Origin of the sequence: Psychrobacter piscatorii (genome assembly GCF_001444505.1) — a bacterium.
GTDB classification, from domain to species: domain Bacteria; phylum Pseudomonadota; class Gammaproteobacteria; order Pseudomonadales; family Moraxellaceae; genus Psychrobacter; species Psychrobacter piscatorii_B.
Genome location: NZ_LNDJ01000053.1, coordinates 1 through 49,944, shown reverse-complemented (window position 1 = coordinate 49,944; position 49,944 = coordinate 1). Strand labels below are relative to the sequence as shown.

Genomic DNA, 49,944 nt, shown 5'->3' with positions numbered 1-49,944 from the left:
CGATCAGCAGTGCCTATTTGCGAATGTCCAACACGCCCTAAAGGTTTTACTCAATGCAAATTTTTGACCCTAGTCTTTTCTTTGTGTATATAAGAATAAAACGTTTTTAAGTATCACTGGACAAAAATGCCGGCAAAAAGGTTTCGCTGATAAGTAGTAAGCGACCATACCAGTCATAGCGCGTTTGTCGTTGCCAGCCCTCGCTCGTCTGTCGCACAAATCGCTGATTTGGCACTGTGCGCCGACGTTTAAATAACACATAACCGATGGGCGTACCTTTTAGCTGCTGCAAGCGTCGCGCGTTACCTTTTAGGCTTGATAGCGGAAAGATGCTTTGCGCACCGACCCACGGCCGCTCGTCATTGCCGTATAGCTGTACTTCACGTATCCACGCCAGCAGTGGACGATTTAGCGCTGAGCCTTGCAGACCCAGTTGTTGCTTTTGTTGCAGCGTCAATAGCCGATAACCCTCAAAGGTGCGCTCCACTCGTAACGGCTGCCCTGCCTTCTCTTCTAGCATGGCTGTGAGCGAACCTTCAGCATTGAGCCACGATACGAGTTCAATAGGAGGCAGAGAGGTAGCAATACTAGCAATAGAGTTTGTGGGCATAGTTAACGGCTAATCGTGAAATGTGTAAAGTAAATGCCTGCAGGCTATTATTAATGGTTGGCATTAATGGTGTATATCAATGAAGTGTATCAAAGGCTGGCATATTGTCCGCGTTAAATGGTAGTGCCTCATGGGCTTGCTTGCGATATTGTGCCATATGCATCCGATCTCTGGCACAAAAATCGCCAATGGCAGGGACAAAACGCGGATCATAAATACGGTGAAGCGAGTGCGTGGTCGTTGGGATAAATCCACGAACCAGCTTATGCTCCCCTTGCGTGCCTGGATCAAAGGACGCTAGCCCTTGCTCGATGGCAAACTCAATGCCTTGGTAATAGCACAGCTCAAAATGCAAACTGTCATACTCACCAAGCGCGCCCCAGTATCGACCGTACAAGGTTGCATTATTATCAACATCATTATTAACATCGCCATCAACACTGTCGCCGTTGTCGCTATTACTATCAGGTGTGTCATACAAGAACAAACTACTGGCAATAATCTCACCCTGCGCGTCTAACGCTTGCGCGAGCATAATATGTTCAGACATACTCGCTGCCAATGCCATAAAAAAGTCTATCGTCAGATAAGGCTGCTGTCCGCGTACCGCATAAGTCATAACGTAACAGTGATAAAAAGCCTTCCAGTCTGCATCGCTGATAGCATCGCCGATTTTTCGCTGGCAGATGATACCTTGCTCCGCCACTTTACGACGCTCCGCACGAATAGTTTTGCGCTTTTTAGCTTTTAGCGTCATCAAAAACGCATCAAAGTCTGCAAAGGGCTGACTGTCATTGAGCAGGTCTTTGTTTTGCCATAAGAACTGACAACCTTGGCGCTCGAATATCGGCATCGCAATCGGCGCGGACTCTACGCCGCGCTCTTGTGCTGCTAGCGCACGCTCTATATCAATTTCGGTCGGCATAGACGTGGTCGCAATAGAGGCTAGATTAGGCGTCACAAATAGCCCATGCCAGCTTGAGGCGCCGACTTGCTGAGCGATATCATCGACACCTGCGATGGCTGTTTTGATTATCTCTTCATTTAGCCTTTCCCCTTTTGCCAGCCAAAACCGCTGACCCATAATCGGCGTATACGGCACACTAGTGACCAATCTTGGATAATAGTCGAGACCATAGCGCGCATACGCCTCTGCCCATGAATGATCGAACACGAACTCACCGCGATGATGGCCTTTTATAAAGACTGGCAGCACCGCGACTGGTTGCAGTGCGGCATCCTTAGTATTATCATTGACACGGTGCACCAAAATAAATATCGGTAGCCACCCTGCCCGCTCGCCAATCGCGCCTGTCTCAGCAAGCGCCTGCCAAAAAGCAAATGACATAAAAGGCGTGTCTGGCGTTTGCCAATCGGTCTGGCTCTGCCAGCTAGTATCATTCATCAGCGCATACTCTAAACTCATACTCACCGTCACTCTTATAATCGCTATATATTTATCGATAACCAATCTGTTGATGACCTAGCCTAGCAAATTTTTGCGGTTTTGCTGTCACAATTTGCAAAGTTTTTTTGAGACGCAATAAAAAACCACCAATCGTGACATTGGTGGTTTTTAGGATTATCCTTATGTCCTCTCAAGAATAATATAAAGGTCAATAAAACACCGTCCATATTATTGAAAAGATGATATCGCAACAAATGACTGTTAGAATAAGGTTACTACCAGCTTAGTATAATTTGAAACCCTAAGATATGAGCGAAAACAGTATACTTAGTTCATGGTATGTGATTGACATCCTCTCGAATTTATAGTGGGTTTATTATAATATACCGTCAGCGACTTGCTGTCTGGCAGTTTTACGGGGCAGTCAACGTGCCATCTGAGAACGCCCTTGTAGTGAACATCAGTAAAAGAAAATGTTTTATCAAACTTGAATATCTCTAACTTAAATATTGCTAAGCAGCTACATACGACGTACTTGTTCGAACGATATCATTGAGCATTGCATAGTATCATTGACCCATATTCAACATTATATTCGAGCTTTATTATTAACGACAACTAAAGGAAGATTCAAATAAAATGTCAAAAATTATTTATACAAAAACTGACGAAGCCCCAGCGCTTGCGACACTATCTTTTTTACCTATTGTAGAAGCGTTCACTAAGACCGCAGGTGTCGAAGTTGAAACTAGTGACATCTCTGTTGCGGCACGTATATTGGCTGAATTCCCTGAATACTTGACCGAAGAGCAACGTGTTCCTGACAACCTAGCTGAGCTTGGTCGCCTGACTCAAGACCCCAATACCAACATCATCAAACTGCCAAATATCAGTGCCTCTGTACAGCAGCTCAAAGCAGCCATCAAAGAGCTGCAAGGTAAAGGCTATGCCATCCCTGACTTTCCAGATGATCCACAAACGGATGAAGAAAAAGAGCTACGTAAGCGCTATGGTAAGAGCTTAGGCAGTGCCGTAAACCCTGTACTACGTGAAGGTAACTCAGACCGCCGCGCACCAAAAGCCGTCAAAAACTATGCTCGCAAGCATCCACATTCAATGGGTGAATGGAAGCAATGGTCAAGCACACATGTATCGCACATGCATGGCGGCGACTTCTATGATGGCGAGCAATCTATGACCCTAGATAAGGCGCGCACGGTTCGCATGGAGCTATTGCTAGACGACGGCACCAAAAAAGTATTGAAACCTAAAATCGACCTACTAGACAAAGAAGTTATCGATTTGATGGTCATGAGCAAAAAAGCCTTGCTTGAATTCTATGAGCGTGAAATGGAAGATTGCCGCGAAGCGGGTATCTTGTTCTCACTACACGTCAAAGCCACCATGATGAAAGTCTCACACCCCATCGTGTTTGGTCATGCGGTCCGCATTTACTACAAAGATGCGTTTGAAAAACACGGCGAACTCTTTGATGAGCTTGGCATCAACGTCAACAACGGTATGGCAGATTTATACGATAAGATTGCTACTTTGCCAACTTCAACGCGTGAAGAAATTGAGCGCGACCTACATGCTTGTCAGGAGCATCGTCCACGTCTGGCCATGGTTGATTCGGCCAAAGGTATCACCAACTTCCATTCACCAAGTGATGTGATCGTGGATGCCTCTATGCCAGCGATGATTCGTTCAGGCGGTAAAATGTGGGGCGCTGATGGCAAAATGTATGACTGTAAAGCCGTCATGCCAGAGTCTACCTTTGCTCGTATTTATCAAGAAATGATTAACTTCTGCAAATGGCATGGCAACTTTGATCCAACGACCATGGGTACCGTACCAAACGTCGGCCTAATGGCACAAAAAGCAGAAGAGTACGGCTCGCATGACAAGACCTTTGAATCTAGCGATGCTGGTATTGCGCGTATCGTTGACGTGGAGACTGATGAAGTCTTGCTCGAAAAGCGCGTTGAAAAAGGCGATATCTGGCGCATGTGTCAGGTTAAAGATGAGCCTATCCAAGATTGGGTCAAGCTTGCTGTACGCCGTGCTCGTGAATCAAATACGCCTGTTATCTTCTGGCTCGACCCATACCGTCCACATGAGAACGAGCTCATCAAAAAAGTTAAAATGTATCTAAAAGATCATGATACTGACGGTTTACACATCGAAATCATGTCTCAGGTTCGCGCCATGCGTTATACCCTAGAGCGTGTCGCTCGTGGCCTTGATACGATCTCTGCGACTGGTAACATCTTACGTGATTACTTAACCGACTTGTTCCCAATCCTAGAGCTTGGTACCAGTGCTAAGATGCTATCGGTTGTGCCACTCATGAAAGGCGGCGGCTTGTTCGAGACAGGTGCTGGCGGTTCTGCACCAAAGCATGTTGAGCAGCTCACCGAAGAAAACCATCTACGTTGGGATTCACTTGGTGAGTTCTTGGCCTTGAACGTCTCTTTGGAGCATTTGGCAAGCAACGACAACAATGCTAAAGCTCAAGTCTTGGCGGACACGCTCGATACCGCGACCGAAAAACTGCTGCTGAATGACAAATCACCATCACGTAAAACTGGTGAGCTTGATAACCGTGGTAGTCACTTCTATCTAGCGCTATATTGGGCTGAAGAGCTGGCGGCGCAGGATCAAGATAGCGAACTAAAAGCACAGTTCACGCCATTGGCGCAAAAGCTGGCAGAAAACGAAGACGCGATTGTCAAAGAACTTAACGACGCTCAAGGTAAGCCAGTCGATATTAAAGGCTACTACTACGCCGATGAGGAGCTTGCGAAAAAAGCCATGCGTCCAAGCGCTTTGTTTAACGAAGCCTTGGCATCGCTATAAGTAATAAGCAATTGATCTTGAAACATTAATCCTAATCGCTCTGGTTTTTATACACAGATCGATTAAGTAAGTTTAAGTATTAGCAAACAAAACACCTCAGCCGTCTTAAAACGTTGAGGTGTTTTTTTGTACCTATCTCAAAGTGACAACAAACAACTTGCCTATAGTCAATCAATATTAAAAGTGGTACAAGGCAGATGAGTGCAAGTACTACAGTAGTAGGCTAAACGAGCCTAACGCTGTAACATTTTAATAGTGATTCGACTATATGTTTATCCATTTCAAACACATAAAAAACCACCTACATCAGTAAGTGGCCTTGAATAAATATAATAGAGTTTAACGCTCTAGGCATTAATGCGATTACGCATCCATGTGCTTGATGATGGCTTTGCCAAACTCAGAAGTACTGAGCAAGATAGCATCTGGCATCAAACGCTCAAAGTCATAAGTAACCGTCTTATTGGCGATCGCGCCTTGGATACCACTGATGATGAGATCCGCCGCCTCACACCAACCCATATCACGCAGCATCATTTCCGCAGACAATATCAATGAGCCTGGATTTACTTTATTCTGACCAGCATACTTAGGCGCAGTACCGTGCGTCGCTTCATAAACAGCGATTGCGCCGCCTTTGTTGGCACCTGGGGCAATACCGATACCGCCTACTTCCGCCGCTAGCGCGTCAGAGATATAGTCACCGTTCAGGTTGAGTGTTGCCACTACGGAGTAATCTGCCGGACGCATCAGAATCTGCTGCAAGAATGCATCAGCGATCACATCTTTGATGATGATGTCATTACCCGTTTTGGGATTTTTCATCGTCATCCATGGACCACCATCCAATAGCTCAGCATCAAAACGCTCTGCTGCCAGCTCATACCCCCAATCTTTAAACGCGCCTTCCGTAAATTTCATGATATTGCCTTTATGCACGAGGGTCACGTTTGGCAAGTCATTATCGATAGCATGCTGAATGGCTTTACGTACTAGGCGCTGCGAGCCTTCTTTTGAGACAGGCTTGATACCGATGCCGCAGTCTTCAGGGAAGCGAATGCTGGTCACACCCATCTCTTCTCTTAAGAAATTGATGACTTTTTTGGCATCATCACTGCCTGCCTTCCACTCGATACCTGTATAGATATCTTCTGTATTTTCACGAAAGATCACCATATTGGTCAGCTCAGGATGCTGTACTGGGCTTGGCACGCCTTTAAACCAGCGTACTGGTCGCTGACAGACATACAGATCAAGATGTTGACGTACAGCCACATTCAACGAGCTAAAGCCACCACCCACCGGCGTGGTCAACGGTCCCTTGATACTGATGACGTAGTCTTTTAAAATCTCTAATGTCTCACTTGGTAAATATTCACCGTCATATATTTTGGCCGCTTTTTCGCCCAAGTAAGCTTCCATCCAGATAATTGATTTTTTACCGTGGTAGGCTTTATCGACCGCCGCATTGACCACCTTTATCATGACAGGTGTGATATCCACCCCAATACCGTCACCTTCAATGAACGGAATAATCGGATGATTGGGCACATTTAGCGACAAATCAGCATTCACGGTTACTTTTTCGCCGTCTCTTGGTACGATGACCTTATCATATGACATGGATAAAACTCCTTAGTGGTAAGTTATACATCGCAAGCGAACTGAACACGTTGTTATGCTAGCTTTTCTATTATAATGGTCGCGCTCTAGACGCTTATTAGCTAAACAAAGTCTGATGTATGAGATACTTGCGGCATTGGATTGAACGATACTAAAAAATAGCTTCAAATTAAACATATATGCATTGATGTAAATACAAACTAAAACTGTGCATAGAAACTGCTTATTATTAAATACAGTGTTATTGGCTAATTAATAAGAAATATCACATATACAATTTATAAATTATTAATAAAATACAGCATCTATAACTTTATAACTTTTAAAGGGTTATAATACATTATCTTGTTGATAGTAATAGAACAAAGGGCTGGACAATCATTTTATCTTGTAGATGATAGGTTTATTACTATCAAAAATATAAATACCCCTATAAAAATATGGATTTAGAATAGCAGTAAATTTGCGTGGTTGCTGTCCTACTTTTGTAGCAAAATACATCGCACAGCGTATATCAAACACAATACCTCTGTTCTTATTTTTTAGTACTGACTTTGCTTGATTAAACATACGCAAAGACTGCTAATCACTCATTTACCTTCAGGAAATATCACTTTATGCCGACTTCTAGTCTCATCTTGTTCAATAAGCCTTATGGGGTGCAAAGTCAGTTCAGAGACGATAGCAACAATGACCACGCCACCCTATCGCAGTACTTTACTGATAAGTCTTTGCGAGTTGCTGGTAGGCTTGATGCAACGTCCGAAGGGTTACTTATTCTGACCGATGATGGCCGAGTCAATAAAGCAATTACCCATCCGCCAAAAGCCAATGCTGGACGTAAGCAAGGTAAGACTTATTTGGTACAGGTTGAGGGCATTCCTACTGCTGATCAACTCAATCAGCTCAAACGTGGCGTGACGCTCAAAGATGGCAAAACTCTGCCTGCTGAGGTTAAACACGTCAGTGAAGATGAGCTACCGATGGCGCTCTGGCAACGTCATCCGCCGATACGTGAGCGTAAAAGCGTACCGGACTCATGGTTGATGCTGACAATTTATGAAGGTAAAAACCGTCAAGTCAGACGAATGACCGCGCATGTTGGTCTGCCCTGCCTACGTTTGATACGTTGGTCGGTGGCAGGGTTTGAATTAGGTGACATAGCAGTTGGCGAGTTTGTGCGCATTCACTTAACTAGTGAGCACTATCAGCAATTGGGTATTAGCTATTAATTTGTCACATCTAAACGCTTAGCTATAGTCAATCAATATTAAAAGTGGTACAAGGCAGACGAGTGCAAGTACTACAGTAGTAGGCTAAACGAGCCTAACGCTGTAACACTTTAATAGTGGTTCGACTATACCGACATATATTTTCATTTAAAGTAAATATATTACTTCTTGTTAAACATAGCGTCTCGAATGGGTAAGGTTTATCTGTTAAGATTCAGCACGTCATTATTTATGTAAAATAGACCTCATTTATTTATCATTTGGTCTTCTTATAGTAGGGATATATCATGATTGCTTCTCATCGTTTTGTTCTGTTGGCCACCAGCATTTCTACTGCACTGCTATTAGGTGCGTGTCAGCCAGCAGCAGATAATCAATCAGCGCCTGTAGAAGAAGCCACCCCGCCAATGACTGACATGACTCATGCTGAGCATGAGAATATGAGCCACGATACATCGGTAGATAGCGAAAACGTCACAGATGACACTCAGATGACGGATATGCTCAAAGACTACACAAAGTCCATGACCAGTATGCATGATGAGATGATGATCGGTATGGGTTATAACGATCCTGATACCGCGTTTGCCAAAGGCATGCTTGGGCATCATCGCGGCGCGATAGATATGGCAAAAATTCAGCTAAAGTACGGTACAGATGATGCCATGCGCCAGCTTGCTCAAGATATCATCACGGCGCAGCAAGCTGAGATTGATATCCTAAACAAATGGCTTGCCAGCCATCCTGACGCAGCCAAACCTAAGCCCAATACCGCTGCTATGCAACAGGCCTACGCTAAGGGCATGGAAAGCATGCATGGTGAGATGACATTGGGTATTGCTGATCCTATGCCGGATATGGCATTTGCACGTGGCATGCTACCACACCATATTGGCGCCGTAGATATGGCAAAAATCGAGCTCGAATACGGTACTGATGAAGAAATGCGTCAATTGGCACAGCATATCATCGATACTCAGCAAGTAGAGATTGAGCTCATGCAAAACTGGATTGCAGCGCTTAAAGCGACGAGCGATGTTGAAAACGATAATGCTGAGGTTGACGAGCCTAACGGCGACACTACTGCAAACGAGAAGCCTGCCAGTGAGGACCCTGATAATAAAACCAAGGAAGAGTAGCTAGCCATTCAGCATACCAAAAAACCTTTCAGCTATTACTTGAACCCCCTAATAACCATATTTGCTTATTAGGGGGTTTTGCTTTGCTTACTTATATCTCTCGATGTCACTATGCTGACTGACGCTTCATCACATCCAGCCATGGCTCCCAAGCGGATTCTGCTTGCTTAGGATCGCTATGATCTGCTAACGTTGGATCACCTTTTACTAAGCGCAGACTGACCTTATGAGGAAATTCTTTTTCAGGCATATCACTGTCATCCCCGTCAGCTTGTGGCAGTGCATCAGGTTGCACTTGCACACACATCAGCTCATCGCGGCGAAACAGATGACACTCAACGGGATGCTCTGCATTACTCAGCGATGCTAGCTGCTTACTATCCGCCTTGATGCCATCAATCGCGATAATGATGTCATGGGCTGAGATACCTGCTTTGGCGGCAACACTACCGCGGTTCACCCGATTGATTTTGAGTCCAGCGGGTGTCTCATTGCAGCGCATACCCCAAGGAACATGCTTATCCGCGGTCTCTTTGGTATTGACCTGCATTTTGATACCGTTTGCGAGCAGCAGCGCCTCAATTGGCAATTCCTCTACGCCGTTGACGTAACGGCGTTCAAAATCCTCCCATTCCGCTATCGGCATAAACTGCCCAATCACGTCGCCCATATCCGCGCTATTGATGCCGATACGCTTGCTGTCATTTTGCTTTGCTTGGGTATAGAACGCTTTGACCACATCGAATAGACGATAGCGATTATTGGTATTTTTTAGCAATATCAAATCCAAACACAGCGCCACCAATGCACCTTTATTGTAGTAGCTGATACCTGCATTACCCGTATTTTCATCCGTTCGGTACAGCTTAATCCACGCATCAAAGCTTGACTCTGCGACACTTTGGTTATCGCGTCCAGGCGTCTGGTAGTAGCGATTGATTTGTTCCGCTAGCAACCTGAGGTAGTTTGGTTTATCGATCACGCCAGATGCTTGCAACATAAAATCATCGATATAAGATGTAAATCCTTCAAATACCCAAAGCATCGGCGTGAACGCTTCACGGCGTAAATCAACATCGATCATGACATCAGGGCGCACGGTTTTGACCCACCACGAGTGAAAGTACTCATGACTGCACAAGCCCAAAAACCGCTGATAATCCGTGCTTGGTATTTTTGGCTCATTAGCATTTGGTAAGTCACGGCGCGGGGTAATCAGACTAGTAGAATTGATATGCTCTAGCCCACCATAGTCTTGACCACTGGCAAACGTCATAAAGGTATAATCATGAAAGGGTGCATCCCCCAGCCAGTCCAGATAAGTCTGACAAATTTGGGTGACGTCTTGCTGTAGTCTCCCCATATTGGCACTATGCTTGCCTGAGAGATAAAAACTGTGATGAAGCGTCTGATGCTGATTGTCATGAATAATAAAATCAAATTTATTCTGTGCTGCAATCTCAAAAGGATAATCAATCAGCTCATGATAATTATCTGCCCGTAATTGATAACAGTGCCGTTTATCTTCGCTCTGACCATCAACACGCAGATGCGTAGATGCCAAACCACATGCCAAGATTACATGACTTTCTTCTTTATCTAACAAAAACGACTCCGGAACAATCAAGCTAACTTGTACTGGAATCTGCTCTTGCCCATCGACCGCGAGTGCAAGTGAGGTAAAATTACCATACAGACGCTGCTGATCGACATAGGCAGTACGTACCGATAGGTCGTAGCAGTAGACTTCGTATTCGACGACTACCCTTTGTCCTGCTGTGATAGTTGGGAGTAGCCACGTATGTTTATCTACCTTTTGTGCACGATAAGTTTCAGAAAACTCGTCACCTTCTTTTATTTGGCTGTCTGTTACTCGATAATGCACAGCGGTGATGTTGCGAGCAAACTCGCGCATCAGATAACTGCCTGGTATCCATGCTGGTAGCCAGAGCTGAGGAGTATTAGCTGTTGCCGTAAAGGACAGTGACACATCCACCAAATGCTCAGAAAAACGGGCAAAATCGAATTGGTAGCTGATATCAGCCATATTATTGATATCATCATGGCTGATTGAAACGTCGCTCGTTAGCTGGTTATTAGTATTATCGGCAAATGCAGTCATAGTATCTCTCATCCTTATTTTATTGTTATGTTAGGAGTCCTTCCCAAAAAACGCAACTCCCAAACCCTGAGTGGCCAGTAGTCATTGATTAACTATAGAAAATAGCAGTTATTATGATAAATTGTGGCATTAATTGGCATTTTTTATGTTTTTTGCCTTGAAACTTATATACGCCATCTCAATTAAAGATGCTAACTGCTAAAGTTACTTTAATAAACTGATGATAATTGACTAATACTGTGGCTATTTGGCTTGCTGATTGGCTTTTTTAGGTTTATTGCAACCGTATTTAATTTTTTACATAGATATACTTAGGATATTTTATGACTACTATCGCAAAAGACACTGCCGTCAAATTCAATTACACATTAAAAGACGACGAAGGCAATATCCTTGACCAGTCTCCAGAAGGTCAGCCACTTGCTTATCTACATGGTCACAGCAACATCATCCCAGGCCTAGAGTCACAATTAGAAGGTAAATCTGCTGGCGAAAAAGTCAACGCAGTGGTTGAGCCTGCTGATGGCTACGGCGAGTATCAAGAGCAAGCGGTACAGCGCGTACCACGCGAAAACTTCCAAGGCGTTGATGATATTCAGCCTGGTATGCAGTTCCAGTCAGAAGCTGGTGGCCAAGTTATGCTAGTGACAGTCACTGACGTAAACGACCAAGAAGTGACTGTTGATGCCAACCATCCATTGGCTGGTAAGCGTTTGACATTTGACGTTGAAATCCAAGAAGTACGTGCAGCAACTGAAGACGAACTAAACCATGGCCATATACATGGCGCAGGTGGCGTTGAGCACTAATCTCTTCTAGAGTATCGTGAGACAGTTAGAGAATAGGTTATATTTGAGCTTATCCTCTCATCAAAAAGGCCAGTAGCACTGTCTACTGGCCTTTTTTTATGTCTGTCATAAGTGCTGATTGATTAGATGTAGATAAAAAGAGCGTTCTAACAATGAAGCATTCATTGCGCTTCTGTGAGCATCCTTAAGCTCAATAGCCATTCTCACAAATCTATCAAAGAAGCGTAAGCTAGCGCCAGAAATAACTCTTAGATCTAGACATAACAAAGCCGCATAACGACAAGCGTCATGCGGCTTTTATTACCAACCATCCATGTTAGCGTTATGTGATACCTAATCCCGGGGTATCTCATAACTGACAGGCATCCAGCCTTATCATCCCTAATCAGCAAACCACTTATCCCTGATGCGACCTTAAGATACCAATCCCTAGTATCAATGAATCGTGCCGTACAGTTATAATCGCAGATTGTCCTATCACTAGTAAGTGGTCTAAACGTCAATCCATGTAAGCATATGCTTACATGGTAATACTAGCTATCGTATAACCCCTTATAGTTTCTCTTCAGGACTGAGCAAGGTCTTGGGTTCAGCACTTAGCATTAGGTAGGCCGCTTCATTAATAAAGGCTTCATCTTCTGGCAGCTCTGGACGCTCAGCAGCTTTCATACGGCTACGCTCTTCAAACTTTGCATCCATCGCGGCCTGATACGTATTCCAATTAGAATAAGGGCGTTCACCAGTAGCGATCAGACGTCTATTTTCAGCTTCTAGCGAACGCTTTTCAATCAGCTGCATTTTGGCTCGGCGGCTGTTAATATCTAAACGAACTGGTTTTTTCTCATCATCCATATTACGAATATCATTGAGCGTCGACAGATAAGTAAACTGCGGGTTTCTCTCTTGGCGAATTTTAGACTGCTGATTGAGCGTCGCTAAAGTGTCATTGGTAAACTTCCCTTCAGGCTTATAAGGCGCCGTTCTGATGGTATCCCAAGGCAAGGCTTTTTTCTGCGCGCGTTCGCCAAAGGTCGCATCATCATAGATATTGACCAATTCAACATCAGGTACCACGCCTTTATTCTGCGTACTACCACCTGTGATACGGTAAAATTTACGCTGAGTTAAAGTTGCAGAACCTAGCGCCAAGCTATCCAGTTGAATCTGCGCAGAGCCTTTACCTGTGGTCGTACTACCAACCACCAATCCACGACCATAATCCTGAATAGCAGCGGCAAAGATTTCGCTGGCTGAGGCGGATGCTAGGTTGGTAATAACCACCATCTTGCCATCATAGAGCTGCTCACCACCATCGTCATCACGGTATACTTGAATATTGCCACGATTATCACGAATCTGTACCAATGGACCGCTTTTAATAAAGAATCCTAGCATTTTGGCAACTTCATCTAACGAGCCACCAGGGTTGTTGCGCAAATCCACCACGAGCCCATCGATATTTTCTTCGTTCAATTTTTTTAACGCTTTTTCAGTATCGATACTGACACTACGGTAGTCCTCACCATTACGGCGCGCACGATAGTTCAGATAAAAGCTCGGTATCTCAAGAACACCAATGCGTTTTGGTGTTTTGTCGATATTAGGACGCTGCACCTCGACCACTCGCTGCGTCACGCCTGATTCTTCTTGCTGGATAATATCACGCACCACAGTGACCGTACGGGCACTGGCATCTGGCGTATTAGGTTGACGCAGCTTGAGCGTGACCGATGTACCGCGCTTACCACGAATCAAGCTGACGATCTCACGCGTTGACCAACCAACCACATCTGTCATAGTTTCGCCATCTTTTGCGATACCCACGATCAAGTCATTGGGCTTGATTTGACCAGATTTGGCCGCTGGACCACCATCGACTAAGGTCACGATACGGGTGTAATCTGGGTTTTTACGATCAGGACGAATAGAGACACCGATACCCTCTAGCTGCAAACTCGACTGAATCTGCAGCTCAGTTGCCTGAATCGGCGCATAGTAGTTACTGTGCGGATCATAGGTCAGCATGGCGGTGTTTAGAATCGTCTCCATGATTTCATCATCTTTGAGACGCTTAAACTGCTCTTGCTGACGCGACAAACGGTTTTGCAAAATCTCATTTGGCGTACGTTCGTCGTTGCGTACCAAGTCCTGTCCACGAGTGATATCTGGATTGCTTAAAAACACTTTTTCTTTGGCTTTTTCGTCTTCTTGTCCCAGCGTAATACTCATCAGCTGAAACTTTAGCTGACGTTCCCAATAGTCACGCTGCTCTTTTTTGGTTTTGAAATGTCCGAGCTTTTCACGATCAAGAATGATGGTGTCATCACCGGTCAAATCAATATCTTTCTTGAGCATCTTGGTTGCCATGGCAAAGTATTCGTTTGAGCGTTTGCGATAACGATCAAAGACTTCTACCCCTGCGGATAGGTCGCCTTGCTTGAGGCGAGCGCCAAAATCATCGGCATGCTTTTTCTTCAGCTCATCGACATCAGATTGCAAAAACAAGGTATGGTTTGGATCGAGACTATCAATATACATTGATAAGATTTCGCTACCGGTTTTACTATCTAATGGCTGATTAAGGTAATGACTGCGATCCAGCAAAGCGGCAACTTGGCGAGTAGTGACCTTTTGCTCAGGTGTCTGAACAAAACTTCCCGTATTGGTTTCTGCTACGGCAGTACCGTAGCTTTGTGTCAGGATAATACCGGCGATGCCCACTGACGCTGCACTGAGTAACCACTGTGCTGGTTGTTTTTTCATCATATGTACCTAGTTATTTGAAGTTAGTGATATTATTTGTGTTATAAAAATTAAAAACTGCTGAATGTATTATTGCCCATGACTGTCGTCTGTTTTTGCTCAATGTCTGTCTTACTTTGCCTTAGCTTACTTATTACTATGAGCTTACAACGCTATAGCTTTATTATTCCGTCGCCTTTATATATAGATTCTGAATAATATATAGATTCTGAGTACAGATTCTGACGCTTATTATCGAATCCTGATATATAGTCAAAAATCAATATTATCATGTGCATAAATACTGAACTGTCTCAAACTGTATAAGCAATCTTACACGCAACGCCTGCACATACCAAACTTTCTCTCACTTTTATCACACATAGCGACTTAAGGCTATTAGCATTAATTCGCCGACTATCCACAAATTGATTTGATGCCAATAATCTGCCACATTAGGCTCAATTGATAATAACTGTCATAATAAAGTGCATGAGTAATGACTGCTAAGCGATTGGACATCGATGATCGGTCAACCCCATAATATAACAATACACAAAAAAATAAGGATGACGCAATGTACGGCGTTTTAATGATTGATATCGATAATACCGCACTGACCGCAGAAGACGTCAGCTTGATCAAACAAGCACAGATTGGCGGGGTCATATTGTTTGGACGCAACGTCGCTGATGCAGCCCAAGTACGCGCATTATGTGACGATATCCGGTACCACAACCCAGATATATTAATCGGTGTCGATCAAGAAGGCGGACGAGTCGCACGGCTGCGTGAAGGGTTCACACCGCTACCTGCTATGGGTAGGCTTGGAGAGTTATTCAATCACGATCCAAGCCGTGCGCTCAGCTGCGCATATGACTGTGGCTATCTGATGGCAGCCGAAGTGATGGCAGTAGGTATTGATTTGAGCTTTGCGCCTGTGCTGGATAGAGATGGTATCAGCCAAGTTATCGGTGACCGTAGCTTTCATCAGGAGCCACAAGCAATCGTTGCCCTAGCCACGCAGTTTATGCGCGGCATGAAAGCGGCTGGCATGGCCACTACTGGCAAGCATTTCCCTGGTCATGGCGCTATCGCTCCTGACTCTCATGTATCAGAGGCCATCGATACACGTAGCTTGGACGAGATCATCAATAGTGACATGCAACCCTTTACACAAACGCTGTCACTGCTTGACGCCCTGATGCCCGCCCATGTGATTTTTTCGCAAGTAGATAATCGGCCCGCTGGATTTTCTAAAATTTGGCTAAAAGACATTATTCGTGATCAGCTCGCGTTCGATGGTGTGCTTTTCTCTGATGATTTATCAATGGCAGGGGCAAAGGCCGCTGGCGATGTCAGCGCGCGCGTAAAAGCTGCCATTGAAGCTGGTTGCGATATTGCACTGGTGTGTAACGATCGTGTTGCCGCTCATGAAGCGGCGGCGGCAGCGCAAGAACTACCCTATCCTAACCAGAAGCGTATCAAAACCATGTGCGGCAATATACCAAAGTGGCAAGGTGATCTTGAGTCTACTTGCCAGCAGTTTGATTATTGGCAACAAGCAAAGAACAATGTCACTCAGAGCTTTTTTAACGTTGAGTCTGATACACAAGTTGATAAACCTGCCAATGAATCAAAAGACCCTACTGATTATAAGTAGCCTTGTATTCATACGAAACCGTTGAAAAATTTGGCAAATAAAAAACCGCATCGTTATGAACTGCCCCATAAGTTGGACACAACTTACGGGGGTCGGTTCACGTTAAGGTGCGGTTTTTTAGACTTAACTACTATTAAATTAGATGATTTTTGATTAATTCGTTGGATCTACCGCAGTACCTTGAGTCGCATCATCGCCATCAGGCAACAAATCATCATTATTGCTGTCTAGCGGATTCAAATCTGGGTCAAGCGAGTCGCTGTTGATGATCATGTCATCATTCAGATCGACCATTTTGTCATTGACCATAAACTCAATCCGGCGATTACGGAAACGCCCCTGTTCAGTTGAGTTATCAGCGATAGGATCTGTTTCACCCATACCTTTTGTACTAAGTTTGCTCGCATCAACACCTTGAGCCGCCAGATAATCTTTTACCGACTCAGCACGCTCACGAGACAACTCCATGTTGTAAGCATCCGATGCTTGGCTATCTGTATGACCGATAATCATCAGGTTCATGTCAGGCACTTCATTGATGATTTTTGCAGCACGATCAAGAATGGTTTTATTGACATCAGGGATGACAGCTTCATCCACTTGGAAGTTGATAACTTGAAGGCTCAGAGCACGCGCGACATCACGTGGGTCTGGATCGTCACCGAGATTGGTCATTGCAGCATCTGCTGCCGCCACACTCTCGTCAATCTCACCTTGCAGATCTAATGGACCTTCAGCTTCTACCATCATCGCTGGTGCAGCGGCTTGTAGATCAGTCACCAATTGGGCCAATGCCGCATCATCAGGTGCATTGACCGTGATGGTATCGCCTTTAATCACCATGCTAGCATTCGGTACATTTTTGACGATCGGCAATATCGTAGTAAGCTGTGCAGCAGCTGGCATATCTATGGCAAAATTATCATCGACATCAGCGCGGCACTTATTGGCTTCATCGCCGAATGCGCCAGTTAGTGCATTCATTACATTGGTCTGTAGCGTCTCGTTGCCTACGCTCATGCGGCAAGCGTATAGCTCACCATTTTCGCCAGTGGCGATACGGAGTGAGGCAGGCTCGATGTCAGTTGCTACTACTGCTTGCTCATTACCTTGCTCATCTTGCTGCGCGGTAGCCATCGGCGTAGCAACAGGCTCAGGGTTCTCCTGACAGCCTCTTAATAAAGCCCAAGCCAATGCACCCAAAATAATCAAACCGATAATCGGTAATAGGGCTTTCATAAAGCTGCCTTGTGGCTCTTTTTCTTTCTGTAGTGGCGCGGTACTGACCGTATCGGATATAGGCGTTGCAGCAGGCGTGGCTGCAATGGCACTCGCAGGTAAGACAGCCCCCGCCCATGCAGGGATATGATGCTGATAACTGTTGAGATTGTCATTGAGAAATTGCGGTACAGGAGTAGTACCAGCCAAGCTTTTGATTTCGTGAAAAGCAAGCGGCGCTGCCATAGCAATCAGACCACGAGAAGCTGTCTCATCGACACCATGTGCATTAGCGAGCTCACGAGAGATTTGGTCACGGTGGGCCCCTTCTGTCCATACACGATCATAAAAAGAGCTATCATCACGAGCGATATTCTCATTAGCAAAACGGCTATAGGTATCATTATTCGCGAGGCGAGCAGCAAAAATTGCATAAAATTGCTCAAGTAGATTTTGCTTAGCAGGACTATGATCGTCTGCTAATACGGCTGGGCTGACTGTGCGTGTCAAATGACTGATAATATCCATAATACAACTCTCCCCTTAATTTTTATTTATATTGTTCGATTCTCTAAAGCATAAAATCATCTAATAACGTGGCGGCTGTTTACTCTATCAAGTCAGATTTACCAGACCACGATGATTGGTTTTGGATATTATAAAATTGTTAAAGGTGTTTTCACAGTCGATGCGTTGTTGTGCAAATGATACGTTAAGTAATGTTTTGGTTGGTGCGCGTAACTATACACTCATAACCCAACAGGCACTTGAGTACAAATTAATAGAATTTAATACTCAGCTCCGCGAATCTGCTTTTTTGGTGAAGTAGCATCATTTTTGATGCTCAGATCTTAAATACGTACGCTAAGCAACAGTTAAAATCAAAAAAGCGGTATGACAAATTCATACCGCTCCCTTGCTTAACTTTTGAACTATTTCTAAAAGTTCTGAAAGTACATTCGAACTGAGTCGATTTGAATGTACTTTATACGACTCACTACCTGACTTGTGCTGGTTCAGCAACGATGACACTGCTCGCCATGTCATCTACTTCTGACTCAGAAATAGGGCCTGACGGTCTGCTCGGTCTATTACCAGAAGGAACGTTGCTAGGAATATTACTTGGAACATTGGCAGGTACGTTGTTGGAATTATTATTAAATCCATCATTATTGTTAGGTAGTGGCGCAGGTATCACGCGATCACCTGTGTCATCATCAGCGGCTTGATATTCTCCAGCGCCATTGCTCATACCGTCATTACTGTATTGGTTATTAGCGCCTGTTCCATCGCCGAGTTGATTGTTTACGCCATTAGTGCCAGCCATACCATATGTCGTATCACCATTACTGTTGTTAGGCAGTGGCAATGGCGCAGTACTATCGACTGCCATGGTTGGTGCTAAACTACGTACGTTTGTGACCAATTGTTGTAGTAGCATGTCATCCGGCGCCTCTACTGTCAGACGATCGTTTTGTAAGTGTAGACGGGCGAACGGTGTCGATCTGAGCATGGTCAGGACATTGGGCAATATCTCCGCAGGCATGTTTGCGATAGTAGTTGCTATTCCATTCTGTACGGTAAATTCACATATACTCGCCTGCTCGCCAAAGCTCGTATTGAGTGCCTGTTGTAATGAGCTTTGTAGCGCTGCATCACCGACCGTCGCGCTACAAGTATAGAGGTTGCCACTATCATCTACGCCAACGATGAATTCGATGGGAGTCATCGTTGGTGCTGGTGGCGGTGATGGAGTGACCACAGGCGCGACAGCAACAGGTTCTACTGGTATGTCACTTTTGGGTTTTATTAATAATGCCCAAGCAGCCAGTGCCATTGCAGCAAGCGCTACTATTAATAAAAACACCCGTACTAGGAGGTCGTTTCGCTGATTGCGAGTGCGCACGTGCTCTCGCTTGATGTTGCTATTTTCTGCCAAGTGATGAGCTGCTGGACTGGCATGAATAGCGTCATTACTGTCACCAAAATGCTCATCGTCATTTAATCCGTCAGTAGCGCTTATATTGGCGTTTTCCACATAAGCGGCTGTGGCAGCTGTCGTTGCAGCGACTGCGCTGGTGCTTAGATCAGGCTCACTAAGTTTATTTGGTGCAGTATCACTCAATGGCGCGATACCATTATCTGCGACAAATTTTGACGTTGATTCGTGTCCAACGCCTTGAGTGGCAGTGATAACAGACGCTGACCATATAGGTAAATATGGGCGCAGCGATGACTGCTCTCCTTGCAAGAATGCTGGCAAAAACTGTCCATTGGCCAAAACCTTTAGCTCACGATAGGCTAAGGATGCTGCATTAATTAGTAATTGAGCAGTGATCGACTCATCAATATGATGCGCGGCTGACAGCTCTTGAATGATTGTTTTTTGTAGTATTTGGTCTTGCCATAGCTGCTCAAATAAAGGCCGCTCGGCAATACTGTCATTAGCCATCACCTGATCGTTACGAAGTAGTTGCGAGTAGACCTGTGGCACCGCTAAGCGCGTGGCTAAAATGGCATAAAACTGCTCAAGCAAGCTGATATAAGCCACGCTATCACTACGATTATGCTCGCCCAATATAGCGGGGGTAACGGTCTGTTCTAATTGATCGATAATACTCATGGATCACTGCCTCTCTTGACTTTTTAAATCCGCAAAAATTAAGCACTTATTGTTCGTTGTATATATGGCTACTTGTCCTGAAACTGTCAAGCGTTCTTTAGCAGCATCGACGTCTATATAGCGGTTTCACTTATCTCACATGATACACTGCTACATTACTCACTATAAAAGCATAAAAATGCATCGTTTTGTCACATAATAGATATCTGTATCAGCATAACTGCTGTTAGTATTAACTAATTACGTTACGAGCAACTTGAACTTGGTATCAATATATTAACTTAGTATCAATATATTAACTTAGTATCAATATATTAATTAATGGTCATATTTGTTTTTACTCAGCCCTAACGCTTAGGCTTTGAACATTGTCATTTATCGCATTGCCATTTATTGCATTGTCACCTATCAGGCGCGGCCTAAGGATTTTCCTTTGTTAAACCATACGACCCTTATTATCATCATTACTGTTATTGTCAGCTTATTAGCATGGCAAAACAAGAAATTACTCAACCGTCTTATCTTTTATCCACCCGCTGTAAATAACGGACAATGGGATCGTTTTGTCACGCATGGCTTTATTCATGCCGACAGTATGCATCTGCTATTCAACATGTTTACGTTATACTTCTTTGGCCGGGCTATTGAAGGGCTATATCGTTCATTTTTGTTCGGCTATGGTTTTGTGGTTTTTTATGTATTGGCTATTGTTGTTGCCATGATTCCAAGCTACCTTAAAAATAAAGACAATGCCAGTTACTTAAGTCTTGGGGCATCAGGCGGTGTGTCGGCAGTCTTATTTGCCTTTATTTTGCTAGCACCGTGGGAGCGAATTTACTTATTTGCCATTATTCCTATTCCTGCGATACTGTTTGCCGTCGCTTATGTATTTTATAGTATTTACGCGGACAAACGCGGTGGCTCAAAAATCAATCATATGGCACATATGTGGGGCGGCGCATTTGGCGTCATTGCTACGATTATTTTAGAGCCTAAAGTACTACCCCATTTTATAAATGCTTTATTGTCGCCTGGTTTTTAAACTGTTTTCTCAAATAGAAATTCTTTGAATCAGGACAATTAAGCAAGTTGCTTACTTTTACGTTTGAGATTTAATATTTCATTATGATTATAGATATTATCGGTGATATTCATGGTTATGCAGACAAGCTCGTTGGTTTGTTAAACCAATTAGGATACGAGCATAACGGTCAGCATTTTGTGCCACCGACAGGTCACAGGGCATTATTCATTGGCGATTTGATTGACCGTGGGTCGCAGCAACTGGCCACATTAGAGATTGTCTTTGCGATGTTAGACGCGGACGTGGCCGATGCGGTGATGGGCAATCATGAATATAATGCCTTGGCTTATGCTACGCTCGATCCTGAGGATTCTAGCCAGTATCTGCGCTCACATAATGCGGTACATCAACGCCAACATGAAGCATTCTTGGCAGAGATACCGTTCGGCTCAGAGCAGCACGAATACTGGTTGCAGCGCTTATATGAGATACCTCTGTGGATTGAGACAGATTATGCGTGTTTTGTGCATGCTTGCTGGGATGTAGATAGCATGGCGGTTCTAGAGCCACTGCTGACGGATAATAACTGCCTAACCTCTGAAGGTCTAATCGCAACCGCTAAAGAAGATACTATCGCTTTTGATGCCTTAGAGCGTGTACTAAAAGGGGTCGAGACGGGCTTGCCTGATGGTATTGTGATGGTAGATAAAGAAGGCACTGAACGCAGACGAGTACGGGTGCGTTGGTGGCTTGATGCGTTGAACCAGCGCACGCTTCGTGAGGTCGCTCGTGCCCCCACATCGGCGCTGGCACAGATACCAGTAGAGGCACTGGCTGAAAATATTGACTTTGCGATTCAAACTCACAAACCTGTTTTTGTCGGTCACTATTGGCTCACGGGCACGCCTGAGCCACTCAGTCCGCAGGTCGTTTGTACTGATTATTCGGCAGCGGTAGCTAGTGGCTACTTGACTTGCTATCAGCTGGATACCGAACAGCCATTACCACTGACAGCTTCTCGCTTTGTGCAGCATTATCACGACAAAAGAATAGAGATAAACCAGTGATATAAATGCTATTAACACCATATCATTATTAAAAGTCAAACTTGGCTTTACGAGTGTAGCAAAATTTTTGTATGATGGTCTTTTTGAGGATATCCAATCATGAGCACCACCAATACTGCGGCTAACCAGAACGGTCCAATCACCTCCCCTGCAGGTCAGCCAAAAGTCGGCATTATTATGGGTTCGCAATCTGATTGGGCGACCATGAGTGCCGCGGCACAATTGCTAGCAGACTTTGATGTTGCCTTTGAGTGTGAAGTGGTTTCTGCTCACCGTACACCTGACAGGCTATTTGATTACGCCAAAAGTGCAAAAGACAATGGCCTACAAGTGATTATCGCGGGTGCAGGCGGTGCTGCTCATCTGCCTGGTATGTGTGCCAGCCAAACACCACTACCTGTATTTGGTGTTCCTGTAAAATCCTCTATGCTAAGCGGCTGGGACAGTCTGTTGTCTATCGTGCAAATGCCCAAAGGCGTTGCTGTTGGGACATTGGCGATTGGTACCGCTGGCGCTTATAACGCTGCCCTACTTGCGATTCAAGTCTTGGCCTTGCATGATGAAACGATTGCTACTAAGCTGGATGAGATGCGTCAGACTCAAACCGAGACCATTCTCGCTAGCCCAACACCCGGTATTATTAATTCTTAAATAAATATAGAGTGACTAGCTTTTTTAGCATGGTATTTTGCATTGATCGCCTAAAAACAAGAGCTACCACTTTTTATTTTTAAGTAAGTCATACTAGATATAAGGTGCCTATAGTGCACCTTTTCCTATTTTCACCCATTGCGTTTTAAATTTTAATAGCCCATAGATCTCATTCACTTTTATTCAAAGAGCCTTTCATGACTACAGCAAACGCTTATCCTGTTACCCAAACCATTCGTACCATCGGTATTTTAGGCGGTGGTCAGCTTGGTATGATGCTTGCCGAAGCCGCCATGCCACTCGGTTACCAATGCGTGTTTTTAGAAGACAATCCAGAATGCCCTGCCAGCCTATACGGTCACGTGTTTCATAGCGATCAATTAGCAGACTTTATCGCAGCCGCTGATGTATTTACCTTAGAGTTCGAGAACACACCAACGTCTACGGTCGAGCAATTAACGAGCGTGTCAAAATCTGGCAGCAAGCAAGGTATGTTCCCACCACTGATTGCGCTTGATATCGCCCAAGACCGTCTAAAAGAAAAGCAGATGTTCAATGCGCTCGATATTGCCACCGTGCCATTTATGGAAGTTAATTCTGAAGCTGAGTTAAAGCAAGCTTGTGAAGCGTTAGGCCTGCCTATCGTTTTGAAAACCAGCCGCGGTGGCTACGATGGTAAAGGTCAGTTTGTTATCAAACAAGAGAGTGATATTAAAACTGCTTGGCTTGCGCTAAAAGACGCCGTTAGTGGCAAAGGCTCACTCACGCCAACGCCTGCGCCACTGATTGCTGAAGGCTTCATTAACTTTAATCGTGAAGTCTCTATCATTGCAGCAAGAGCGCAAAATGGTCAGATACGCTGTTATGATTTGGTCGAAAACCATCATCATCACGGTATTTTGGCAAAAACTCAAGCTCCTGCAGTCGGTACCAGCCACTTGCTCCAGCAGGCAACAGACGCCATCACAAAGATCATGAACCATCTAGACTATGTGGGCGTCATGGCACTTGAGCTGTTTGTCACCAAAGATGCTCGCGGTCATACCACGATACTGGCCAATGAGATTGCCCCGCGTGTACACAACTCTGGCCACTGGAGCATCGAAGGCGCGGTTACTAGCCAGTTTGAAAACCATATCCGTGCTGTGGTCAATTTACCGCTCGGTGATACGGACAACGTCCATCCAGCGATTATGGTCAACGTACTCGGCCAATATCCTGATATCAGTGCCGTTCTAAATATCGATGGCGCTCACTATCATAGCTATCATAAAGCTGAGCGTGATGATCGCAAGATTGCTCATATTACCTTGATGCCCAATGACGTGACTGACTTAGAATCCGCTATGGCAAAGCTGGTTGCCGTATTGCCAAATAAAGTAGGTTTGGACAAAGAGTATGGAAATATCGATACTCACTCTAATACCGCAGATGCCAAAGCTAAAAACGACGTCTTAGAAGATAACAGTGGTGAAGCAGACAGTCTGGCAGAATTGTCGCCAAAGACAGAGAAGGCCAAAAAATAATGCAAATTTGGGTAGATGCCGACTCCGTACCATTAATCGCCAAAGATTTGATTATCAAAACGGCTGAACGTACCAAGACGATGGCGACATTCGTCGCCAACCAGCCAATCAAACTACGCAAATCTCCTCTACTCGTCATGACGGTTGTACCATCAGGGTTTGACAAGGCTGATGATTATATCGTCGAGCAAATACAGGCAGGCGACTTGGCGATTACGAGCGACATACCTTTAGCCAATGATATTTTGGATAAAGGCGGCTTGGTGCTAACCACACGCGGCGTGGTCTATGACAAAAATAACATCAAGCAAAAGCTTAATATGCGTGACTTCATGGACACCATGCGCGGTACTGGTGTCCTAGAGCTGCAAGAGATGAGCGGTCAAAAACCCTACGGCGACCGCGATAAAAAAGCTTTTGCCGACGGTCTGAATCGCTTAGTTCGTTAGTACGCTTTATCATCCTATCCGACACTGACCTGCTTACCACTTAATAGATGATGTCTTATAAGTGACATATGCCTCCTTGCAAACCGTATACACTCTATAACCAACTCCTATCCAATCCGCACGCTTTATAACGAAGCGTGCGGATTATTTTTGTTACGATACAGTCAGTTTTTGAGATAAAAATATTCACTGAATCGCTTAAATAACAGAATGTAAATAACAATAGGAATGATTATGAAAATTTTAGTCGTTGGTGCCAGTGGCCGTGTCGGTGGTGAATTGGTTAAGCAATTATTAGCTGACGAACACCAAGTAATTGGTACGACTCGCCAAGAAAAAAAGCTGTTTGACAATGACAACTATACTCAGCTAGATTTGGATATTACCGCCAGCAAAGAGTCTATCGAAAAACAACTGGATCAAGATATCGATGCTGTCTATTTTGTCGCAGGATCTGGTGGTAAAGATGTATTAGAAGTCGACTTACACGGTGCAGTAAAGACCATGCAAGCCGCGCAAGACAAAGGTATCAAACGCTATATTATGCTTAGCTCTGTCTTTTCGCTAGAAACTGAGAAATGGGATAACAACCCTAACATTGCAGATCTAAAAGACTACTATATCTCTAAGCATTACGCTGATCATTGGCTCGTGAATAATAGCTCACTCGACTATACAATCGTACAGCCGGGTACACTGAAAGAGCGTGACGGTACAGGCAAAATCACTATCAATGATACCAGCTCTGGTGAAAATGCTATTGAAGATGTCGCAACGACGCTGGCATCTGTCCTAACCGCCGATAATACTATTGGAAAAGTATTCAACTTGCACAATGGTGATATCGACATCAATGAAGCCATTGCTACAGTATAAACCATCACTATTTAGATAGATCTGACTGCCAAGCTATAACTACGTAAGTCAAATCACTGAATCAGATTATAAAAAAGGTCGTTATCGATTCGCCAATATTTAATTGGTAAATCGGTAACGACCTTTTTTCTTAATGCTATGAATAAAAACTATCTGTTGGTTATGCTTGACCGCTCGGAAAAGCAATCACTTCCTCTAAAGTTTTTGCGCCCGTTATCACCATGAGCAATCGATCAACACCGACCGCAATACCGCTACAAGGGATCAAATCATCAGATGCAGCAATTAAATGCTCATCAATCGGCATTTGCGGCAGATGATGACGCTGGCGTAATTGATTGTCTTGCTCAAAACGTGCTCGCAATGCTAGACCATCTGCCAGCTCATCATAGGCGTTGGCAATCTCAATCCCATTGATATACAGCTCGAAGCGTTTCGCTATTGTATTCCCTTCTTTATCCAGCGCTGTCTTTGCCAATGCGGCTGTCGCAGGTGGATATTCTATGATCAGTGTCGGCAAATCATGTCCCAAATTTGGCTCTACTGCATGACTAAATAGTAAGTCTAACCAGCTCTGGCGACGGTTTTCTTCGCTATCATCAGCATCATTAAAATCAAACCCTATCAGCCCTCTATCTTCTGCTACCGCTTGGAGCGCAGATAGGCTCGCTGTCAGTGGATGTATACCAACAAAATCCATAAAAGCATCGACATAGCGGTAATGGCTCATCACCATTGGATGACCATAAAGCGCCGTAAGTAACTCATTAAGCTCACCTGCCATATCATCGAGGCTGTAATTGGGCTGGTACCACTCTAACATCGTAAATTCGATATTATGACGCACGCCTATCTCATTATCCCGAAACACAGGACAAATCTGATAAATAGGCACTTGCCAGCTAGCCAGTAAACGCTTCATCGCAAACTCAGGAGACGTATGCAAATAATAGGTACGAGGACGATCTTGATAGGTCACGTGCGCTGCCACTGATTGCAAAAAAGTGTCGGTGTTCCCCGCTTGCGACAAAAGCGGCGTCTGTACTTCCAGTACCTGACGACTGATAAAAAACTGCCGAATATCACCGATAAACTTGGCGCGTTGTTGTGCCATTGCTAGTGTCAAGGTTGGTGCGTAGTTAGGTTGATTACTAGATGTACTGCTTGATTGGCTCATGACTGTTTACCGTGATTCATAAATAATAATGCTTCAATGACGTAGATTATTTATGTTTTTAAGAATAGTATTTTTAAGTTGCTAGATTAGGATTGCCACTCACGGCGCAAGTGGTAATCACGTCTCAGACCGTCAAAATCAGGACCATTCACTTGTTTGTCAGGATTTTCACCAGATATTTTGCTTCGCAATGAGGCATTATCTTGCATCATGTCATAAAACTTTGACAATCTGTCTGGATGTGCTTTTAACTCAGACCACAAAAACAGGTTAAGCGGTAGCAGGTTGGACATAGACTGGGCAGGTATTATCCCTAGCTTCTCACACAAGGCATCATAGATGATTTGTGTACCACGTAGCTTGCCTTCTAACGTGTAGCCAGCGATATGCGGTGTGGCGATTTTGAGCTTAGCTATTAGGCTATCAGCAACCGTTGGCTCATGCTCAAACACATCCAAAACTACTTGTCGCCCAGTAAGAGCAATATCGTTCTTGAGATCATTTTCATTGACCACAGGGCCGCGCGCGCTATTAATCAATATGGTATCAGCAGGCATCATGGCCAATGTCTCTGCATTGATGAGATGACGCGTTGGATAGTCACTGCCTTTAGCATCACTATCAACTTTCTCACTTGTCAGTGGCACATGCAAACTCACCGCGTTACTTTGAGAAAGCACCTTCTCAAGGCTAGCATTATTAATAGTAGAGCTTGGTAATAATGGATCGTATCCAAGCACCTGCCAGCCCAAGTCATTGGCATACTGAGCAAGCGTACTGCCAATATTGCCAAGGCCGATAATACCGAGTGTCACAGGCTGCTGCCAGTAGTTTGGACGTATGGTCAAGATAGCCGTCAGTACATACTGAGCCACCGAGTGCTTGCTACAACCAGCGGCATTGGCAAAAGTAATATTGCGCATCGCTAAATAGTCTTGGTCGACATGATCTGTACCGATAGTCGCTGAGCCAACAAATTGCACACTGTGATTTTCAGCCAACAGCGCCTCATTGACTTGCGTGACCGAGCGTATTAACAAAATATCTGGCTGTACTTCAGACAGCAGCTTTGCGTCAATATCACGACCAGCGACCGGTATAATTTTGACTGTTTGCCCAGACAACTGACCTAATGTAGCGTCATTAAAAAAATCATTCAGGCTAGCGATATTGCTATCAGCAACGATCGTGATACCTTTGGCCATCTGGTTTATCTTATTGTCCATAGCATCTGCAATATCATTGTTTGTCATTGGCAATTTTCTCTATCGATAAGGGTTTTCTATGTAGACTCATTTCCACTGACTGTGTCTTGTGCTGGATTATGTACTGGCGCTATGGCATTTGAGTCAGAGAGCGTGACGTCTTGCGGCGCAAATATCTCATTTTTGTGCTGCGATATCCACTCGCGCCATACGGCAAGACCGATAGCCAGTACCACAGGGCCGATGAACAATCCAACAAACCCAAATGCGGTTAGACCGCCCAACACACCGATAAAAATAATAATAAATGGGATTTTGGTTGCACCGCTAATAACAATAGGTCGAATAAGATTATCCACCCAGCTAATAACAAACACGCCCCATAGTGCCAAACCAATCCCTTCTGCAGTATGTCCTTGGCTCAGTAGCCAGACAGACACACCGCCCCAAACAAATGGCGTACCAAAGGGAATCAACGCAATAATAAACGTGACAATGGTCAATAAGATAGGGCTTGGCGCACCAGCGAAGTAATAGCCGATACCAGCCAATAGCGCCTGAGCCAATGCCGTCAGCCCGATGCCGTATACCACCGCACGCGTGGTTGTACCTACAGAATCGATATAGCCATCGATGCGATTGCCAATGATGTTACGCAGCGCTTGGCGAATCTGACGAACCAGACTGGTACCATCACGATAAAAAAAGAATAGTGTCATCAGCGCCATACCCAGCTTAGCCAGACCACTGAACACCACGTCAAATGCTACCTTGCCATAATACAAGTGCGACTGAACCCAAAGACGGAAGGCTTCTAGCGTGCCTTCTGGGTTTTTATTGATTCGCCACAGTACGTCTTTGATTTGCTGACCGATAATCGGTAAGTCTTTAAATGAGTCAGGCACATCCAAATAGCCCACTTTAATACGATAGACCAAATTACTGATTAAGCTCAACGCTTCTTGCTGCAAAATAAACACACCAATAACCAATGGCACACCTATTATCAAGGAGATGCTCACGGTCATAATGGCAGCGCTAAAATCTGGACTCAGTTTAACTTTTTCGTGAAAAAACTCATAAATAGGGAACGTCACATACGCCAAAATTGCCGCCCACAATGCCGGTACAATAAAAAACTGCACCACTTTAAAGCATAATACGAACAGCGCAACCAGCAAAGTAATCGCAAGCAAGCGCTGGATAATAAATTCTTTTGTCCAATTTTCAATCATAGCGTATAAACCAAGAGCGGACAGCAAACGATAATTTTACTGACAAGTTTATAAATGTGTGATGAACATCAGCTTATAGACGCTGTCCATAAACTGTATCCATTAGCGAGGATGGTAGATTATAAGTAACTAAAGAAAAAACGGTGTCAAACCTATTAAATCACATGGCAATACTGCGTATTTACAAACTATCACTCTGATAAATAACATCGCGAAAAACGCAGCTATTACGCTCCATTATGCAATAGATTATGATAATTATATAACGCTATGTTGTAATCTTTACTTACAACTTTGTCTATGCAAGCTTACTAGATGATGACCGGAATGACTAGCGCATAATGCATGGATTTACTGTGAAAAACAGTGCCATCGCAGCTGCTTTTATATTCAGCTATTAAACTGCAATCTTATCAGGGAATTCACTGGTGCGTTCTATTTGTCACGACAATTGATGTTATACTAAAGCAATTATTTTAAGCTTTTCAATATAGTTAAGTGCATTTGTACGCTTTTATTTTTGTCGTTGCATAAACATCGCATCTATCAAAGCAGATTCTAGACCCTCTTGTATCGTCTTCTTCTAGACTATCATAAGATCTCATTTTAGGATGGCACGATCATTTGGGGTAGGAGGCATAAGCAATCATGCTTTTAAGCATTGTCTAAGCGCTTATGTAGGATTTAGGCTTGTCATATCAACTCAACATTCGAGCTTGATAAGCAAGCGCGCAGTTTTGAATGAATTTCGGACTTACTTTGATTTTATTTTAAATCAATACAGACTCACCACATTTTAATAATATATCGATAGGAACAATAACAATGTCAAAAGACACTGATAATCCCAATCTTAACCCCTCACATGAAGCCAGCAAGACCAACAAACCACAAGATACGGTCACTTTTGCTTTAGCGCAGTCACATTTTTTGGTCGGCGATATCGCAACCAACGTTGAAAAAATGCGCACGCTTGCATTACAAGCACGCGAACAAGGTGCTGACGTTATCGTATTTCCAGAGCTGGCGCTACTAGGCTACCCTCCGCAAGATTTATTGCTACGCCCAAGCTTATCAGGCCGTGTCAAAAGCGCCTTATCTACCTTGAGTGACATCGACGATATCGTCATGATTGTCGGCTATCCGCATGTCGATCATCACGGTACTTTTAACTCCGCTGCTATCTTACATAACGGTCATCAAAAGGGCTTCTATCACAAGCAGATGTTGCCAAACTATGGTGTATTTGATGAGCGCCGTTACTTTGATAAAGGTCGTAATCAAGTCTTATTTGACTATAAAGGCATTACGATTGGTCTGCTCATCTGTGAAGATTTATGGGACAAAAACCCGATTGCTGAACTCAAAAAACAAGGTGCTGACCTCATTGTTAGTTTAAACGCCTCGCCTTTTGAGATTGAAAAGCAAGACAACCGTAAAGCCATGCTTGCTAAGCGCAGCCGCGAAAATAACTTGCCTATCGTCTATGTCAATGCAGTTGGCGGTCAAGACGATCTTGTATTTGATGGCGGCTCTATGGCTGTGCAAGCCGATGGCAGCGTGGCTCATGAAGCACCGCGCTTCATGAATCAGTTACTATTGGCCACTTTAGATGTCAAAACGGCTAAGTTCAATAACCAAGCCAAAGCGCCGTTGACCCTAAGCCGTGAGTCAGAGATGTATCAAGCGTTAGTCGTCGGTCTACGCGACTATGTCAATCACTCAGGATTCTCTGGCATTATCGTTGGACTATCAGGTGGTATTGATTCAGCACTGACGCTCTGTATCGCGGTTGATGCGTTGGGCGCTGACAAGGTCTATGCCGTCATGATGCCGTACGAATACACCTCTCAGATCAGTCTAGAAGATGCACAAGCACAAGCACGTCGCTTAAATGTCTCTTATACCGTGTGTCCTATTTTCGACGCCGTCGAAGGTATCCGTCATACGTTAGCGCCTCTATTTAACAAATCACCAGCGGATACGACCGAAGAAAATATTCAAGCCCGTGCTCGCGGTGTTGTGTTGATGGCACTCTCCAACAAGTTTGGTCATTTGGTGATCACGACAGGTAACAAATCAGAATTAGCGGTTGGTTACTCAACCTTGTATGGCGATATGGCTGGCGGCTTTGACGTACTAAAAGATGTGTATAAATCACAAGTGTATAAGTTAGCAAGCTACCGCAATCGCCTAGAAGACACGCCTGTCATCCCTGAGCGCGTTATTACTCGTCCGCCATCTGCTGAGCTACGTCCAGATCAAAAGGATCAGGATAGCTTGCCTGATTATGATGTATTGGACGGTATCTTGATGTCTTATATCGATGAAGATATGGGCTATCAGGAAATTATCGATAAAGGCTTTGATGCTGAGATGGTCGCAAAAGTCATCAAGATGGTAGACAATAGCGAGTATAAACGCTTGCAATCGCCCATCGGTACAAAGATCAGCCACAAAGCTTTTGGACGTGAACGCCGCTATCCGTTGGTCAATAAGTGGTCAATTAAAGGCTAAATCGCACTTGCCTTTCAGCTTATATGATTTACGAATTTATGAGTTGAAAGGTGCAAGTCAGATCGTTTGACAAAACGTCGAATTTTTCCTATTAGCTGGGTGCTTGCCCAGCTTTTTTGGTTTTTATTCACCAAACAATTTATAGATATTCCTATTTTTCCACATAAACCCACCCATTATTTTTGACTTAATTACCTTTACTTCTTTTTCGAGTATGTCATGAGCTTGCTAACTGCTAGTGTTTTTCTTCTCCTTCTACTTGCCTTGAGTACCTTTGTCTCTGCCGCTGAAATTGCCATTGCCGCAGGGCGTAAAATCAAACTGCAAATAATGGCCAAAGAAGGCGATGTTCGCGCACTTGACGTCCTCAATATGCAGGATCATCCTGGGAGCTTTATCACGGTCGTACAGATAGTACTCAATGCGGTTGCTATCTCGGCGGGTGCTGTGGGCGAGTCAGCCATCAGTCCTTATCTGGAGCAGATGTTTAATAGTGAAGCGGTGGCTTCAGTGATATCGTTTGTACTCATCACCAGCTTGTTTTCACTACTTGCCGATCTCATGCCCAGACGCTTGGCAATGTCGAGTGCTGAGGCGATAGCGGTCCGCCTTGTACGCCCAATGATTCTCTTGATTTTTGTATTAAAACCCATTATCTGGGTGTTCGATGGCGCTGCAAATATCCTCTTTAAGTTTTTTGGTATCTCAACCATCCGCCAAGACGATATGACCCCAGAAGATATCTATGCCGTCATGGATGCAGGCGCTGAAGCAGGCGTGCTAAAAAAGCAAGAGCATCATCTAATAGAAAATATCTTTGATATGCAGGAGCGTACCGTCACCTCAGTGATGAACCCACGCGAAAACATCGTATATTTTGATACCAAGACAAGTACCGAAGAAGTCGTAAATATCATGATTGAGCAGCCACACAATAAGTTTTTGGTCTGCCATGATGACGACCTAGAACATATCGTGGGTTACGTAGAGTCTCGCAGTTTTCTGGCCTTGGTTTTAAATCAGCAAGAGGTCAATCTGACAGACAAATCTCTATTAAAACCGGCACTATTTGTCCCCGATACCTTGTCTTTGTTTGAAGTATTAGAGATGTTCAAATCGACTGGCGCAGACTTCGCTGTCATTGTGAATGAATATGGGCTTGTGGTTGGTGTTATCACACTCAAAGACGTGATGAGCATTGTGATGGGCGAGCTGGTAACGCTTGAGGAACAGCCTATTGTTCAGCGCACAGACAACTCATGGCTGATTGATGGAATGACACCCATTGAGGACGTCATTCGCGCATTAGATATCGTCGATTTACCGCGCAGTGAGAACTATGAGACCATCAGTGGCTTTATGATGTACATGCTGCGCAAAATTCCTAAAAAAACCGACACCATCGAGTACGCCAATTATCGGTTTGAAATCATTGCAACGGACAATCTAAAAATCACGCAAATGCTAGTGACCAAACGAGAAGATACGGTTTGATTGATTGGCCAATTAATCATTTATTCAATTGGCCTAGGACGCAGCATTCTAGTCTCGCGCACAAAACTAATCTCGAGCACCAAAGATAGCCGTACCAACACGCACTATGGTAGAGCCGTTGTCTATCGCCTCTGCCATATCACCACTCATCCCCATACTAAGTGTATCCCAAGCATCCAACTCTGGGTGGCTGGCTTTTATATCGTCAAATAGTGCTTTTGTTCGTGCAAAAGCATCTGTGTCTGCTTTGGCAGGGATAATCATCAACCCGCGCAGTTGCAAGCGCTCATAGCCTTTAATCGCTATGATCAATGCTGGCAGTTCTGCTGGTAGGCAACCTGACTTGCTGTCTTCGTTATCAATATTTACCTGAATTAATACGTTCAATGCTGGGAGCTCATCTGGGCGTTGATCGTTTAAACGTTTGGCAATGATATCGCGCTCAAGGGTTTGCACCCAATCAAAATGCTCGGCAATATCGCGTGTTTTATTACGCTGAATACTGCCGATATAATGCCAGACGATATCCGCGCATGCAGGATTCGATTTTAGCGTATTTATTTTTTCAATGGCTTCTTGTAGATAGTTTTCGCCAAAGTGCTGCTGTCCTTCATTCGCCAAAGTAGCAATCATATTGGCAGGCTTGGTTTTTGACACGGCTAGCAAAATGGTAGTGTTGGCAGATCTACTATCTCGCTCAGATGCCCGTTCATAGGCTTGGGTCATTTGCTCTTTGACTTGCTGCCAATTAGCGACAAGCGTCTGATTATCAACACTTTGATTTGTCTCTTTCATATCAGTCATATATAAGGCTCTCAAAATTTACTTAATTTTTAATAGGTTTTATAAAAAGTTTATGGCTGAGACTGCTTAATTTAAATATTTTTAATAAAAAATTATTTATCGCCCATATATAAAATCAGCTGAAAAAATGACTAATTTCATATTTTCTTAAAGGAGTAGATGGTTAAATACTCACAGTCTTGTTATGATATTGTTACATGCTTTAACATATGCTACTGAATATGATAGCGGTGGTAAAGACGGCATGCTGGTTCACTCTTCCATATTTTACGCTTGAACAAAGCGGTTGATGGATAGTTTACCACGTGCCTTTATGCTCTTTTGTCTTACCCTGACTAATTGATAGGAATATCGGATTATGGCTGAAAAAAACACCTTAAGTATCGAAGACTTGCTACGTTTTACGGTCAAACATAAAGCCTCGGATTTACATATTTCAGCTGGCATGCCTGCGATGATTCGTACCGATGGTGAGATGACACGCATCAATATGCCTGCGATGACGCACCAAGTGGTTCATCAGCTTATTTATGACATTATGAACGACAAGCAGCGCGCTGATTTTGAAGAATTTTTTGAGACAGATTTTTCTTTTGAGATTCCAAACTTGGCACGTTTTCGAGTCAATGCATTCAATCAAAATCGCGGCGCAGGCGCGGTATTTCGTACCATTCCCTCCAAAGTATTGACCATGGAAGACTTAGGGATGGGCGATGTATTCAAACGTGTCTCAGACTTCAAACGTGGCGTGGTGTTAGTTACCGGCCCAACTGGTTCGGGTAAATCGACGACGCTAGCGGCCATGATTGATTATATTAACGAAAGTCGTAAAGAGCATATTTTAACGATTGAAGATCCGATTGAATTTGTCCATGAATCGAAAAAAAGCCTGATTAACCAGCGTGAAGTGCACCGCGATACCTTAGGTTTTGAGCCTGCATTACGTTCAGCATTGCGAGAAGATCCAGATGTCATCTTGGTTGGTGAGTTACGTGACCTTGAAACCATTCGTTTGGCACTGACGGCAGCAGAAACAGGACATTTAGTATTCGGCACTCTGCATACTAGCTCAGCCGCTAAAACAATTGACCGTGTCATCGACGTATTCCCTGCCGCCGAAAAAGATATGATTCGTGCCATGCTATCGGAGTCACTACAAGCCGTTATTTCACAAACACTATTGCGTCGTCAAGCAGGCGGACGTGTGGCAGCCCATGAAATCATGCTAGGCACGCCCGCTATCCGTAACTTGATACGTGAAAACAAAATCGCTCAGATGTATTCTGCCATCCAAACGGGTGCAGGCGAAGGCATGATTACACTCGATCAAACGCTAAAAAACTTGGTTGGCAAAGGCACCATCAGTAAAGATGTGGCTCGTCCTTATGCCAAGCAACCTGAGGCATTTTTATAGTCTCAGCCAAATCACAAAAAAGCGTGAATGGTGCTAGATTGTTATTGGTCTCTATGAATGACCTTTAATACACTACTCTAAATAACTTTTAATCGACTTACATCGAATGCAGGTACGATATGGACATTGATAAATTATTGCAGTTGATGATTAATAAAAATGGCTCTGACCTTTTTATTACTGCTGATGTAGCGCCTTCCATGAAAGTAAATGGAAAAATTTTACCTGTCGGTAAAACCCCTTTGACCGCTGATCAAACTATGATGTTAGTCAAAGGAGTGATGACCCCTAGCCAGCAAAAAGAATTTAAAGAGACGAACGAGTGTCAATTTGCTATATCTGATGAAGCACAGCAAGCACGTTTTCGGGTCAGTGCATTCATACAGCGCGATATGGCAGGAATGATTTTACGGAAAATTGAGAATAAGATCCCAACTGTTGAGGAACTACGCTTGCCGCCAGCGCTCAAAGAACTGGCCATGAAAAAGCGCGGCATTATCTTGCTGGTCGGCGCGACCGGCACAGGTAAATCCTCTACGCTCGCGGCTATGATTGGACATCGTAACCAAAACTCTCATGGGCATATCATTACCATAGAAGACCCTATCGAGTTTGTCCATAAACATCGTGGTTGTATCATCACTCAGCGTGAAGTCGGTATCGACACTCATTCATTTGAAGCAGGACTAAAAAATACGCTGCGCCAAGCACCAGATGTCATCCTGATTGGTGAGATTCGTAATCGTGAGGTCATGAGCTACGCTATCCAGTACGCTGAGACAGGGCATCTGGTATTTGCAACCTTGCATGCCAATAATGCCAACCAAGCGATTGACCGTATTATTCATTTCTTTGAAACCAGTCGTCATAATCAGCTATTTATGGATTTGTCACTGAACTTGCAGGCCATTATCGCTCAGCAGCTCATTCCAACCCCTGATGGCAAAGGACGCCGTGCTGCTATTGAGATTTTGTTAAACTCACAGCTGATTAGCGACTATATCCGTAAAGGTGAGGTGCATGAAATCAAAGACGTCATGACACGCTCTCGAGACAGCGGTATGCAAACCTTTGATCAAGCGCTTTTTGACTTGTATGAACAAGGAGAGATCACTTATAAAGAAGCGATTTTGCATGCTGACTCCCCTAACGACTTACGTCTGAAAATTAAGCTCAGTAGCAAAAACGGTAAGACTAATTTAGATGAAGGTGCCGATAGTTTATCGTTAGACATCAGTTAAGCTATTGAGAGTGATGTCAGTACATACTGAAAAATTAAACTCAAAAAAGCCCTCATTGTTGATAGTGAGGGCTTTTTAATATAGAAATAGTAGAGTCATGTATAAAAATAAAATTTTAAGTGATAACCAAGGTCTTTACTTGGCACTGTCTCTGCAAGCTTGGTCAGCACAGATACCATATAAGACTAACGAGTGACCCGATAGTTTAAAGCCGTGCTTTTCTGCGACTTTCAGCTGCTCTTCCTCGATCATCTCATTATGGAATTCAATGATTTTGCCACAAACATCGCAAACCAAGTGATCGTGATGCTCTTCTTGGGTAATTTCAAACACTGACAAGTTATTTTCAAAGTTATGACGCTCAACGATGCCCGCCTGCTCAAATTGGGTGAGTACACGATAGACCGTGGCAAGACCAACATCTTCACCTTGTTCGATGAGCGCTTTGTATATTTCTTCTGCACTCATGTGGTGTAACTCGGCGCTTTCTAGCAGCTCTAAAATCTTAATACGAGGTAACGTAACCTTCAATCCTGCTCTACGTAAATCTTGATTGGTAAAAGAAGCCATAATATCCCTTCTGACTGTGACAGTCTTAGCAAATGAAAAACTAAAAAATATGAGATAAATAATCGTTGCTGATTATTCTTTATTAAATATAAGTGGTTTTAACACCCTCAAAACAGTGCTGATGAGGTGAAGGACTGCTTTATAATTCCCTGAATAACCGCAGTGCAAGCCTATGAATTTAAAATATAAATAATAAAACCATTCAGGTGGTGTTTGGTAAATAATGTCGTAAGTGGTAGGCAATTGCAAGTAAATGACGTATCATTTGTCCAAGATTGTCGGTCAGACTCGCACCATCTAACTTTGGCCGCGCCTAATTCATTTCTTATGAGTCATCTTACCATGATAAAGACATTAAATTTTCGTCCGTTAAGCCATGCCAGCGTACTACGTAACATTGTTATCACCAGTATGCTGAGCGCTACTGTCGCTATGTCTGGCTGCTCACTATTGAGCGTTTATAAGATTGATTTGCCTCAAGGCACAGCAATTACTCAAACCCAAGCACAAAAACTAAAAGTAGGGATGAATCAGAACCAAGTACTTTACATCCTTGGCAGTCCTGCGATTAGGGACACCCTTGAGCCTAAGCGCTGGGATTACATTTACGATTACCAAGCAGGCACCGAAGGCCGCCGTAAAGGCATTGCTGATGTCAAAAATGCAAGCCAACACTTAGTCGTTTACTTTGATGATAATGGTTTAGTCACTCGCATCGAAGGTATCGAGAGCTTACCAGCATCGTAATCCGTACGACTTATCAGCTCGAATGACTAACAGTTAAAATAAATAATAACTTAACCGCGAGATTTATTTTTGCGCTGAGACATTGGATCAGCGCTTAAACTGCGATATACCTCGATACGGTCAAAAGGCTGCAATAGATAATTCAGCGGCTGTTTTTGTGCATAGATGCCCACATGCCAACGCTTAGCGGTTGGCGTTGTAATGTCTACTGCTTGCTCACACCATTTTGCCAGCTCAGCAAACCTTTCAAGCCAGCCAGCTTGACCTAGTGCGTCATACAGACTCGTACCTTGGGTAACCTTTAACGCCAGATAATGCTGGCGCTGCTCATCTTCCGCATACGCCAGATAGACTGTCATTAACTCCGATTGCAGCGCATTGCTATGCTTACTGCCATCACCTGTTAGCTCAACCACTGTATCACCCAACCTATTAACGCCAATAGCAATGCCAGCGGTACGACAAGACGTATCGCAACTCGCCATAAGTTATAGAATGCTTCGCTGCTAAAGTTCAATGATTTGCGTAAATGACTGATCTTCATCTGCCATCCTGCAAATACCGATAATAGTAGTACCGCTATGCTACTCACTATAACTAGAATGCCTACCAGCCAAGTCGTCGGAATCGCAACCACCAGTAGCAACGCTAAAACAAAAGTTATTATCAAGCTGACTAACAGCCCAAACTTATGCGCTAACTGCTGAGTACTGTAATGCAGCAAATAGCTAACGACGAATAGTACGCCAGCCCAATAGAGTAGTTGTCCAATCGGTGGTAACGACATACCACTAATAAATAACGCGACAACCCCTACCAATAGCTGCAAAATCCAAATTGGTAATACCAATTTAGTGGCACGATAATCACGAGCAGCCCTACTTTGTGCTTGTTGGCTGTTTGCTTCCACGGCGGTGAGCGTCTGCTTACTGACCAAGTTTTGCCCGAACCAGTATAATCCTGTACCCGCACCAACACTGACCAATGCTAGCGCCACTGCCCGCGCCCATTCAACCAAGCTGATATCGGTCATAGCAAAACTAATATTAGGCACACCATTTGCGATGCCCAATATAAATCCAACGACCATCAATCCGAGGCCAATAGGCAAAGGCGCGGTCCCAAGCAGACTTAATAGCACAGTAATAACCATCAACCCTGCGGCAACCGCAAAACTTGGCACATCAGGGGCACTATTAAGCTCAGTCAAGGCAGCTAATATCCCTGTGCTGGCACCTGATATGATCAATGCTGCAATCACAATAGAAACCAATGCAGCCAGCCAACCAAAGCTGCGCCATATTGGGCTTGCATCTGATTCGCGAGTGAGCTTTTGCATACCTGCCAAAGGTCCCTCGACACTACGATAAGCCAAAGCTATCTCAGCATAAACGACTGGCAACGCGACTAACACCATTGCTAGCAGCCATAATAACCAAAAATCGATCTCACCGATTGAAGCAGGGGCAAACCAGCGAAATAATAATAACGGTAACAATACCGCGATAAAATAAGAAGCATAACGGATCATCATAATCTCAATCCAAACGACCTAATACCATTCACAAAAACGACAGTAGCAAGCAAAACGAGTTCGATACAGCTAATCGCATTTTTGAGTATGGTATAAAGTGAATAACGGTAATTTATAATTATACAGAGCAATAAGTTGCCTCTGTAAAGGATTCAGCTGTACATTGTCTTTTCAATATAAGGGACAAACAGTTATAAAAAAACCCCGAAATCGGGGTTTAGTAGTTCAGACATGATCAATAATTCTATCTACAACGTGCGTATCAGATATTGATCATCAGTGCCGTTTAATTAGTGAATAGCACTCACATAGTCTGACAAGATACGAATGTCACGATCTGATAATTTCGATGCAACGGTTTGCATCATACCTATCTCACCTTCTTTCGCAGCATCATTGACACGTTTTTGATCATCGCTATCGATATCATCAGCACGTCCAGCGGCGCGGAATAGTTTTAGCTGAGTGGCAATGTATTGAGCATGCTGTCCGCCTAATTTTGGAAACGCTGCCCAAGGGTTACCTGCAGCATCCGGACCATGACAACCAGCACAACCAATCACACCGCGTGACTTATCGCCACCCAAGAATAGTTTGGTGGCTTCTTGGTTCGTTGCAGGGTTGCCGTATCCAACACCCCAAGGCGCTTGGCTAGAGTAGTAACCTGCCACGTTGGCTAGATCTTGCTGAGACAAGTTAGCAACCTGTGACTGCATGATACCGTTTTTGCGATAGCCTGCTTTAAAGTTAACTAACTGTTTATAAAGATACTTCACATTTTGGCCGCCAAGGTTTGGCTGCGCAGGAACAATACTGACCCCATTAAGACCATGACAAGCAGCACAAACGGTTTCTGCAATTTTCTGACCTGCATCGACGTCATACTCAGGAACAATAATAGCAGCTTGTACGCTGAAACTTGCAACGCATAAGCTGGCAGCAGCGATTAACTTTTTCATTGATACAAATCCTACTAGCTCGGCGTAAGCATTATTTAGAGTGATTGCACGGATAAGATACCTAATATAGTCGCCTCTTTAATCATAGGCGTGGCATATATTTTGAGGTCTTGGACACAAGCAGTCTGAAAGTACTTACTAACATCAGGGTTTATTTTCGATTATTATAGCAAGACTTTGTATCATTTGCCTACTTAATCGTAGTATTCATCAGTTTTCTGATGAGCATAGCCTAAAATACAGGGCAAAAATAAAAAGCGCACTCAGGTTGTAAACCCAGCGCTCTATCTTACTTATCGCTTCAAGCTTCATTTCTAAATGGACTACTTGCTCATATACTCGATAAGCTTGCGGTAGTCATCATCGCTACAGGTGTTACAAAGACCGCCTGCTGGCATTTGAATCATGCCACTTTTGACAGATTTAATGAGTGTCGGCATGCCCTTTTGCTCAATAAGTTTCTGCCATTTGGCACTATCGCCTTTTTTGATAGCATTTAGTGCGCCACTATCATGACAGGCTGCACATGAGTTATCATAAGTAGTAGCAATATCAGCCGCACCTGCGCTACTGATCATGATGCCACTTAGCAATAAGGCAGCACTGCCAACTGTTAGAGCATGATAGCCCTTACTAAGAAGTCTATTGATTGAAAACATAGAGCACCTCCTCGTGAGATTTCACGTGTCACATCAATCGTTCTATTAAATGTCTTTTATTAAACATTGTAACAATATATGTCATGCAAACATAGATAAATTATATTCAGCTTTGTCAACACTAAAAACTTATTCTAATCAACAATTAACTTTAATGTTATCCTACTATTTATATGATGCTAATCGCAGTTATTTCAATAAGTAAGACAGGTAATAGTATAGAATAGCGGATAATATCAAATCGCTAACTTTACAAGGTGTAAGCGCTGATAAAGAAGAGCCTCTTACCACTTTTTGTATATTTGCTGAATTGAAGTCATGGCTTAAGCCAACCCACCAGCTAACCAGAATTTTATACCCGTATCTAATTTTTTAAGATTAATGAGCCATTTATGAATACCCCGTTTACCGATGTTGCTGCCGAACATGCGCTGTTCAACACCAAATCCCGTCAGAAAATTCAGCAGACTGAATTTATGACATCAGCGCCTACCTTTAAGCTTTGCCCACCTGATATGGGATTAGAAGTTGCCTTTGCAGGACGCTCGAACGCTGGTAAATCCTCAGCCATCAACGCTTTGACCAATCAGCGCCAGCTTGCACGCTCGTCCAAAACGCCAGGACGCACGCAGATGATTAACTTTTTTAGTATCGGTAACCCTGATAGACGACTGGTTGATTTGCCAGGTTACGGCTATGCCGCTGTACCACTTGAGATGAAAAAAGAATGGCAGGTCGAGCTAGAAGAGTATCTAGTATCGCGCTCAAGCCTTGCTGGCCTAGTACTTATGACGGACATTCGTCACCCACTAAAGTTTTTTGACGAGCAGATGCTGCATTGGGCAAAAGATGGTGACCTACCCGTACACATCTTGCTGACTAAAGCGGATAAGCTTAAGTATGGCGCGTCCAAAAATGCCTTACTCAATACCCGCAAAAGACTCAAAAAACTCGGCTTAAACTGTACTATCCAGTTATTTTCAGCCTTGAGAAAAGAAGGTCTGGATGAGCTGGCTGGTGTCATGGGTAGATGGTACGATTATCAACTGGATAATGACAAAATCATTGAATCGTCTTTTGCATTATTAGAAGGCGATGAGTTAGAAGACGCCATTGAAAAAGAAAGCAGTCAAGAAGAAAGTAAATAGAAATTATAGTCTCAAATAAAAAAAGGGGTTTATCGTTAATATCGATGAACCCCTTTTTTATATAAGTTAAAAAGGCTTTTATTTAAGCACACAATAGCTTAGCCAATGCTTGCGGCGTGTCAACCTGATATGTCGGATTTTGCTCTGCAAGCTCTGCACTTGTTGCCGTGCCATAGTTGACCGCGATACTGGTCATACCGAGTTTGGTTGCCATTTGAATATCATAGATACTGTCACCGATGAACACGGCATCAGATATTTGCTGCTGCGTGTAATCCAAGATATCAGTCAACATCTGCGGATCAGGCTTTGAGCCTGACTCATCAGCACAGCGTGTCATGACAAAATAATCGCGACTGTCAGAGGCATCCAATACACGATCTAGCCCTTTTCTTTTTTTGCCAGTTGCAACAGCAAGCTTTTTGCCCTGCTCCTGCAGAGTCTGCAACATATCCTCTATCGGCTCAAAGAGTGGCGTGCAGTGGCTATTAGCAATATAGTACTCTGCATAAGTCTGCTGAATGGCGAGCGTCTGCGACTCATCTGCATAAGGATATAAAATCTCGATACCATTCATTAAACTCAGACCAATGATGTCTTTCACCGCTTTATCAGTCGTCTCAAATCCATGTGCCTCTCCAGCCACGTGCATAGAATCCACAATTAAGCCGATAGAATCCATCAGCGTGCCGTCCCAGTCAAAAATAACTAGTGTCTTATCAGATAGACGATGCTCATCTGCTGGCTGAGAATGTTGAGTAAGTTCTGGCGTATCAGTGGTAAGTGATGCAGTCATGGATTCACCTTAACGAATAACAATAGTAAATAGCAGATACGAAAACGTCACGGCGGCTTATTGATTAAATAAGGTATCGTGACGTTTTCATGTTTCTATAAAGGTCTACATTTTTAGACCAAAATGATTATATTTAGACTTATTCAGGCAACTTGGCTGTCTCTGGTAGCCAATCCGCCATGTCGTCTGGCAATGGTGCGGTAATAGCGTCATAACCCGGAATATCTAAGCGCCACGCGTGGAGACACAGACGATGAACGCCTGATTTATCATGCACGTTATACTTATCATCACCCAAAATGGCATGACCAATATGAGCCAAATGCACACGGATTTGATGCGTGCGGCCAGTTAGTGGCTTGGCTTCGATGAGGCTTACTGGCTGACCATTAATCATAAAACGATCATGAACGATGATATCGGTTTGGCTGTCTTTGGCTTGTGGGTCTTGTGCGTCTACTTTGACACGGCGCTCACCGCTAGCAAGTGTATAACGCAGTAACGATGCATTGATACGTTGCTCATTAAGCGCAGGCTGTCCTTTGGCCAGACATAGATAGTGCTTTTGGATGGTTTTATCTACCAAATGCTGCTGCAATACTTTGAGTGTTGAGCGTTTTTTGGAGATCATCAACAGCCCTGATGTGTCTTTGTCGATGCGGTGAATCAGCTCTAGATACTTTTTGCCCGTCACTTCACGCATGGCTTCGATGACCCCAAAGTCCAACCCACTACCGCCATGCACTGCAATGCCAGAAGGCTTATTTAGTACTAGCAGACCTTCATCTTCATAGACCACACGTGCCAGCAAGCTTTTGGCAAACTCAGTACTGATGATGGGTTTTTCGCGCGTTGCTAGCTCCACAGGTGCGATACGTACAACGTCTTCACGCTGCACTCTGTCATGTGCCTTGCAGCGTTTATTGTTGACGCGCACTTCATCTGAGCGAATCATTTTATAGATGTGCGATTTCGGCAAACCCTTTAAACGGTTCAGCAAAAAGTTATCCAAACGCTGGTCATGTTGATGTCGCGTCACTTCAAGGTAGTTTACCTTGCCAAAGTTGCTAATCTCATCGTCAGCGCTTTGTGGGCGGGTTTTACTATTGAAAATAGCAGGGGCTTCATGGGTAGGAGCGTCGTCAGTCATTTTTGAGTTTGTCATTTTTAGTTAGGTATTTACACAAAGATTTGTTATAGTTTAGCATGTTGAGCGACAATTAAGCAGAGGCGACAGCAATAATCATTGTTGTTTCAGATAGCTGGTCACCGTTTTATTACTTTCCAGTATTTACTGATTGCTAGTAAAGAGGTCTATGCTATTTACCTTGCTGATATTAGACGTTTGATCTGATTTAGGGCGCATTATTTACTTAAAGGTATTACTTACCAAATATCGCTCCATAAATTAAAAACACCGTATTGAATTTTACTCGGTACCATAAAACAAATAGTGACACTAAATACCATCGCGTTAATAACTTTGACGATCAGTCTATTTATTAACGGATGACAACACCACATTGACTCACTAACTGCATGACAACGACTTTTTTTGATAACTATTTATTATTTAATGATTACTTATCTGATGGTCCTTTATGACAGCATAGTTGAGCAAGTATGGGTCGGTTAGCGTTAGGATCGAAAAATAGTTCGATAGCTGCCTGAGTATTGGTGGTCAAACAGATGACGATAAAGAGGTAAATACGATACCATGCTGACAAGCTGGTCCATTACTCTGTTTGCCAAGTACGCCCCGCTGATAACCAAAGCTGTGATACCTAACCTTGAGACACCCAAGATATTATTGACGATATATAAAGAACGATAAATAAAGAGTAACCAATCGCTTTGCCTGAATAGATAACCGCTGACTGATGACGCTACGATATATAGTAGCAATCACGACCGCGATATTATTGTTAGACTTTGAAGGATGAATGGCTACCGCAATATGCCTTTTTAATATCAGTATTTTTTAGACCCGTAACTGACCGTCGCCCACGCTTACAACGTGCGCCAACATCACTACCAATAGAACGTACTGACATTAAGAGAGTTTTTATTCGCTGACATATTCATATATGTACCAAGTTTATTGATAATAGAATATAAGTATCATAGCCTTACACCCTATTTTATTTATATTAATGTGAGCACCGCTCATAAGTTCAGGTAAAAGAGCCATTGAAAAAGCCCACGTGCTTTACGAAACCCACGATTTACGTTCTACTGTTCACTGATATCTACAAATGCTAATGTCATATTAGCCACACTTGCTACTATCTTCTAAAGACTGTCTCATCGTTGTTATGCGTACTCATAGGATATAAATATGAAACGCATTTTGATCAACGCAACTCAAAACGAAGAGATTCGTGTCGCCTTATGTACAGGCAATCATCTATACGATTTCGACCTAGAAAATCGTACCCGCGAGCAAAAAAAATCTAACATTTATAAAGGCCATGTGACTCGTGTTGAGCCATCGCTTGAAGCGGTATTTGTCGAATACGGCTCGCAGCGCCAAGGCTTTTTGCCAATTCGTGAAATCTCTGCCGAATATCTAAGCGGTAACCCACGTGATGAAAACATCAAAAAACTGATTAAAGAAGGCGACGAGCTAATCGTCCAAGTCGAAAAAGAAGAGCGTGGTAATAAAGGCGCTGCCCTATCGACGTATGTCTCTTTGGCTGGTCGCTATCTGGTACTCATGCCAAATAATCCTCGTGGCGGCGGTATCTCACGCCAAATCTCAGGCAAGCTGCGCGAAGACATGAAACGCATGCTGAGCAATCTTGATTTGCCAAAAGGCATGAGCGTTATCATTCGTACGGCGGGTATTGGCAAGACGCAAGAAGACTTGCAGCACGACCTTAACCATTTGCTCAATATCTGGCAGGCCATCCAAGAACAAAACCAGAAATACCCTTCACCGCGCTTGGTCCATCAAGAAGCAGGCGTTGTCACCCGTGCCGTCCGTGACTATTTGCGTGATGATATCGCTGAGATTTGGATTGATAACGAAAACGCTTATATTGAAGCAGCAGGCTTTATTGATGCAGTAATGCCAAAACAAGCCGAAAAGCTACGCAAATATACCGATTACGAGCCGATGTTCTCGCGCTTTAATATCGAAAAACAAATCGAAACGGCCTATCAGCGCGAAGTGCGCCTGCCATCAGGTGGCTCAATCGTCATCGACCAAACAGAAGCCTTGGTCTCTATCGATATCAACTCTGCTAAGTCGACTAAAGGTTCAGATGTTGCTGAAACCGCTTATCATACCAACTTAGAAGCCGCTGATGAGATTGCCCGTCAGCTACGTCTGCGTGATATGGGTGGTTTGATTGTTATTGACTTTATTGATATGAATGATAATAAGCATCAAAAAGAAGTCGAAAAGCGTCTCATCGATGCGACCAAATACGATCGTGCTCGTGTCCAGTTTGGTGATATCTCTAAATTTGGTCTGATGGAAATGAGCCGTCAGCGTCTACGTCCATCATTAGAAGAATCAACTGGTTATATCTGCCCACGTTGCCATGGTAACGGTATGATTCGTGACCTGCGTTCATTGTCGCTCTCTATCATGCGTCAAATTGAACAAATTGCGCTCAAAGAACGCCAAGGTGAAGTACAAGCGGAAGTTCCAACCGACATCGCAGCATTTTTGCTAAATGAAAAGCGTGACAGCTTGGTTTATCTTGAGCAAGACAGTGGCACGCGTATCACGATTTTGCCGCACGCCCATTTAGAGTCACCGAACTTTAAGCTGCACTTTAATCGCGATGGCTTTGCCCCATCGAGCTACGAGCGTATCACTGATACCCAGCAACAAGAGCACAGTGACCTTGGCTACAATGTCGACTGGCAAACGGCTGAAAAAGAGCGCCCTGAGCAGCAGCCTACTCGCCAGCCTCGTAAACCATCAAATGATAACAACAAGCAGAGCACAGCTACGCAGAACGATACCGTCAATCATAGCAATGATCGCCGTAATCATAAAAATGCTAATGACGCCGCGCCAGCGCGCGCACCACAAGCCAGTCAACCTAAAAACGTTGCAGCTCCAGTCGCACCGCAGACGCAAAATGTGGAAGCCACTGCTCAACCAAAAGCAGTCGCTTGGTTATCAAATCTGTTTGCGCAAGCACCGCAAGCCACCACCACACCTAGTGTCAGTAGTCGCGATGCCGCTGAAGCGATCGAGGCCTTGGTAAATACTGGCGCACAAAGCTTAGGCTCATTTGGCCAAGTTGATAGCAATGCATTGAATAGTGCCGCTTCAAATAGTGAGCAGCCAACTCAACAAAACAATCATCAGAAAAACGACAACCAACCATCAGATAGCAACGCTAATCGTCAACAGACACGCCGTACTAACGACAGCGATACTGATGACAGCAATAACGAAGACAGAAGAAGACGTAAGCCGCGTAAGTCAAGAAACTCAAAGCCGCGTCAAAGAAAAGAAGCGACTGACGAGACGACTAACAATACCAATAGCAGCACTGACAGCGGCGCTGATGAGAAATCGTCTGACACGCAAGGCCAACAACAGCAAGACAAGCGTCAACAAGAAAACAAACGTACGAACGATCGCAATCGTAATAACCGTCAAGACAACAGCAATCGTCAAGACAATAACCAAAAAGCAAACGATCGTAATGACGCAGACAACGTAACTGGCCAAAAAGCTGATGAGCAAGTCCGCGCTAAGCGTAAATCGCATAGTCAACGTGGCTCACGCGGAAAGCTAGAGCGCGGTGAGACGCTAACGGCTGACGATGTTAAGCAAAACAAGCAGCAAAATGATAAAAATAGCGACGATGCCAATGGTAAAAACCAATCTGGCACACGTCGTAGTCAGGACCCTAATGAAGTCATGCTACAAGTCAATGAAGCACCGACCAAGCTAAAGGCGTCAGAAGTTGTACACTTATCTTTAGATGATAGCAAGTCCACGCCTGCTAAGCCTCAATCTAGCGATAAACAACGCCCAACAAACGGCACGGCAAAGAACGAGAGCACAAAAGATCACGCTACTCAGCAAGCTGCCAACAAGCCTAGTAACAGTGAGAAAAATACTGACCAAAAAGGTGCCAATAAAAAGGGTACGGTAGAGACGTCTGAGAATCAGACTCAAAACAACCAAGAGGCGACTACTAACGCTAAGGTGCAAAACAATGCGCCTGATCGTAAACAGAGCACTGATAATAAAAATCAGTCAGAACAAGCGCAACCAGCATCTACTAGAGACCAACCGGCCTCTTCTGGCGACGTAGACAGTCAGTCAGTTAGTACAAAAACGGCTGATGCAGAGCAGGCCAAAGCCAAACCCGAGCAACAGAAAGCTGAGAGCACTGATACTGGTACCACTGATAATGTCAGCGAAGCTGAAGAAGCTAAAAAAGTTCCAGCTAATGACAGTGGTGCCAATAATAAAGGCATGAGTAACTCAGCACTTGAGTTAACACACGAATCACTGTTTGGTGAACGTTACGTGACTGCTGAGAAGTTTGGTCAAGCTAGCAACGACCCACGTGTGGTACGTGCTCAGCAAGCAAAAGCAACACCTCAGGTCGAAGCTACTACTGTAAGTGCAGCAGCGATACGTGGCACCGTTGGTGAGTTTATTCGTGCGACGCTGCCAGACGCGCAAACTCGCTTAGCAGAAAATGGCGTTATCAGCTGCTTTATTGAAACAATTGCCTTGTATAACGAGCAAGCGCAATCTGCAGATAATAGCACCAACGTTGAGAATGCTGTCGATGACAACCATAGCAACAATATGGCCAGTCAGCGCTTTGACTTCAGCAACTATGGCTACCAGCCATTAGCCGCAGATTACTTGGCACGCTTCGCAGCGATGACTCAAGCAGTCAGTCAATTTGCAGTAGCTCAAGGCAAAACCGCCGTTGAACTACGCGCCATTGGCAAGCGTGCCAGCAATGATCCACGCGGTCAGCATCCTGACTACCAAGAGCCAGCTGTGTTGAGTGTTCCTACAAAGCAGACTTCGAGCAATGAAGCATCGCTAGTAAATACTAAGCAAAACAATAGCGAAGTGGATGCACATAACATTGAAGCGACAGCACTGGCCAATCAAGCTCAGGCTGACCATGTCAGCGCTGATAGTGAGAAATTGCTAGAAGTCGAGCAAGCGCAATCAGCTGCTAACCGTGTAGAAGCTCAAGCCAGTGAAGCACAAGGAGTCAATACGACGGAAGCTGATGCAACACAGGCGGATGTAGAAAAGTCTGATGCAGAAGAGGCTGAGCAAACAACCGAATCTAAAGTAGAAGAATCTGCTAAAGAAACGAGCAAAGATGACAGTCAAGCAGCTAAATCTAAGACCACCATCGCCAGCTATAAAAACATGATCGAGAATGTGGCTGAGCAATTGCTGCCACAGACCGGCATGTTTAACCTGACGACGCCGAAGGTTCCAAAGGCACGCAGTCGCAAGCCCAAAACGGATCATAAAAAACCGACCCAAGCTGAGAAGCTTGCGTCTGATGATACCGATAGCGAAAGCTAATATATAGAAGCAGAAATATAAAAGCCCCAAAGTGAACTGACCCCCATAAGTTGGACACAACTTATGGGGTATTTTTATGCGTTATAATCTAGACTTTAAGCTGCAAGTCATCGCATACTATATGCAAGGACATACTGGTTGTGCTACAGCTGAGGAATTTAACCTAGATAATAAGATAGTTATCAAATGGGTTAAGCAATATCAAAGCGGGGGCATTGATGCTATCAAACCAAAGACCAGCAAAGCCTACTATAGT

Annotated in this window: 37 protein-coding genes; 19 read left to right on the top strand and 18 right to left on the bottom strand. The window is 44.0% G+C overall.

The genetic code is table 11. The features are described from left to right. Nucleotides 1-106: 106 nt before the first annotated feature. Both AS194_RS04385 and AS194_RS04380 read right to left on the bottom strand, forming a co-directional pair. Nucleotides 107-610, bottom strand: coding sequence for a chorismate--pyruvate lyase family protein (locus AS194_RS04385; RefSeq protein ID WP_058024256.1), 504 nt, complete (start codon nt 608-610; stop codon nt 107-109). Between the two features lie 76 nt (nt 611-686). Next, complete coding sequence (locus AS194_RS04380) at nt 687-2,036, bottom strand: GNAT family N-acetyltransferase (RefSeq protein ID WP_058024255.1); 1,350 nt, start codon at nt 2,034-2,036, stop codon at nt 687-689. Between the two features lie 621 nt (nt 2,037-2,657). Here AS194_RS04380 and AS194_RS04375 point away from each other — a divergent pair. After that, the gene (locus tag AS194_RS04375; RefSeq protein ID WP_058024254.1) at nt 2,658-4,877 is read left to right on the top strand and encodes an NADP-dependent isocitrate dehydrogenase; all 2,220 of its coding nucleotides are present in this window, start codon (nt 2,658-2,660) and stop codon (nt 4,875-4,877) included. Between the two features lie 363 nt (nt 4,878-5,240). Here AS194_RS04375 and icd read toward each other — a convergent pair whose 3' ends face one another. Continuing rightward, nucleotides 5,241-6,500, bottom strand: a complete 1,260-nt coding sequence (icd, locus tag AS194_RS04370) for an NADP-dependent isocitrate dehydrogenase (RefSeq protein WP_058024253.1) — start codon at nt 6,498-6,500, stop codon at nt 5,241-5,243. Nucleotides 6,501-7,117: 617 nt separating this feature from the next. Between icd and AS194_RS04360 the strand changes: the two genes are divergently transcribed. Both AS194_RS04360 and AS194_RS04355 read left to right on the top strand, forming a co-directional pair. Beyond that, nucleotides 7,118-7,732: a pseudouridine synthase gene (locus AS194_RS04360; protein WP_058024251.1), complete on the top strand. Its 615-nt coding sequence runs from the start codon at nt 7,118-7,120 to the stop codon at nt 7,730-7,732. Between the two features lie 287 nt (nt 7,733-8,019). After that, entirely contained in the window at nt 8,020-8,871 is an 852-nt protein-coding gene (locus AS194_RS04355) for a DUF305 domain-containing protein (RefSeq protein WP_058024250.1), read from the top strand. Nucleotides 8,872-8,980: 109 nt separating this feature from the next. On the opposite strand, the gene AS194_RS04350 is transcribed toward AS194_RS04355, so the two are convergent. Further along, nucleotides 8,981-10,993 (bottom strand): M61 family metallopeptidase, encoded by a 2,013-nt coding sequence (locus AS194_RS04350; protein WP_058024249.1) that lies wholly within the window; start codon nt 10,991-10,993, stop codon nt 8,981-8,983. 323 nt (nt 10,994-11,316) lie between these two features. On the opposite strand from AS194_RS04350, the gene AS194_RS04345 reads away from it, so the two are divergent. Further along, nucleotides 11,317-11,802, top strand: a complete 486-nt coding sequence (locus AS194_RS04345; RefSeq protein ID WP_058024248.1) for an FKBP-type peptidyl-prolyl cis-trans isomerase — start codon at nt 11,317-11,319, stop codon at nt 11,800-11,802. A 552-nt stretch (nt 11,803-12,354) separates the two neighbouring features. Here AS194_RS04345 and AS194_RS04340 read toward each other — a convergent pair. Beyond that, a complete protein-coding gene (locus AS194_RS04340; RefSeq protein WP_058024247.1) occupies nt 12,355-14,565 on the bottom strand; it encodes a carboxy terminal-processing peptidase in 2,211 nt (736 codons plus the stop codon). Between the two features lie 556 nt (nt 14,566-15,121). On the opposite strand from AS194_RS04340, the gene nagZ reads away from it, so the two are divergent. Beyond that, complete coding sequence (gene nagZ, locus AS194_RS04335; protein ID WP_058024246.1) at nt 15,122-16,207, top strand: beta-N-acetylhexosaminidase; 1,086 nt, start codon at nt 15,122-15,124, stop codon at nt 16,205-16,207. A 153-nt stretch (nt 16,208-16,360) separates the two neighbouring features. Here the strand turns inward: nagZ and AS194_RS04330 are convergent, their stop codons facing one another. Next, a complete protein-coding gene (locus AS194_RS04330; protein WP_058024245.1) occupies nt 16,361-17,953 on the bottom strand; it encodes an OmpA family protein in 1,593 nt (530 codons plus the stop codon). Nucleotides 17,954-18,422: 469 nt separating this feature from the next. Beyond that, entirely contained in the window at nt 18,423-20,048 is a 1,626-nt protein-coding gene (locus AS194_RS04325; RefSeq protein ID WP_058024244.1) for a hypothetical protein, read from the bottom strand. Between the two features lie 433 nt (nt 20,049-20,481). Between AS194_RS04325 and AS194_RS04320 the strand changes: the two genes are divergently transcribed. The 6 genes from AS194_RS04320 (at nt 20,482) to AS194_RS04295 (ending at nt 25,641) form a co-directional block, all read left to right on the top strand. Continuing rightward, on the top strand, nt 20,482-21,090 hold the full coding sequence (locus AS194_RS04320; protein WP_058024243.1) for a rhomboid family intramembrane serine protease: 609 nt from the start codon (nt 20,482-20,484) through the stop codon (nt 21,088-21,090). A gap of 83 nt (nt 21,091-21,173) precedes the next feature. Continuing rightward, nucleotides 21,174-22,139 (top strand): metallophosphoesterase, encoded by a 966-nt coding sequence (locus AS194_RS04315; protein WP_058024242.1) that lies wholly within the window; start codon nt 21,174-21,176, stop codon nt 22,137-22,139. A gap of 99 nt (nt 22,140-22,238) precedes the next feature. Continuing rightward, the gene (gene purE / locus AS194_RS04310) at nt 22,239-22,790 is read left to right on the top strand and encodes a 5-(carboxyamino)imidazole ribonucleotide mutase (protein WP_058024241.1); all 552 of its coding nucleotides are present in this window, start codon (nt 22,239-22,241) and stop codon (nt 22,788-22,790) included. 197 nt (nt 22,791-22,987) lie between these two features. Beyond that, nucleotides 22,988-24,316, top strand: a complete 1,329-nt coding sequence (locus AS194_RS04305) for a 5-(carboxyamino)imidazole ribonucleotide synthase (protein ID WP_058024240.1) — start codon at nt 22,988-22,990, stop codon at nt 24,314-24,316. Next, the gene (locus AS194_RS04300; RefSeq protein ID WP_058024239.1) at nt 24,316-24,765 is read left to right on the top strand and encodes a DUF188 domain-containing protein; all 450 of its coding nucleotides are present in this window, start codon (nt 24,316-24,318) and stop codon (nt 24,763-24,765) included. Before AS194_RS04305 ends, AS194_RS04300 begins: the two co-directional genes overlap by 1 nt. Before the next feature lie 234 nt (nt 24,766-24,999). Beyond that, complete coding sequence (locus AS194_RS04295; RefSeq protein WP_058024238.1) at nt 25,000-25,641, top strand: NAD(P)H-binding protein; 642 nt, start codon at nt 25,000-25,002, stop codon at nt 25,639-25,641. A 160-nt stretch (nt 25,642-25,801) separates the two neighbouring features. Here the strand turns inward: AS194_RS04295 and epmA are convergent, their stop codons facing one another. From epmA to AS194_RS04280, 3 genes are all read right to left on the bottom strand, one after another. Further along, a complete protein-coding gene (epmA, locus tag AS194_RS04290; protein ID WP_058024237.1) occupies nt 25,802-26,818 on the bottom strand; it encodes an EF-P lysine aminoacylase EpmA in 1,017 nt (338 codons plus the stop codon). An 86-nt stretch (nt 26,819-26,904) separates the two neighbouring features. Further along, the gene (locus AS194_RS04285) at nt 26,905-28,023 is read right to left on the bottom strand and encodes a 4-phosphoerythronate dehydrogenase (protein WP_058024258.1); all 1,119 of its coding nucleotides are present in this window, start codon (nt 28,021-28,023) and stop codon (nt 26,905-26,907) included. A gap of 77 nt (nt 28,024-28,100) precedes the next feature. Next, nucleotides 28,101-29,258 (bottom strand): AI-2E family transporter, encoded by a 1,158-nt coding sequence (locus AS194_RS04280; RefSeq protein WP_058024236.1) that lies wholly within the window; start codon nt 29,256-29,258, stop codon nt 28,101-28,103. Between the two features lie 825 nt (nt 29,259-30,083). Between AS194_RS04280 and AS194_RS04275 the strand changes: the two genes are divergently transcribed. Both AS194_RS04275 and AS194_RS04270 read left to right on the top strand, forming a co-directional pair. Next, complete coding sequence (locus AS194_RS04275) at nt 30,084-31,775, top strand: NAD+ synthase (RefSeq protein WP_058024235.1); 1,692 nt, start codon at nt 30,084-30,086, stop codon at nt 31,773-31,775. A gap of 219 nt (nt 31,776-31,994) precedes the next feature. Beyond that, complete coding sequence (locus AS194_RS04270) at nt 31,995-33,269, top strand: hemolysin family protein (protein ID WP_058024234.1); 1,275 nt, start codon at nt 31,995-31,997, stop codon at nt 33,267-33,269. Between the two features lie 66 nt (nt 33,270-33,335). Here the strand turns inward: AS194_RS04270 and AS194_RS04265 are convergent, their stop codons facing one another. Then, nucleotides 33,336-34,064, bottom strand: a complete 729-nt coding sequence (locus AS194_RS04265) for a YggS family pyridoxal phosphate-dependent enzyme (protein WP_058024257.1) — start codon at nt 34,062-34,064, stop codon at nt 33,336-33,338. Nucleotides 34,065-34,431: 367 nt separating this feature from the next. Between AS194_RS04265 and AS194_RS04260 the strand changes: the two genes are divergently transcribed. Beyond that, on the top strand, nt 34,432-35,487 hold the full coding sequence (locus AS194_RS04260) for a type IV pilus twitching motility protein PilT (RefSeq protein WP_058024233.1): 1,056 nt from the start codon (nt 34,432-34,434) through the stop codon (nt 35,485-35,487). 119 nt (nt 35,488-35,606) lie between these two features. Next, the gene (locus AS194_RS04255; protein ID WP_058024232.1) at nt 35,607-36,728 is read left to right on the top strand and encodes a PilT/PilU family type 4a pilus ATPase; all 1,122 of its coding nucleotides are present in this window, start codon (nt 35,607-35,609) and stop codon (nt 36,726-36,728) included. Between the two features lie 135 nt (nt 36,729-36,863). Here AS194_RS04255 and fur read toward each other — a convergent pair whose 3' ends face one another. Then, nucleotides 36,864-37,298, bottom strand: coding sequence for a ferric iron uptake transcriptional regulator (fur, locus tag AS194_RS04250; protein WP_058024231.1), 435 nt, complete (start codon nt 37,296-37,298; stop codon nt 36,864-36,866). 327 nt (nt 37,299-37,625) lie between these two features. On the opposite strand from fur, the gene AS194_RS04245 reads away from it, so the two are divergent. Continuing rightward, nucleotides 37,626-38,045, top strand: a complete 420-nt coding sequence (locus AS194_RS04245; RefSeq protein ID WP_058024230.1) for an outer membrane protein assembly factor BamE — start codon at nt 37,626-37,628, stop codon at nt 38,043-38,045. Between the two features lie 50 nt (nt 38,046-38,095). Here the strand turns inward: AS194_RS04245 and AS194_RS04240 are convergent, their stop codons facing one another. The 4 genes from AS194_RS04240 to AS194_RS04225 all read right to left on the bottom strand — a co-directional run bounded on the left by AS194_RS04240 (nt 38,096) and on the right by AS194_RS04225 (nt 41,197). Then, nucleotides 38,096-38,461: an RnfH family protein gene (locus tag AS194_RS04240; protein WP_227511574.1), complete on the bottom strand. Its 366-nt coding sequence runs from the start codon at nt 38,459-38,461 to the stop codon at nt 38,096-38,098. Next, a complete protein-coding gene (locus AS194_RS04235; RefSeq protein ID WP_058024228.1) occupies nt 38,449-39,579 on the bottom strand; it encodes a hypothetical protein in 1,131 nt (376 codons plus the stop codon). Before AS194_RS04235 ends, AS194_RS04240 begins: the two co-directional genes overlap by 13 nt. A 290-nt stretch (nt 39,580-39,869) precedes the next feature. Further along, nucleotides 39,870-40,538, bottom strand: a complete 669-nt coding sequence (locus AS194_RS04230) for a c-type cytochrome (protein WP_058024227.1) — start codon at nt 40,536-40,538, stop codon at nt 39,870-39,872. Nucleotides 40,539-40,861: 323 nt separating this feature from the next. After that, the gene (locus AS194_RS04225) at nt 40,862-41,197 is read right to left on the bottom strand and encodes a c-type cytochrome (protein WP_058024226.1); all 336 of its coding nucleotides are present in this window, start codon (nt 41,195-41,197) and stop codon (nt 40,862-40,864) included. 392 nt (nt 41,198-41,589) lie between these two features. Between AS194_RS04225 and yihA the strand changes: the two genes are divergently transcribed. Beyond that, complete coding sequence (gene yihA / locus AS194_RS04220) at nt 41,590-42,345, top strand: ribosome biogenesis GTP-binding protein YihA/YsxC (protein WP_058024225.1); 756 nt, start codon at nt 41,590-41,592, stop codon at nt 42,343-42,345. An 82-nt stretch (nt 42,346-42,427) separates the two neighbouring features. Here the strand turns inward: yihA and AS194_RS04215 are convergent, their stop codons facing one another. Then, nucleotides 42,428-43,141, bottom strand: a complete 714-nt coding sequence (locus tag AS194_RS04215; protein ID WP_058024224.1) for an HAD family hydrolase — start codon at nt 43,139-43,141, stop codon at nt 42,428-42,430. 139 nt (nt 43,142-43,280) lie between these two features. Continuing rightward, complete coding sequence (locus AS194_RS04210; RefSeq protein WP_058024223.1) at nt 43,281-44,291, bottom strand: RluA family pseudouridine synthase; 1,011 nt, start codon at nt 44,289-44,291, stop codon at nt 43,281-43,283. Between the two features lie 1,188 nt (nt 44,292-45,479). On the opposite strand from AS194_RS04210, the gene AS194_RS04205 reads away from it, so the two are divergent. Together AS194_RS04205 and AS194_RS04200 are read left to right on the top strand one after the other, a co-directional pair. Continuing rightward, complete coding sequence (locus AS194_RS04205; RefSeq protein WP_058024222.1) at nt 45,480-49,688, top strand: Rne/Rng family ribonuclease; 4,209 nt, start codon at nt 45,480-45,482, stop codon at nt 49,686-49,688. Nucleotides 49,689-49,764: 76 nt separating this feature from the next. Continuing rightward, a partial coding sequence (locus tag AS194_RS04200; protein ID WP_152978601.1) for a helix-turn-helix domain-containing protein occupies nt 49,765-49,944 on the top strand: 180 nt, incomplete at its 3' end.

Excerpts from the sequence above, each read along its gene's own strand:
- AS194_RS04275 (WP_058024235.1), top strand. The coding sequence starts at position 30,084 with ATGTCAAAAGACACTGATAATCCCAATCTTAACCCCTCACATGAAGCC.
- epmA (WP_058024237.1), bottom strand. The coding sequence starts at position 26,818 with ATGAGCCAATCAAGCAGTACATCTAGTAATCAACCTAACTACGCACCA.
- yihA (WP_058024225.1), top strand. The coding sequence starts at position 41,590 with ATGAATACCCCGTTTACCGATGTTGCTGCCGAACATGCGCTGTTCAAC.
- AS194_RS04215 (WP_058024224.1), bottom strand. The coding sequence starts at position 43,141 with ATGACTGCATCACTTACCACTGATACGCCAGAACTTACTCAACATTCT.
- AS194_RS04325 (WP_058024244.1), bottom strand. The coding sequence starts at position 20,048 with ATGAGTATTATCGATCAATTAGAACAGACCGTTACCCCCGCTATATTG.
- AS194_RS04300 (WP_058024239.1), top strand. The coding sequence starts at position 24,316 with ATGCAAATTTGGGTAGATGCCGACTCCGTACCATTAATCGCCAAAGAT.
- AS194_RS04350 (WP_058024249.1), bottom strand. The coding sequence starts at position 10,993 with ATGACTGCATTTGCCGATAATACTAATAACCAGCTAACGAGCGACGTT.
- AS194_RS04235 (WP_058024228.1), bottom strand. The coding sequence starts at position 39,579 with ATGATGATCCGTTATGCTTCTTATTTTATCGCGGTATTGTTACCGTTA.
- AS194_RS04315 (WP_058024242.1), top strand. The coding sequence starts at position 21,174 with ATGATTATAGATATTATCGGTGATATTCATGGTTATGCAGACAAGCTC.
- AS194_RS04270 (WP_058024234.1), top strand. The coding sequence starts at position 31,995 with ATGAGCTTGCTAACTGCTAGTGTTTTTCTTCTCCTTCTACTTGCCTTG.
- AS194_RS04205 (WP_058024222.1), top strand. The coding sequence starts at position 45,480 with ATGAAACGCATTTTGATCAACGCAACTCAAAACGAAGAGATTCGTGTC.
- icd (WP_058024253.1), bottom strand. The coding sequence starts at position 6,500 with ATGTCATATGATAAGGTCATCGTACCAAGAGACGGCGAAAAAGTAACC.
- AS194_RS04375 (WP_058024254.1), top strand. The coding sequence starts at position 2,658 with ATGTCAAAAATTATTTATACAAAAACTGACGAAGCCCCAGCGCTTGCG.
- purE (WP_058024241.1), top strand. The coding sequence starts at position 22,239 with ATGAGCACCACCAATACTGCGGCTAACCAGAACGGTCCAATCACCTCC.
- AS194_RS04330 (WP_058024245.1), bottom strand. The coding sequence starts at position 17,953 with ATGGATATTATCAGTCATTTGACACGCACAGTCAGCCCAGCCGTATTA.
- AS194_RS04225 (WP_058024226.1), bottom strand. The coding sequence starts at position 41,197 with ATGTTTTCAATCAATAGACTTCTTAGTAAGGGCTATCATGCTCTAACA.
- AS194_RS04340 (WP_058024247.1), bottom strand. The coding sequence starts at position 14,565 with ATGAAAAAACAACCAGCACAGTGGTTACTCAGTGCAGCGTCAGTGGGC.
- AS194_RS04305 (WP_058024240.1), top strand. The coding sequence starts at position 22,988 with ATGACTACAGCAAACGCTTATCCTGTTACCCAAACCATTCGTACCATC.
- AS194_RS04295 (WP_058024238.1), top strand. The coding sequence starts at position 25,000 with ATGAAAATTTTAGTCGTTGGTGCCAGTGGCCGTGTCGGTGGTGAATTG.
- nagZ (WP_058024246.1), top strand. The coding sequence starts at position 15,122 with ATGTACGGCGTTTTAATGATTGATATCGATAATACCGCACTGACCGCA.
- AS194_RS04230 (WP_058024227.1), bottom strand. The coding sequence starts at position 40,538 with ATGAAAAAGTTAATCGCTGCTGCCAGCTTATGCGTTGCAAGTTTCAGC.
- AS194_RS04210 (WP_058024223.1), bottom strand. The coding sequence starts at position 44,291 with ATGACTGACGACGCTCCTACCCATGAAGCCCCTGCTATTTTCAATAGT.
- AS194_RS04345 (WP_058024248.1), top strand. The coding sequence starts at position 11,317 with ATGACTACTATCGCAAAAGACACTGCCGTCAAATTCAATTACACATTA.
- AS194_RS04355 (WP_058024250.1), top strand. The coding sequence starts at position 8,020 with ATGATTGCTTCTCATCGTTTTGTTCTGTTGGCCACCAGCATTTCTACT.
- AS194_RS04245 (WP_058024230.1), top strand. The coding sequence starts at position 37,626 with ATGAGTCATCTTACCATGATAAAGACATTAAATTTTCGTCCGTTAAGC.
- AS194_RS04380 (WP_058024255.1), bottom strand. The coding sequence starts at position 2,036 with ATGAGTTTAGAGTATGCGCTGATGAATGATACTAGCTGGCAGAGCCAG.
- AS194_RS04280 (WP_058024236.1), bottom strand. The coding sequence starts at position 29,258 with ATGATTGAAAATTGGACAAAAGAATTTATTATCCAGCGCTTGCTTGCG.
- fur (WP_058024231.1), bottom strand. The coding sequence starts at position 37,298 with ATGGCTTCTTTTACCAATCAAGATTTACGTAGAGCAGGATTGAAGGTT.
- AS194_RS04385 (WP_058024256.1), bottom strand. The coding sequence starts at position 610 with ATGCCCACAAACTCTATTGCTAGTATTGCTACCTCTCTGCCTCCTATT.
- AS194_RS04265 (WP_058024257.1), bottom strand. The coding sequence starts at position 34,064 with ATGAAAGAGACAAATCAAAGTGTTGATAATCAGACGCTTGTCGCTAAT.
- AS194_RS04260 (WP_058024233.1), top strand. The coding sequence starts at position 34,432 with ATGGCTGAAAAAAACACCTTAAGTATCGAAGACTTGCTACGTTTTACG.
- AS194_RS04360 (WP_058024251.1), top strand. The coding sequence starts at position 7,118 with ATGCCGACTTCTAGTCTCATCTTGTTCAATAAGCCTTATGGGGTGCAA.
- AS194_RS04285 (WP_058024258.1), bottom strand. The coding sequence starts at position 28,023 with ATGGCCAAAGGTATCACGATCGTTGCTGATAGCAATATCGCTAGCCTG.
- AS194_RS04255 (WP_058024232.1), top strand. The coding sequence starts at position 35,607 with ATGGACATTGATAAATTATTGCAGTTGATGATTAATAAAAATGGCTCT.